The organism is Paenibacillus sp. HGF5, assembly GCF_000204455.1.
GTDB classification, from domain to species: domain Bacteria; phylum Bacillota; class Bacilli; order Paenibacillales; family Paenibacillaceae; genus Paenibacillus_AQ; species Paenibacillus_AQ lautus_A.
Window position 1 is genome coordinate 1 of record NZ_AEXS01000111.1, and the last position, 49,468, is coordinate 49,468.

Consider the following 49,468-nt stretch of genomic DNA (forward strand, 5'->3'; position numbering starts at 1 on the left):
AGTTAGATGAAGTTTTTCTTGCGATATCAGGAAGATCATGCTTCGAAGTTATACTTTCTTATATCTAAACAAAAACGTTGATCGACGTACATTCACAGATGACAGAGATCGACGGGGGTTCCCCGCTTACTAAGATTGAACCCTCGTTAAATGCTATTAGCTGTCAGGCTGACGCCGCCGATTGCCGGATGCTAGCTCAAGGAGCGAAGCCCTCTCACTGCCAGGTTAGGCTCGCCGCTTCATTATGAATTTATGGTATGCTGTTCATGGAAATGATTTGATCGGGCTTTACCTTACCCTATCCCTATTTCAAGGAGGCGCAACAAGCGTGAACATTCCGCTGATACTACCTGAAGACCAACCCGTCCTGCTGCTCGACCGGACCGATAATTTATCGCATCAGGACGTGCTGTATCATTTTGCGCTGGACGAGCTATTATGCAGGCTAACCGGAGAAGGCGGGCCCGCCATCTGCCATCTATGGCGGCATCCGCGCGCCTTTGTCATGGGCGTGCGCGACAGTCGTCTGCCCGAGGCGCCTCAAGGGGAAGCCAACCTTCGCTACCTCGGCTATGACACCGCCGTGCGCCATTCGGGCGGTGCCGCGGTACCCTTGGACGCCGGCGTGGTGAACCTGTCCCTCATCCTCCCCTTTTCCTCCGCCGGACCGGCGCCAGATTTTCATCAAGACTTTGAGATCATGGTGGAGCTCATCCGGGAAGCCCTCCGGGACACCGGGCAAATGGTGGATACCGGCGAGATTGCCGGCGCCTTCTGCCCCGGAACGTTTGATCTAAGCATCGGCGGCCTCAAATTTTGCGGTATTGCCCAGCGGCGGCAGCGGAAAGCCTTCATCATCCAGGCTTTCATCATTGCCGAGGGTTCGGGCAGCGAGCGCGCCCGACTGGTTCGTTCCTTCTATGATATCGCAGCTGAAGGAGCCGATCCCAAGCAGTACCCTCTGGTAGAGGCCGACAGCACGGCCAGCCTCGAAGAGCTGACCAACATCGGCAGCGGCTTCGAAGCAGTGCGCCAATTTACGTCAGCCGTCAAAAAAGTCATTCGAGGATGGCAAGCAGGCAAGGATTTGGCCGAAGCAGCTTCCAGGTTTACGATGCCTGGGGACGAGGATATCCGCTTTATGGCTGATCAGATGCGTCAGCGGTATAACCTTAATTAAACATAATAAAGAACCATATAAGATGATTAATCAGTCCATATGGTTCTTTATACTGAAAGGGGAACCCCTTTCTTGCTATATCTTGATCCTCACTAAGTGTGGATCCTCCATCCTCAAAACGTTGCACCAGTCCAACACAAGCCCGTACCTATAAACTCCGCTTGTATTGCAGTACTGCCGGGAGCACGCAACAGTTCTTGCAGTTCATGCAGATATCCAAGAGACGAATAAACAAACTAATGGACACTAGATCCGTTATTTCGAAAAAAAAGCAACTTTCCCCGTACTTCCGGACTCAGAATCCGCTATCTACTATAAATACCACGATTAACAGCCATACTCTATGTAATAACGGATCTGGTGTCCTCATTTAACCCCAAACCAACCAATTGAGACGTAATAGCGGAACCTCTGTCCTCAAATCATGACAACAGTCAACACGCTCATGCAGCGCCTGGTATTCCGCGGACAAACAAACCTCGCCCTATCGATACAATACGTCCATCAATCCATTCGCGTCCTTCGATTCATTCTATCCGTTCGACACAGTAGGTTAATCGTTACAAATCGGTCGGACGGTCGGTCGATCCACACAATCCATCAATGCAATCCATCAATTCACCCTAAAGCCCAAATAACTGAATCTGTTCATTTTGGCACCATCAACTGGAAGTTAGGCAAGTTATTAAAACTAGAATCGTGTACCATACCTAGATTACTTTATTTTTACATTTCCACCATTCACCGATGATATTCCCATAACATTTCCCCTATAAACTTGTCCTGATGGCAATTTATACATTAGGGGTGGATAAGCTTGAATAAAACGATGGACCGCAAAACGTTTCTGTCTTATCTGGGTACGGGCGCAACCGCATTGGCAGCCGCTTCCGCAGGCTTAGGCGTATTGGAAGGAAAGGCTTCGGCCATGTCCGGAACCGCAAATCATCTGTTCGGATTCAAAACGAATCGGGTCAGCGGCTACTTCGAGCCAATCGAACCAACCAAAGCAGACCAGCTCGTCCTGCCTAAAAATTTTAAATATGATGTCATTGCGGCATTCGACGACGTAATCAATCCGGCTGGCGAAAAATTCGGCTCCGGCTGCGATTACAACGCATTTTTCCCGCTTAAGGGCTCCAATGTCCGCGGCCTCCTGGTCAACAATCATGAGTATTCCACCATCTTCTCGATCGGACCTGTGAAGGACGGGAAAATGACGGCGGATCAAATCCATAAAAACCTGTACTACCAAGGCATGTCGGTCATTGAGGTATACCGCGACGAGAAGGGCGTATGGAAAATGGACACCACCTCCACCCATGCCCGCCGCATCAACGGCTTCAGCAAATTCGATATCACCGGCCCGGCTAAGGGCATCCCTGCCCTGAAAGGCGCAACGACGGCTACCGGCACGTTTGCCAACTGCTCCGGCGGCGTGACGCTGTGGAACACGGTTTTATCTTGCGAGGAGAACTTCGAGGACACCGCGGCAGTCTCGAACCTTCCGGATACCCATTACGGCTGGGTGGTTGAGGTAGATCCGTTCGATAAATCCTTCTTGAAAAAGCATACCGCCCTCGGCAGATTCAATCATGAAAACACCGCCATGGGCCTTGCCGCAGACGGCCGGGTCGTTGTCTATATGGGCGACGACAAGAAGGATGCCTGCGTCTATAAATTCATCAGCAAGCACAAATACGATAAGAGCAAAGGGCGCGCCAACTCTGCGCTTCTGGAAGACGGAACCCTGTACGTCGCCAACCTCAAATCGGGTAAGTGGCAGCCGGTCACCCTTGAAGCCGTAGCCAAGGCCACTGCAGAAGATAAAGAGCTCCAGGCCAAATTCAAGTCCCAAGGGGACGTTGTGACTTACTGCCAGGAAGCTGCGCGTCTTGTCGGCGGAACGCCGACGGACCGTCCGGAAGACATCGAAATCTCGCCATTCGATAACACCGTGTTTGTCTGCCATACGAACAACGACAATCACGGCAACATCCATGGTCATATTACGCGTATCTTTGAAGCCGGCAACGATCTGGCCGCCATGGAGTTCGATTTCGAAATTTTTGCTGCCGGCGGACGCCAATCCGGATTCAGCTCGCCGGACAACCTGGCGTTCGACTCGAACGGCGACCTGTGGGTCGTGACGGACATCTCCAGCAGCAGCCAGAACAAAGGCGTTCACAAATCCTTTATGAACAACGGACTGTTCGTGATCCCAACAAGCGGGCCGGAACAAGGAACTGCGCTGCAATTCGCTTCCGGGCCGGTAGAGTCCGAGCTGACAGGCCCTTTCTTCACTCCCGACGAGCAGACGCTCTTCCTGTCCGTTCAACACCCGGGCGAGAATACGGAAGACCTCAGCAAACCAACCAGTACATGGCCTCACCGCTCCGGCGAAAAGATGGCACGCTGCGCAGTCGTGGCGATTAGCGGCTTCAAACTGGAATAATACCAATCGAAAGGAGCGAGGATCATGCCGTTTGGCAACATTGGAATCGGTGGTTTAATTCTTATTTTGATTATCGCACTCATCATATTCGGTCCCTCCAAGCTTCCCGAGCTCGGTCGCGCTTTCGGGCGAACCTTAAGCGAATTTAAGGGCGCAACCCGCGGCTTGATGAACGGAGAGGACGAGAATGGGAAAAAAGACGATGCTCCGCAGACTGCTGCAGCGGTCGATAAGCAGCACAGCTAATCCGAACGACCAAAGCGCGATCGAGCATCTGGAAGAAATGCGGAAGCGCCTGATCCGCACGCTGATTGCGTTTCTGGTCGCGATGGTGGCCGCTTTCATCTACGTCGAGAAGATCTATCACTGGCTGGTACGCGGGATGGACGAGCAGCTCGTTCTGCTCGGTCCCTCCGAAGTAATGTGGGTGTATATGATCATTGCAGGCGTGGTGGCCGTTACCGTCACGCTTCCCATTGCCGCTTACCAAATATGGCGGTTCGTGCAGCCGGCGCTGCCGGACGGAACCCACCGCTCCGCCATGCTGCTCATTCCCGTCATCAGCGTGTTATTCATCGCCGGCATCTGCTTCGGATACTTCGTGCTGTTCCCGATGGTGCTGCAGTTCATGCAGCGAATGGCCGAAGGGGCCTTCCAAACGATGTATACCGCGCAAAAATACTTCACGTTCATGATTCATATGACCGTACCGTTCGGATTTCTGTTCGAAATGCCCGCCATCGTCGTTTTTCTGACGAAGCTCGGCATCGTGAATCCGCACCGGCTGGCCAAGATGCGCAAATCAGCCTACTTCCTGCTCTGCATCGTGGCCGTGACCATTACGCCGCCGGATATCATGTCCGATCTGATCGTGATCGTCCCGCTGTTCCTGCTGTATGAAATCAGCGTTTCGATCTCCAGATTTATCTATCGCAAGCAGCTGCAGCTCGCTCAAGCGGAGGGCAGCGCAACCTAATCCACGTCCGTTTCCCCCGAAGTTGGACGGAACCTTCAAGAACCCGTGACCAGACAGCCTAAGCAAGCAGGTTGTCGTGACCACGGGTTCTTTTTTATGTAAGATTGTCTTACATTATTTTTTGTTGAAATCTCATAAAATGATTGACACCTTCAAAAAAAACCATTAACTTTACTAATTAACAACGAATTCAACACCGCTTTGTCATTAAAATGTTATGAATCAGGAGGTGGAATGTTCTAAATCACTTAGGGATTGTCATACTCATGTTATTAATACTAACATTATTGTGGTTCAGTTCCTTGATAGTCTCTAAGATCGCATGGGAGATGCGAAAAAACGACGAATGGGGGAAATGATGAATGATGAAAAAACAAACCAAGATATTCAAACGCGTGATGTCCATGGCACTCCTGCTTGGATTGGCCATGAACAGCATAACCGCTGCCGCAGCTGAACGGTTTGCCTATGAGGAAATTACATTGAAGGAGCTTGAGAAGGGTTACGCGGAAGGAACGTTCAAGACCGAAGAGGTTGTGAAGGCCTACCTCGACCGGATCGGCATCTATGAATCCAATTACAATGCGTTCACCATGATGAATGCGGGCGCGCTTCAGGAAGCCCGCGAGGTTGACCGGCGCCGGTCGGCCGGCGAGAAGCTCGGCCCCCTTGCAGGTGTGCCGATTGTCATCAAGGAAGCCGTCGACGTCGCCGGCTTCCCGTCCACCTTCGGCTGGGCCCCGCTCAGCAAAGAGCTCGGCGGAATCGAGCTGATTCCGGAGAAGGACGCCCCCGTCGTTGCCCGCTTGAAGGCGGCTGGCGCCATTATACTGGGCAAGACCAATATCCCGGCATTCAGCTCCGACGGTACGCGCGCCAGCTCCAGCTGGGCTGGCGACACCTATAACGCCATCGATCGAAAGCTGGTTCCGGGCGCCAGCAGCTCCGGCACGGCGATGTCCATATCGGGCAACTTTGCCGTGCTCGGCATTGCCGAAGAAACCGGCGGATCGATCCAGAATCCGGCGGCTGCCCAAGCGCTGGTCGGCATCAAGCCAACCTTCGGATTGGTGCCGAATGCCGGGGTCGTGCCTCTCGCCGGAAGCACCAGAGACGTTGTCGGCCCGCATGCCCGTACGGTTCACGACGCCGCCGTCATGCTGGACGTCATCGCAGGCTATACGGCCGAGGATGCCAAGACCGTTGCATCGATCGGCAACATTCCCAAGAAAGGCTACACCTCCAAGCTGAATCCGTTGGCCCTCAAGAACAAACGCATCGGTCTCTATGGCCCGGGGTGGCTTGGCGAAGAGCTGACGGCGGAGACCCAGAAACTATATGACCGGGCCGTGAAGGAACTGGAGAGTCAGGGAGCCATCGTGGTTACCGATCCGTTCGCCGATACGGAATTCGCCGAATTCGCCAAGTCGTCAGGCTCCATCGGCATTGAATCGATCGTGTACGATATGGAGCAGTATCTGAAGCGCCTGGGTCCGAATGCCGCCATTCAGTCGGTGGATGAACTGATCGAGAAGACGGGCGAGACCCCATCGGCGCTCGCCAGGTACCCGGAAGCCTTGAGTAATCCTGGCGCCGTCCCTGATCTCTCAACATTCACGGATATCCGAACGAAGTATCTCCATATTTTTAACGACGTGCTGGATCAACACAAGCTGGATGCACTCGTCTTCCCTCAGATGTATAAGGAAACGCCGCTGCTTCACAGCGAAGACAAAATCGCCGACACTACCGTTCCCGAGATCAACATCGCGGGCGTTCCTCTCGTCACGGTGCCGGCTGGATATTATAAGAGCGGTTCTCCGTTCTCCATCGCCTTTGTCGGCAAAATGTGGAGCGAAGCCGACTTGCTCGGCATGGCCTACGACTACGAGCAGGCAACGAAGCATCGCGTTGCCCCAACGCTTGTCGCCAAGCCTTAATACCTGCCTGATCAGCCTAGCCCAAATCAACCGGAGCCGCAGCGGCTCCGGTTTTTCAAGCAACGTTGCAATGATAAGACATGCGCGTCCATAGAAGCCCGCCAATGGCCTATAACATCCATTACCTTCGTTATTTACATTGCGATTTTGAATTTTTGGCATGTTTCCAATTAATTTTAGTAATGATCCATTGATTTATTAGTCAAGTTCTCCTAGTATTTTCATTAGGAACATCCGGCGGGTAATCATGAAAGCTACAGCCTTGCCTTTATTTATGATAGCGCTATCAGACGGCGGAAAAGGTCAAACGTCTATCGACGTACCTTCGCAGATGATAGACTTATGCCCAGAGAAGATTTTCTTGCGATTATCGAATGGTTCAGCTTTGCTGTAAACGTATCATTCCATAATCTTAAAATACCGGGAGGTTGCAGATATGAAATGGAATCACTTCAAGTCCAAGCTTCTGCTTAAATACACACTGTCCTACATATCCATTTTCCTGATACCTCTTGTTATATTAACCATCATCATTTACCACAATGCCGTGGATACGCTCCGTTCCGAGATCGAGCAGACCAACGTCAATCAACTGACCCAGGCCAAAACCGTCATCGATGAGCGCATGAAGGAGTTGCAGGACATCGCGTTTCGGATTGCCTACGACGAGCAGCTGACCCGCTATTGGACCCACCATCCGTACTACAGCCGGGAATCCATCGGGGCCTTGGTCAAATACAAAGCCACTAGCTCCATCATCGATGAACTGTTCCTCTTCTTCCGCGGAGATAACAGCATTTACTCGTCTCAAGGCTTTGAGAACCTGAACGTCTTTACCGACCGCTACAAATTCAACAGCTGGAACGAAACGGAGATGGTCCGGGATTTAAACTCCGTTCAGATCCCGACCATGCGTCCGGCGGAACAAGTCGTGCAAGGGACCAAAACCCAGAATTCCATGCTGGCATACCTTGTGCCGATCGCACCCAACAATACGCCGGCTCACGGCACCGTCATGTACTTCATCCATGAATCCAATCTGACGGGATTGATCGACTCCATCCTCAGCGATTATCATGGGATGACTTATATTTTCGATAATTACGGACAAGTGCTGGCAGCCAATTACAAAGGCGAGACCATTACCGAGCAGGAGGTCAACGCGCTGTTCTCGCTTGAGCCGGGAACGCACAGCCTTTCGTTGAACCAGGAGCCCCATTCGGTTGTATCCGTCAAATCCGATGCGGGCTGGACTTACGTCACCGCGATGCCAAGCAACCAATTTTTCGGCCGCATCGTGCATATTCGCACTTTTATCGTTCTGGTATTCTCCTTCGTGGTGATGATGGGCACCATTCTGGCGATCATGCTGGCCCGCAGGCAATACCATCCGATTTCGGATTTGATGGAGTTCATTCGATTGAAGAATGATCCCGAACCGTCCACCCCCAGCAACGAGCTGGAATGGATCAAGAAGACGCTGCATGATTACAGCCAGCGCGTCGACCTTCAAGAGCCCTATGCGCGAAATCACATTCTGCTCATGCTGCTGAAGCACGGTCATACCGGGGAATTCCCCGCCGAGTATACGGAGAAGCTGGGCATCCGCTTCAGCCGATCCCACTATTTTGTCGTGACCATGGGCTGGGAGTCGCATGCCCTTCCCATCGGCGACAATCCGGAACGGCGGCCTGTCATGCAGCTGATGAACGATGTGGAGCTGACCGCTTTTTCCGCCTATGCTTATGGGGTGGAGCTGCCGCAGCCCGATCAGTTGGCCCTCATCGTCGGATTCGATGCGGAAACCGGCCATGAAGCGAGCCTTAACGCCCGCATGGAGCCCATCGCCCTGGCGCTGCAATCGATCGCGGCCGAGCACACGGGCGTCTCTCCCGCGATCGGGGTAGGCAACCGCTACAGCTATCCGGAACAGCTGAATCAGTCCTTCATCGAGGCAACGACCGCCCTGGAAGCATCCATGCTGCATGGACAGGGGAGCAGCACCTTCTTTAACGCTCTTTCAGGCTCCGGTGCGCAGGATTCCTCCTTCTGGGTCCCTAAGGATGTGCTGCTGAAGCTGGTACAAAGCTTGAAGCAGGGCAGCTACGACGTGGCGGTTCAGATGGTATCCACCGCATTGAATAACCTGAAGGCGGAAATGCCGTCCGTACCGCTGCTGCGCTGCATATGCTTTGATATTCTCAACACGATGCTGAAGACGGCTTCGGAGCTCGGCATCCATCATGTGGTCAATCAGCTGCCGCGCGTTACTTCCTATGACTCGCTGGAGGATTTGGAGAAGAAGCTGGCAGGCCTTGCCGCCGAAATCTGCGCCCATGTCGAGGCGAAGAGCGAGACGGAAGAAAGCTCCCTGATGGACGAAATCGTCGCTTACATCGATGCCAATTTCACGGATTATGACCTGAGTCTCGGCACGATTTCGTCCAAGTTCTCCATCTCCTCGTCGTATTTCAGCCGCTCCTTCAAAGAGAAGATCGGCATGAACTTTACGCAGTACATCTGGCAGAAACGGATGGACGAGGTCATCCGGCAGCTGCTCCACACATCCGACCCGTTAAAGGATATCATTACGCGGGTCGGTTACCTGGATACACCGAACTTCATCCGCAAATTCAAGAAAGAGACGGGTTACACGCCGGGCCAATACCGTAAAATGCACAGTCCCAACGCAGCCGATTCCACGGACGATGACGACGAGGAGTGCATCGGGTAACGGTTTCGGACGTCGGCGCCGAGGAGGCCGTCGGATTATGGTTTCATACGTCGCGCCGAGAAGCGCATCAGAGAACGGACTCAGACGATGACGTCAAGGAATGCGTCGAGTAACGGTTTGGCCGGTTAAATGAAAACCTCCCTTGGGCCCTAGGGTCCAAGGGAGGTTTTCGTATGTTTTAAGGCGCTATCAGCCATCCATCCGCCAGCATCTTCTATTTCCCGGCCGGGATGCTCTGAAGTCCTTGATGCATGGCCGTCAGCAGGCGACGGGTCGGGTCGCATCCGTATTCCCAGAACATGATCCCGGCCAAGCCTTGCTCCTTCACGTATTGGCATTTGCACTGAATCGATTCCTCATCGTCATAAGAAATCAGGCTGGTGCCATTAAACAGATACGGCGCACAAGCCTCCTCATCCCAATAACGGATGTAGCCGTTCTTGTTGATGTACTCGGCAGCCAGCTCCGCGAACGCCGGACCATAACCGCCCGTGCTGCCGGCCATTTGGTGAAGGCCGTTGTTCCGGTCCGGCACTTCATTCCATACGCGGGAATAGAATGCGGCACCGATGACGATCTTCTCCTTCGGGACGCCGGCTTGGACGAACAGGTTCACGGAAGCATCCGTGCTGATTCGGAACAGATCGCCGGTGGGCGTGTACAGATTCGTATGATGCCCGGTCAGGATCTGAAACCCGCCGCGCATGTCATAGGTCATCAATTGCACAAAATCCAGGTACTGCTGCACCTCCGCCATCTCCGTGCCGTCTACATAGTACTGGTCGGCCCCTGCAGCTATCGTAAGCAGGTAGTGACGCCCGTCTTGCGAGCCCTTGGCATCAAGAGCCTCCCGGATCGTCTTGAGCAGCAGGGTGAAATTCCGTTTATCGTCCGGACTTGACGCTATGCCGGCCTCCCCGTAGCAAGGATATTCCCAGTCCAGATCGATCCCGTCAAAAGGGTATTCCTCCAGCACCCGTATGGCGGATGCGGCCATGCGGCCCCTTCCCCCTTCAGTTGAGGCGGCTTCCGAGAAACCGCCCGCACTCCAGCCGCCAACGGACAGCAGCACCGTAAGATCCGGGTGATCCCGTTTGATGTTCCGGACAACCTCGCCATTCTTCAGATGCTCGGTCGTGATCTCATCGTTCTTGACATGGCCGAAGGCCACGTTCAGATGCGTCAGCTTCGTCAAATCCTCATGCGTCATGTCGGGAAGAGCCGAATCGACGGCGTATCCCGCCGCAATGTACTTCGTCATTACACTTCACTCCGATCCATTCTAGGGTTGTGATATCGCGGCTGCAATCTGCAGCGCTTCTTTCCCGGTGCCGATCTTGTATCCCGAAGCCGCATAACGGATCTGGTCCTGGCCGTCCAGGACGAACAAATGAGGGTAACCGGCTTCATGCGCGGCAGGATCCGGGATGAAGCCCGATAAGGAAGCATAACCGGAATCCCGCACGAATACCGTGCGTGCCGGCAGCTTGGGATAGCCGGCCGGATCAAAGGAAGCCGTCCATTCCGCTTCTCCGATTGCCAGCACAATCGGCAATCCCAGCTTGTTGAGCGGCTCAGCCAGCTCGCTCAGCTCGCGAAGCAGATGCTTGGTCGGCTCCCGCTCCGGTTCGATCCAGGCAGCGACGGCTCCTTCTGACCCCAACAGCCCCTTCAGAACGACCCCGGTTCCATCCAGCCGGGTCAAAACGCCGCCCGTCTCGAGCTTGCCCAGCACGGGAATGTCGACCGCCGTTTCCCGATAAGTCAGAGCTACCTCTACGGTATCATCCGCTCGCACGGTAAAGTACGTGAAGCGCACGCTTACCGTTCCGTCCTTCAGCCGGACGCCCGAAGTCAAGCGGTAAGAACCCGGCTCCACCTCATACGGCCCATCGTAAACATCGGTCATGCCATAAGGGTATACCAGCGTCTTGTACACACCATCTTCCAAGCGGGCGAAGGTAAAATTCTCGGCATAGGATGCGGTTGGCGCGTCCTTCGAGACCTTCGGGTCCCTAAGGAGCTGCAGTATCCCCCAGCTTGATCCCTCCTGGTTCCGATGGGAAGCCAGACGGAATACCGCATCTTCCCAACCGCCATCAGCTAGGTACTGCGGCTTCTGCTCGCTCGGATGCAGCCGGGCAGGAATTCCCAGACTGCGGCATACCGCCACGAACAGGATATCCAGCGACTGCTGGTCTCCCTTCATCAGGCTGTACGTGCCGGCCGGATTCCCCTTGCCCTTCAAGTTGGGAAGATCTTCATGATACGCATAGCCTTGCTCCAAATGACCGGCAAGCTTCGATGGATTTTCCCTGAACGCTTCTGCCTCCGCGGCCGTAAAGGCATGGTCGAATACGCGTCGATACGGAACCAGCATTTCATAAGAGACCCGCGGGCACAGGATGTACTTCACGAAGGTATCCTCATCCCACGATCCACGCCGGGAGATCGCGCCCATCAGATGATCATCCAGCGTTTGCCGGAAGGTATCAATCAAATCCTTTTCGTTCAGCGACTCCAGCAGCCGCAGCGGCCACTCGCCATATTCGCCCGATCGCTCCTCCAGGAAAGCGGCGATTTCACGGCTGTTTCCCCTGGCTTTTTGCAGAACGTCCCACACCCGTCCGGGTGGCAGCCCTAGCGCCTTGGCCACCGCGAATGCCTTTTCCTCGCTCAGGAATGTCCCCTCGTAGTCGGTTCGGATCTTTGACCCTTCCTCCAGACGGCGGTTATGAGCCCGGATGATCTCTTCCGGCAGCGCCGATGCGGCATCTCCTTCTCCTTCCGGTGGAGGAACCATATCGAAATCCACGATTCCTGCCGGCTGTTCGGACGAAGTAAGCACAAGCTCAATACGTTCGTTGTCGTTGGCCTTATATAAGATTTCGCTCCACTTGCCTTCGCTGACCGCGCGAATCAAGAGATCGCCATAACCCGTCTTGAAGGAAGCCACTCCCCGTTCATCGGTCCTGATCTCGGCAATGGGATAAAATTCGGCCATATTGTACAGCTCAAACCGGACGCTTGCACCGGATACGGGCTCTCCCTGCTCGTTCCTCACGATCACGTCAAGGGTACGCGCCGGTGCATAGTTCTCCAGCAAGTTGATTTCCGTAAATCCCTTCTCATTCAGGGTAATATCCTCCGGCCCCGGGTAATCGGCAAAAATTCGCGTGTTGATCAGCATGGCCCTGCGCGCCGGTGGACTGAACCAACCTTGGTTCAATCGGGCTTCCGGTTCGCATGCCCCGATGTAATACCACTGGCCGTCCGCCCATGCTTCCACCCAGGCATGATTGCTGTCGCAATGGGCCCAGCGCGGCGTATACACCTGACGCGCGGGAATGCCGATGCTTCGCAGCGCGGCCACCGCCAGCGTAGACTCCTCGCCGCAGCGTCCGCGCGCATTCCGGATCATCGTCAGCGGCGAAATCGTTCGCAGATCGCTGCCGATGTAGGTGGCCTTCTCATGGCACCAGTAATTGGTCTCCAGAATGGCGTCTGCCATCGATAACCGCGCCGTCCGTTCGGCCAGCTCGTTGTAAAGGATACCGCGGAAATCCTCAATATTTTCCGTATTGACCCGATATGGAAGCACAAAATGCAAGAACAGATGATCCGGCACACGCTCGCCCCAAGGCACGCGCTTACGGATGTCCAAGGCTTGGCGCACATGGCTTAAGAACAATGCACCATCGTAGTCGGCCAAGTCGTTCACCGGCATGTAAGCAAACAAATATTTCAAGGCCCAAGCCTCTTCTTCCGTCAGTTCCTGCTCAAATACGTGAAACAGCTGATCCTTGCGGGCCTCCGCAAAAGCGATTTTCTCCTGAAACTTCTGCTCGATCCGCTCCAGCGTTTGCGAATCCAGCGAGAACACCATGGTTTGGCTGGTCATCCTCCGTTCACTCCCTCCATAGCTTTCCGTCTTCCCGAATGCAGATCAGAGCCGTGCCGTCGGAAGAAGGCGCGCTCATCTGGAACAGGCTGCGGGTCGTTTCAATCACGGGTTGGATGCTCCACGAATCCTCGCCCATGAGCTCCTTCATTTCCCGCGCAAATTCACCGTGGGCTTCATAGTGGTTACGCTGCCGGTAATAGAGCCTGCGCAGCTCCCATTTGATCCTCTCGTCTTCCGGAAGCGTGAACGCTTGATGCCCCTCCTCGCCGTCGGCGAATACGACATAACCCCACAGCTCCGGATAATGCATATTGATGATGCCCATGGGCGACCATACCCAGTTGTCCTCCGGGAAAGGCTTGCCTGTCTCCGGATTCACCACCTTGCGATACTCCCCGTCCTGCACTTCGGTCTGCCATTCGACGCGCGAGAAGTTGACGCGCCAGAACTCCCCCGGCAACGGCGGGCGGCCGTCTTCGGCGCATTCCTTCAGACTGGACCAAGGAATCGCGACCTCCACGCTCCATTTCCGGTTATCGGCGCCAGGCCGATTCAGCTCCCCATCGATAAACACCGCTGTCTTGAGACCGCTGATATCCCAGCCGTTAACCGGCGGCCCGCCATCCCGGTACGGTTTCACCAGCAGCAGGTCCCATACCGTATTCAGTGCATTGATCTCGAATTCGTAATATTGATGGCTGTCCCCGTCCGGATCAATGAATATTTCAAAGTCATTATCATAGAAAATAACCGAATCGCGTTCCGTCAAGGTCGCCCAAATCTGATCCTCGATCAGCTCGGCGGCAAAATAAAAATAGGCGTCATCCCATAGCATTTTAACCCGGGTCCGTTTGGCCGGCTTCGGGCGAAGATCCCCTTCGATATCAACGAAATCGTCGGTCCATTCCGCCGCATCCCAAAATGCCTTATCCACGCGGCCGTCCAGCACGAGCGGCTGCCCCGCGCGCCTGCATATGTAATGCTTGGGAGCATACTCAATCCTCGGCTCCGGCACTCCACTTCTGTTCATGTCATTCTCTCCGCTTCGTGAGGGAGGCTAAAGCGCCTATCAAGCGTTTATCTCCCCGTGATATGGTTAGTTATGGGTGACGACGGCTCCCGAGCCGCCGTACATCTCCAGCTCTTCGTCAAACTCCAGCTTAAGGACAGTCACCTGCTCATGCGCGTCTTCCGGCGTCATCTTGATCCACGTCGTCCCCGGGATGTTGAACCAAGGCACGCCTCCATGGATTTCATGTTCAAGCTCTTTGCCCGAGTGCAGCACGGTAATTTTCTTGATCGGATTGCAAAGTCCCTTGATGCACACATTCTCCTTCGGGTCGTCATAGACAAATAAATACAATGTCTTTCGATCCTCGGAGATCGTGCTTCCTCCCAGATAATAGCGGGTCATTATGCCTTCGCCCGTTCCGAATACGGCCTCCTCATGAGTTCGGATCCAAGCTCCCAGCCCAAGCAGAATGTCCTCCTGCCTTGGATCGATGGTGCCGTCCTCGCGGGGACCGATATCCAAGAGCATATTGCCGCCCATGGAGATGCAGTCGCAGAACATCCGAATGATCTGGTTTAATGATTTGTATTTATGGTCTGTCGGCACATAGCCCCATGAAGTGTTGATCGTGGTGCAGAATTCCCACGGTCCCTCCGGCCTCGTGATCGGAATGCCCTGCTCCGGCGTTTTATAATCGCCGTGGCCCTGAAGCCGCGAGTTGATGATGATATCCGGATTGAAGGATTGCAGATAATGCTTGAACTCCGGCAGATTCCACTGCTCGGCGCTGCGTTCCCAATCGCCGTCGAACCACAGCAGATCCACCTTCCCGTAATTCGTCAGGATCTCCCGCAGCTGGTTGTTGTTGAACTCCAGGAATTTCTGCCACTTCTCCTGATCCTGAACGCCGTCCACGGGACTGGTGTGCGGGTTGACGCCGCTGAGATCCTCAGGCACCCTGCCTCCTTCGAACACGCTCGGATAATCCGGATGCGACCAGTCGATCAGGGAGAAATACATGCCCAGGTGAATCCCCTTCTCCCTGATCGCTTCCGCATACTCCCGCACGATGTCCCGATTGGCCGGAGTCCGCTTGACCACGTTGAGATCGCTGTACTGCGTATCCCACAGGGCAACGCCGTCATGGTGCTTCGTTGTCAGCACGGCATAACGGGCGCCGGATTTCTCGATCAAGTCCGCCCATTTCTCCGCATTGAATTTCGATGCCGTAAAACCGTCCAGCTGCTTCATGTACTCGTCGTACGTGATCCTCCCGTTATAGAAGGACCAGGATTCCGAGACCCCGTCCACGGCATAGATGCCGTAGTGAATGAAGATCCCCAGCTTGGCTTCTTCGAACCATTTCCGCATATCTGTCCACACCTCTTCTTGAAGTCGTTATACGTGAGAGAAATCGTCGTTTATGCAGTCCGCCTCTTACCGAAACCGCAGTACATGCGCGATCGGCGCCGTTCCCTGACGCTCCTGATCCGGAAGACGGACCGCGACACCATCGTCCGTGCGGCGATAATCCAGTGCCTCCTGACCCCCGACCAGATCAACGCGGCCGAACGCCGTCTGAATCGGAATGAACAGCTCCTCAGGGACGGCTTCTTGCTCATTACGATACAGATAGATGGCATAGGTCGTATCGTCTTTTTGGGTAAACTGGACCGCGCCGGAGGAATACGGCTCGCAGACACGCGTTCCATAGATGGCCTCTCCGTAGACCTTCAGCCACGCGCCCATGCCCTTCATTCTTGAAATGGCCGTCTCGGACAGTCTTCCGTCCGGCTGCGGGCCTATGTTCAGCGCGAGATTGCCGCCTTTGGCCACGATCTCGACCAGCAGATGGATGAGCTGACGAACCGATTTGTAACGATCTTCGTAACGGAAAGAGAAGGAGGTTCCCATCGTGATGCAGCTTTCCCAAGGCACGTGAAGAGCACGTTCAGGAAGGGTCTGCTCCGGCGTGATCAGATTCTCGTAAGGCCCGCCGACCGTCCGGTCCGCTGAGAGGAGCCAAGGCTGGATTTTGCGCGCCTTCTCCACCGCTTCGCCCAATCGAATGTTCTGGTCCCGGTAATCGTTCACCCAGCCCGCATCGAGCCACAGCACATCGATGCGGCCGTAACGGGTCATCAATTCCATGATCTGCTCATGGGTAAACTGGACGAACTGTTCCCACAGCCATGGGTATTTCTTCGGATCGTAGCTGGGTCCGCGAGACGTAAAGCTTCCCGCCTCCATTCCCGGCGCCCAGTAGTACGGCGTATGCCAGTCGGCCTTGGAGAAATAGGCGGATATACCGAGCCCTTTAGCACGGAATGCATCGAATAGCTCCTTCGTGATATCAGCGTACTTATGGGTATGGAACGGACAGTCCGGTCCCGTGACACGGTAGTCGGTCGTATGCGTATCCCACATGCAGAACCCGTCATGATGCTTGGTCGTAAAGTTCAAATATTTGAAGCCGTTATCCGCTGCCAGGTCAGCCCATAGATCAGGCTGAAAGCGGAGCGGGTTGAACGTCTTGTTCAGATCGAAATACTGCCGCTTAAGCTCCTCCGCATCGATATCCCAGTCAATGCCGTCACGCGACCAGTCCGCGTCTTTATCGCTGAGCGCCCATGATTCGACCAGGCCCAGCTGGGAATACGGTCCCCAATGCATCATCAGGCCCAGCTTCTGGTCCTTGAACCACTCCAGGCGCTCCAGGAGCAGCGGATCCTCCGGCTTGACCCACTTGTCCTCGCTGCTGAAATTATGCACGCCCTGCTCCACTACCGCTTGCTCTTCCTCTACCAGCTTGTTCTCCGACATGGTGTACCTCCATATTTCATTTGTGATAACGGCACTAGGAAGACCGTTTGAATAGCCTTGCCTGCCCCTTAAAAACAATAGCCAACCCCCGGTCAAGAATCGACCGGGATACGTTGGCCCTTTGTTGTTCAACTATGCATCTGATTATTGCTCGGCGTTCCAGCGGTCGTATGCGCCTTGATACAGCTCGACGAGACGGTCGCTGCCCATTTTCTTGACTTGTGCAACATATTTATCCCAGTTTTCAAGCGGCTCTTGGCCTGTCACGAATTTGGCTTCCATCTGTTTCACGTACGTTTCCAAATCGGACAACAGTGCGGTAGCTTCGCTTTGCTCTTCATTCGTCAAGTAGACGTTAGGGAACGGCGATTTACCGATCGGCACAAGCTTTTCTTGGTTCTGCTGGTCAATCCACTCATCGAATTCGGTGCGAAGACCTTTCGTAACTTCCGGATCATTGACGCCAGGCGTCAGAATGCCGAAGTTCGGCGTGATTTTGCCGCGATATTCCTCACGGTCGCCGCCGCCTGGTACCGGGAGCCATTCTTTCACGCGGTTTGCCTCATCCTTGAATTTCCACAGGGTGCCTTCAGGTCCTTGGTTAAACAGCGTTGCGCCTTCATAGCTGTACAGGTAATCGATCCAGCGCATGGTAGCTTCCGGATTCGGGTTGCTGCTTGAAATGGCGAATGTGCCTCTTGCCGACATGCCAGGATGCATGCCATATACCGGAGAATCGGCGATTTCACTCTTCACCGGCGTCATGAGCGGATGCTCGCTGCTAGGCTCGCCGCCCAGGGTGAAGTACGCATGATAATCGTTAAACAAGGCCAGCTGGTTATTTTCTCCCTTGGCTTTTTTCTGATCGCCCGTTTGCGAGAAGGTTTCATGATCCAGCAATTCTTCCTTCCACAGACGGTTCATGAACGTCAGGTAGCCCTTGTAGCCTTCTTCTTGGTAAGGATAGTGTACTTTCCCGTCCTTGTCGGAATAGATGCCTTCGTTGTACATGCCCCAGAAGCCGAAGAAGTACATGCGCAGGTCATCCAGCTTCACCGAAGTCAGCGGAATCTCGTCCTGCTTACCGTTTCCGTTAGGATCTTCTTCCTTGACGCGCTTCAAGAACGTATATAATTCCTCGGTAGTCTTAGGTTCGGACACGTTTAACGCTTTTAGGAACTTGCCGTTGTACCACATCGGGCCTCTGTACCATACGGCGGCCTTATCGACGAACGGCAGCGCATACATATGCCCGTCCGGGGTCGTAAAGGACTTGCGGACATCCGGATTCTCATCCAATATCTTTTTGATGTTCGGTGCATAGCCTTCGTCAATGTACTTCTCCAGCGGAATGAGGATGCCTTGGCTGCCGTAGGTTACCTGCTCAGCAGGCTTCAGATCGGCCGCGTAAAACATATCCGGCAAGTCACCGCTCGCGAACACCAGATTCTTTTTCGTTTCAAAGCTGTCGATCGGCGAAAGCTGATACTCCAGTTTGATGCCTGTTAATTTCTCCATTTCTTGGAGGACCGGCATCGTGTTCCAGTCCGCCACACCTGCGTCCTGTGACATGACCTTCAGCGTGATCGGTTCATCCACGATCGGAAATCCTTCTTTTTTGACGCCTTCCGTGCTAGGCGTCCCGGGAGACGCCGTCCCTCCTTCTCCTTTGGAGGAACCGCAAGCGGCCAACAGTGATGCCGAGAGGGTGAGGCAGAGTAAAATGGATGATGCTTTACGAAGCTTTTTCATTACAACAACTCCCCTTTTTTGGTGTGGATTGTATGGTTTAAGATCAGCCCTTAACGGAACCAATCATAACACCCTGCACAAAGTAACGCTGAAGAAACGGATAGATGGCAATAACTGGCAAGGTTGCGACGATAATGACGGCATATTTGACCAGTGCGGCAATTTCCGCCTTGGTATTCATCGCCGCCGCCGAGGAGGCATCAATCGCCCCGCCGCCCTGCGCCGCCATTTCCTGAAGCACCAGGATTTGACGCAGGAAGAGCTGCAGCGGATACTTCGCCGCATCGTTCAGATAAATCATCGCGCTGAAATAGCTGTTCCAGTGACCGACTCCGTAGAAGAGGGCCATGACCGCAATAATCGGCATCGAAAGCGGCAGAACGATTTTGATGAACAGCCGGAAGTTGGTACACCCATCGATATGGGCCGCTTCTTGCAGCTCCTTCGGAATGGTGGATTGAAAGAATGTCCGGGACACGATAATATTCCAGATCGATGCAGCTCCGGGAAGAATCAGCGCCCACATGCTGTTCACCATGCCGAGATCCTTCACAAGCAGGTAGCTCGGAACCAGCCCCCCGCCAAAGAACATCGTCACCAGGAATATCGCCATGAAGAATCCCCTGCCCACGAAGTCCGAGCGGCTGAGCGCATAGGCTGCCGGCAGCGTGACAATGAGGTTTACGATCGTGCCGATCACCGTATAAATAATCGTGTTCTTGTAACCGATCCATATATTGGCGTTCTCAAAGACGCGGGCATATCCGTCGAAGGTGATCCCTTTGGGGATCAGCCACATTTCGCCTGAGCTTACGTACTTCGGATCGCTGATGGAGGCACTGACAATGTACAGCAGCGGGTACAGTACGATGATCAGTGCAATCGTCAGATAGATGTAGTTGCATAGCAGGAATATTTTATCCCCTTTGCTTTCCTTAACTGCGGATGACATGTGTTTCCCCTCCTTCTACCACAGGCTGTTTTCACTGGTGCGGCGTGCAATTTGGTTCACCGCGATCAGCAGTATCGCATTAATTACCGAGTTGAACAATCCGACGGCCGTGGAGAAGCTGTACTGGGCATCGACCAGACCGGACCGGTAGACGAAGGTCGAGATGACATCGGAAGAACTCATGTTCAGCGGGTTTTGCAGCAGCAGGATTTTTTCGAATCCAACCCCTAAAATGCTGCCCATATTCAGAATCAACAGGATGGTGATCGTAGGTACGATCGCCGGAATATTGATGTGCAGAATGCGTTTGAACCGGCTCGCACCGTCCACGACGGCTGCCTCATGCAGCTGCGGATCGACGCCCGACAATGCGGCCAGATAGATGATGGTACCCCAGCCCGCACTCTGCCACACGCCGGACAGCACGTATACGGTCTTAAACCAGGCAGGGTCCGTCAAGAATTGCGGCGGCTGGAAACCGAGCATTTCCACAAAATTAACGATCATGCCCGACGAAGGGGACAAGAAGGTAATGATCATGCCGGACATAACGACAACGGATATAAAATGCGGCGCATACGTGACGGTCTGTACCGTACGCTTGAAGAATGAATCCTTCACTTCATTGAAGGCTAATGCCAGAATGATGGGAAGCGGAAAGCCGATCGCCAGCTCATACAAGCTGATGCTGAGGGTATTCCAGAGCAAGTCCCAGAAGTAATAAGAGTTGAAGAAGCGTTCGAAGTGGTCGAATCCGACCCACGGACTTCCCGTTATTCCCAACGTCGGGATGAAGTTTTTGAAGGCGATCTGGATCCCGTACATCGGGCCATAATGGAAAATGACAAAATACAGAAATGCCGGAGCGATAAACAAATACAGCTCCCAGTTTCGAATCATCCTCCTCCATAATGTATTTTTTTTACGATTCGGAATCGTATTCACCGATAAGTTTGGCGACAGGGCGGACTTACCACTTTGCTGCATCGGTTTCTCCCTCCTTCTCTAATGAAAAATCCGGCCATTTTTTTTGGAAAAGCATCCCTGTTCAATGTATAAGAAAGAGCCTTCCTGACCACTCCTTAGCGTGCGGCTTTCGCCAGCCTCAGAAATGTTAACGCTTACATCCCAAGTGTATGGATCAAGGCTTCATCCGTAAATATGTCATTTTCAATTGTCCGGTTGTAACGGCGTCATCCATTGGTATGACGGGCTTTTCACGTCCTTTCCAGTCTTGTTATTGTCGTTTTCGGGCAGGAAAACATGTGGTTTTTGACCCCTCCTCCTAAGGTAAATTGTCATCCTCGCTAACGGGATGATCCTTGACAGATGTCATATCTGACCGTAAGTTGGAAAAATAAACTGTAAAAGCAAAACTGACATATTCTAAAAGAAATGAGGTATTACGCATGCAGCCATCATCCTGGATTTTAGCCGGCTATGCAGGGCGCAAAGTCTTATCCGAGATCACGGCCGAAGATGCCCGGCGGCTCACTCACTTGAACATCGCTTTTGCCCATATCCAAGAAGACAAGATCACGTATACCGATTCGAACACCATTCATGAGATCCAACGCCTGAAATCCATCAATCCCGAACTAACCATATTGTTGTCCGTTGGCGGCTGGGGCTCCGACGGATTCTCGAAAGCGGCAGCCACGTCTGAAGGAAGACAAAGCGTGTGCGAATCGGCGATCAAGCTGCTGCAAGAGTTTCCCTTCGACGGCATTGACCTGGACTGGGAGTATCCATGCTACTCGATCGCCGGAACGGCGGCATCGCCAAACGACAAGGAGAACTTTACGCTGCTGCTAAAGGAGCTCCGGGAAACGCTGGATCAGTACGGGCGGGGCGAGACACACTATCTGCTCACGATCGCGGCCGGCGCCGATCAATATTATATCGACGGCACCGAAATCAATGACATCCACCCCTATCTCGACTTTATTCAGCTGATGACGTACGACATGCGCGGCGGATTCCAGACGATGACGGGCCACCACACCAATCTGTACACCTCCACCGGCGATCTGTTCCGAATCAGCGTCGATGCATCCGTCCGCCTGTTTACTCAGGCTGGTGTGCCGCGCGAAAAAATCGTGATCGGTGCCGGATTCTACTCCAGGAAATGGAACGATGTGCCGGACGTGAACAACGGCTACCTCCAGATCGCTCCCTCCTCCGGAGGTTACGGCCCGACCTATACCCAGCTCGCTGCCGAGTATTTAAGCAATCCTTCCTATAAGAGGTACTGGGACGACGAAGCCAAAGCGCCTTACTTGTTCGACGGCAGCAGCTTCATCACATACGATGACGCCGAATCCCTGACTCATAAATGCAAATACATACAGGAGCAGGGGCTGGCCGGCATCATGTTCTGGGAATACAGCTGCGATGCAACGCACAGCCTTTTGAATGCCATGTACAAAGCCTTTTATTCTTAATCGGATTCGGGCTTGCCCGAGCTGCAGCAGGTTCACTCCCTTCAACATGTCTTAGAAAAGCTGATGATAGACGATACTCACGTTATTTTATATAACATGCAGTTGACTTCATCTTCTTGCGCTGCAATGACTTGGCTTTATTCTATGAGTTCCTTCCGAATTCCGTAAATATGTCGTTTTTATCTATAGCTTTAGAGCACGAAAACCCTTATTTATACTGGGAAATTCATACTGCATATGTGGATTTTGCACCTCACATGAGCATGCCGTCACTCGGACAGTTTCGAGTTTTGGACAGCCAAAAAGCCGGTCCCCAACAGGGATCGGCTTTTTGGCTTATGCAAACATGGGCATTTCTCGTCATTCGCGTTATGTTTATGTCACTAAATATAACCTACTTTGCTGTTGAACGGTCGTCATTCGTAACATCACCGAAGAAGCGGATCGAGTACAGTGCACACAGTCCGACAATCGTATAGATGATGCGGGAGCCTACAGAGCTCTGCCCACCAAACAATGCAGCGACCAGGTCGTATTGAAACAGACCCACGAGCAGCCAGTTGATGCCTCCGATAATCAATAACAGCAATGCGATGGTATTAAATGTTCTCATCGTTTAACCCTCCTTACGCCCTTTTTTTCACGTCATTTCTTATATGGTTTATTCAAAAAGATTCTGGTAACTATTTTTAACCAACAATTGCATTTATAATCATGGTCGGACAAAAAAACATCCCTAAGCGGGATGTCCTTGATACTTGATACGAAATTGTCTTCTTCCCCTACACTTCATTAGGAAATCCGCGCTGTTGACGCAGAAGCTCCAGAAGGATCTCAACAGCCTTGGTATGATAAGGCGTCTTCTGCGTAATCCATGAGAACTGGCGCGCCACCGGCTTGCCATCCGGTACCAGCATATGCAGCGTTCCGAGTCGAATCTCCTTGCGCACCGCCCACCTCGACAACAGCGTGACGCCAAGGCCTGCCTCCACGGATTCCTTGATCAGCTGGGTGCTTCCGAACTCCACGATATGCTTAGGATGAACATGATACCGGGAGAACATCCGCTCTGTTGCCTCGCGGGTGCCCGAACCTGCTTCCCTGACAATCCAGGTCTCATCCGCTAGCTCGGACAGCGGCACCTCCTGCAGATGGTCGTACCGCCCGTCACGGGGGACCATCACCACCATTTCATCCTCCGCGAAAGCCTCGATATGCAGCTTCTCATCCTGATAGTCGCCCTCGACGATCCCGATATCCGCCTCATGTCGCAATATCATCTCCGCCACCTCCTTGGTGTTCCCGATCGTAATCGACGGGCGGATCAAAGGATACCGCTCCCTCATATAAGCGATCAAATGCGGCAGCATGTACTCCCCGAAGGTATAGCTGGAGCCGATGGACAGATGGCCGCTTGCCCGATGCATCAAATCGTCCACAAGGGCGTTCATGCGGGTGTACAGGCCCAAAATGTCCTTCGCATGATGGTATACGATCTCTCCCGCTTTCGTAAGCCGGACGTATTTATTGGTTCTCTCCAGCAGCTTGGTGCCAACGGAACGCTCCAGCGCCTGGATATACTGGCTTACCGCCGGCTGTGTCATGAGCAGTTCCTCGGCCGCGCGGGTAAAATTCCCCTTGTCTACGACGGCTACGAATACTTCCAGTGCTTGATCCACGCTTTTAGCCCCCTTCGCTCCAGATCTATATTTGGTTATGCGTTATACTACCATAATAAATTACTTATGATGATCATCATAATGATTTATTTTTCTTATTCTAAGCAATGGGATACGATGGGTTCAGACCAACCGAACGAATCGGAGGTTATGTCTTATGGCTGAACCTGCATATTCCAAATCTCAAGAGCATGTCCATCGTCTGGTTCGATGGACGCAGCATTCGCTGCCCGCCGCCGCAGGCGGTATTGCCTTTACCTTTGTCATCGCCCTTACCGGCTACGGATTAGCCAGCGTGCCGGGCCTTGGCTATCTTGGCCAGCTAGCCTGGGCAATTCTGATCGCCGCTGTATACCGGCAGCTGCGCGGTTACCCGGAGAGACTGCGCATCGGGATCCAATTCACGGCCAAGCGTCTGCTGCGCCTAGCGATCATTCTATATGGCCTAAAGCTGAATATCGGCGTCGTATTCCAGCAAGGCTTGGGTTTAATGCTGAGAGATGTCATCAGCGTCGTATTTGCGATCGGGCTTACACTGCTGATTGCCAAATGGCTGAAGGCCGATATGTCCCTGTCCCTTCTGCTCGGGATTGGAACAGGTGTATGCGGCGCGGCGGCCATCGCCGCCGTGTCCCCGATCGTGAAAGCCAAGGAAAAGGACACCGCGCTTGGAGCAGGGCTTATTGCCTTTCTCGGAACCATCGTCGCGATCGGTTATACCCTCGTCCAGCCGCTGCTTCCCTTATCGGATACCCAATACGGCGTCTGGTCGGGCGTAAGTCTTCATGAGATCGCCCATGTGGCACTCGCAGCCGCTCCGGCAGGAGAAGATGCTCTTGCCATCAGCCTGCTTGCCAAGCTTGGCCGCGTATTTCTGCTCGTGCCGCTCAGCATCGTGCTAATGGTCTGGATGAAGCGGACCGGACGTTTGCAGAGCCAAACGCGGATGGAGTTTCCCTGGTTCCTGCTTGGCTTCATCGCAGCGAGCTTGCTGGGAAGCTGGGAATTTACCGGACAACCGATCATTCCCCTGCCGATCAAGGATACGATATCCCAGGCAGCCTCCTTCATCCTTGCCATGGCGATGGTGGGACTTGGCCTGAATGTCCACTTGAAGGACATACGCGGCGCCTGGCGGCCGCTGCTGGCCATGTCCATCACCACCGTGCTGCTGATCCTGCTGACTTATGCCATGGCATAAGCAATCAGGTACCGGCCCAGTGCACGAAACGAAAAGCCATTCCCTGCTCGCGGGGGATGGCTTTTTGGCGGTGAAAGCCTCCAATCCCTTTCCATCCTCCTCGCGTTGGATTTAGACCCACTCCGGTTTTTGCAGCATGGCCAGCCCCGTCTTTTTCTTTCCATTTTAGGGTAAAACTAAAAGGGCGGGGTCTGCCCGATCCGGGGGGGACGGTTTAGCTCCCCTGCTTTCTTGGGTATTTGAGCTTAGTATGCAGTCATCATGCAGATCGATCAGGATAGAGGAGATGGAAGTATGCAGCGAAATCATACGATTATGCAATTCTTCGAATGGCATGTGGCAGCCGACGGCTCCCACTGGAACCGGCTCAAGAACGCAGCGCCGGAGCTGAGCAAGGCAGGGATCGACGCGGTTTGGATTCCTCCGGTGACAAAGGCATCGTCCGCCGAGGACAATGGTTACGGCGTTTACGACCTGTATGATCTGGGAGAATTCGATCAGAAGGGAACGGTTCGCACGAAGTACGGAACCAAGCAGGAATTGATCGATGCCATCGCGGCCTGCCAGAAGAACGGGATCGCGGTGTATGTGGATCTGGTGATGAACCATAAGGCGGGCGCCGATGAGACCGAGCGTTTCCGGGTGGTACAGGTCGACGAGATGGATCGGACCAAGGATATATCGAAGCCGTTCGAGATTGAGGGATGGACCAAATTCACGTTCCCCGGCCGGGGGAAACAATACTCTGACTTCCAATGGAACTTCACTCATTTCAATGGGACCGATTACGACGAAATCAACAAACGTTCCGGCATTTACCGCATCGTCGGCGAGAATAAATCGTGGAGCGACAAGGTGGATAATGAATTCGGCAATTACGACTACCTGATGTTTGCCAACATTGATTACAGCCATCCGGATGTGCGCAAGGAAATGATTGCATGGGGAAAATGGCTGGTGGATACGCTGCAATGCAGCGGATTCCGGCTGGATGCGATCAAGCACATCAATCATGACTTCATCAAAGAATTTGCGGCAGCCCTGAAAAAAAAGCGCGGCGATGATTTTTACATCGTGGGGGAGTTCTGGAACCCCGAGCTTCAAGACTGCCGGAATTTCCTGGATACGGTGGATTATAAAATCGATCTGTTCGACGTGTCTCTTCACTATAAACTCCAAGCGGCTTCGAAAGCCGGCCGCTCCTTCGATCTGCGGACGATTTTCGACGATACGCTCGTGCAATCACATCCGATGAATGCCGTCACGTTTGTGGACAATCACGATTCGCAGCCGCAGGAATCGCTGGAATCCTGGGTGGAGGATTGGTTCAAGCAGAGCGCTTATGCGTTGATTCTGCTGCGGAAGGACGGTTATCCTTCGGTCTTCTACGGCGATTATTACGGAATCGGCGGCGAGAACCCCATTCCCGGCAAACGGGAAGCGATTGATCCGTTGTTGTATGCCAGGGCGAATCGGGCGTACGGCGAGCAGGATGATTATTTTGACCACCCGAATACGATAGGCTGGGTCCGCCGCGGCATTCAGGAAATCGAGCACTCCGGCTGCGCGGTGGTCATCGCCAACGGCGAAGCCGGGGATAAGCGTATGTTTGTCGGCGAGCATCGCGCCGGAGAGGTATGGGTGGATCTGACCCGCACCCGGAAGGATCGCGTAACGATCGGCGAGGACGGCTTCGGGCTGTTCCCGGTGAACGGCGGCAGCGTGTCCGTCTGGGCACACCCGGATAGCCCCGTAGAGGCGTGACAAACCGCATTAGGCATGGATATAAAAAGACCGGAAGAAATCGGCTTCCGCAGAAGCTTGCCTCCTTATGGGAAGCACCTGCAGAAGCTTTCATTCTTCCGGTTTTTTGCGTTAACAGACAGAGCCCCCTAATCAGCCCTTAACCTGAAAACGGCGGCGCAGACCCTCGCCTAACAGGTTGAACGTGATGATCAGCAGCATCATGGCAAATGCCGGATAGACCACGAATTGGAACTTCCCTAGCCAGATGTCTGCCCGATGCTTGGACAGAATCGTCGCCCAGTTATACCCGGTCTCCACGAATTCCATGACGTAATAATTAACTTCCTTCCACTCATGACCAAGGAAGATGTTCACGATCGCAAGCTGGCCGAGCAGGAGCATGACCTTTCCCATATCCAAACAGAAGTTGACGATCACTTCGGGGAACATGACCGGGATATAGTAATTCTTCGTCAGCGTCCTCGTGCGAAGACCTAACGCGGTTCCGGCCTCCATATAAGGCTCGCTTGCCATCTTGTGGGCCTGCTGCTGAATCGTGATGGCCACTCGCCCGGCCTCGACGCTAGCCAGAATCAGAATGGCCCAGCCCATCCGCTGCTGGGAGAAGAGAAAGAACGGAAGCGCAAGCAGCAGCGCGGATGCAAAGACCGGCGGCAAATAGGAGCACAACTGGTTCCAAAAGGTGATGAACCGGTGGGTGAACCCCTTTTTCTTGCGGGCAATCAATCCCAGGGGAACCCCAATCGCATATCGGACAGCCGTAATCGCGAGCACCAGCAGGATCGTATCCTTGGCGGTCACAACCAGCTTGCTTAGGTTATCGACCCCCCTCTTATCCGATCCAAGCCAGTTCTTTGAGGAAGGCTTATAGGGCGGAAGGGTCAGCTTCTGCTTCCCGTCCTTCATCACCCATCTGGAGGGTTCATTCTTCAAATCCTTATCGATGAAGGGCATGTAAGGCCCCGCCAGCATGACGAAAACAAAGAAAGCAAGCAAAATACCGCCTATCCATAAAGGAAAGTTCTTCAAGACGACTCACCTCATATCTTTATCGTGGATCAAAGTACTTGCGTGCCGAATGACTGATCCATTGGACGATCATGAACAGCACCATGAAGGAAAATGCGATATAAATAATGACACCCGGTTCATAATTGCCGCCGGTGCCGCTGAACGTATTGAAATCCAGTGCCAGAAACAATCTCCACGCCGCCCCTGGATAGTTGCGGTAATATTCCACCACGAGCAGGTTGGACAAGATGAAGACAAGCAGGCCCGGAAGATGGGTCAGGATGGTCGCGATGCCGTTGCGCAGCATATGTTTGTAGACAACCTTTCGGTCGCTCAGACCTTTGGCTTTAGCCAGCAGTATGTACATCTTGCCTTCCTGTGCGAGCAGCGAGGCCGACGTGATTCGGGCAATGAAGAAAATCGGGTAAATCGAGACAAGCAGCGAAGGCAGCACGAAGGCCTCCCAGCCGTCAACCGCAAAATAACGGATAGCCGGAACATGCTTAATGAGCACCCACTGCGCGATCAGCATCAGGAAAAAATCCGGAATGGACTGGAACAGCCATGTCGTCCAGTGCCCCAGCGCGCTAAATTTGGTCTTGGACAATTTGTAGTCCAGGACTCCCTTCAGAATGCCGAACACGAATCCTATGAATAAAGCGGATACAATAACGAGCAGGCTTTTGCCGACGGCTCCGAAAGCGGCCGCTTCCGAAGACTGGCCGTTATATCGCGATTCCCCCAGCGTCCCGTTCTGAATCGCCGCTGCAAAATAATCCCGGATATGCGTTACATACTCACCCAGATCAAAGGAATAATTTGTCACCCATAAATTGCTGTCCAGCGACAGATTCAGATCCCTTGGAACCAGGACGATGAGGACGATGAACATAAAAGCCAGCAGGCTGGTCACCGTCGTTTTGAGCATTTGCGTTTTTAATCTCATACCGTCCTCCCACACATGATTTCAGTAGTACCCCTCTTGGTTCATTCGATTAAGCACTTATTCTACTACTATCATACATCTCCTGAATAAGTCCAGATGAAAATACAAAATTTTACTTTTGATATTTCCGCATCAGGTATTGAAATTCATATATGGCCATGTACCTGCACTCATAAACCCTGGATGTCGCCCTATCAAATTGCAATCCGCCGTAAAAGGATATACTCTGAACTTAATACATCTCATTGGAGGAGGTTTCTACGGCGATGTCGATCTATGAATATGAAGTAAAAACGATACGCGGCGAATCCCAAACGCTGGAATCTTATAAAGGCGATGTCATGCTGATCGTCAATACGGCGACCAAATGCGGCTTTGCCCCTCAATTCGACGGTCTGGAGAAGCTGCACCAAACCTACCGCGACCAGGGATTGGCCGTTCTCGGCTTCCCCAGCAGCCAATTCATGAATCAAGAGCTGGAGGAGGATGCCGCGATCGAAGAGGCCTGCAAGCTCAATCACGGCGTCACCTTCCCGCTGTTTTCCAAGATCGATGTGAACGGCACGAACGCTCATCCGCTTTACAAATACCTGACCAGCGAAGCCCCCGGCGCACTGGGCATCAAGGCGATCAAATGGAACTTCACCAAATTTCTGGTGGACCGAAGCGGCAAGGTGATCAAGCGCTTTGCACCGACGGACACTCCAGAGAAGATGGAAGAGGATATCAAGAAGCTGCTGTAAACGGATGCAGGACAGGATCCATTCTCCGTTTGCTTTTCACCTAAAAAGGGCTAGCCCGAGGTCCATCGACCTTGGGCTAGCCCTTTATGTTATGATGCTTGGCATCGTCATCGTTATGGTATGCAGCATTGTCCGGCTGTGTTTCCAATCGCTGTCCGGATGGGCCGCCAGTATCAGCCTTATAACGTGCGCGGCAGCTCGCGCACCCAGACGGCCATTTCATTTTCGCCGCGGTTGCCCCATAAATAATAGGGAATAGCCTTTAATGATGCGGGAAGCATCTTTTTGGGAGAAGCACGATACAACTGCTCATCGCCCCAATCGTCAGACTCTTCAAGCCACCCGGCCCCTTCAATGACAACCGCTCCGCCGAGAAGATTCGGATCAAATCGCGAACAAAGCTTCGGATCGCCCGCGAGCGATAACGAGGATACAGGCACTCCATGATCGACGCTTTCCAGGCAGTATACGAGCGGCCCGCGCTGAATCGCGGCCTTGCCGGCATTCCCCCGTATATTCGGATTGGCTCTGACCTGATGGATCTCCATGGAGAATGCCAACTCCACGGTGTCTCCCGGCGCCCATACTCTCTTCACGCAAGCATAGCCGTCTTGAGTAATATCCTCCACGTTCATTTCTTGCCCGTTCACGCGCAAGCCGGCTTTGCCGCGCGACCAATCCGGAATGCGAAGGGCCACCGTCCACTCGACAGCCTGCTCAGGCTGAAGCGTAAGCGTAACGTCCCCGTCCCATGGCAGCGCGCTGTTCTGCATTACCTTCACAGGCACGTCCCCGAACCGCACCTCCGCTTCGCCGCCGATGTACAGATGGGCATACAGCGTATCGTCATTCATCGTATACACGTATTCGCCCAGCGATGACAGCAGCCTTGCCACGTTCGGCGGGCAGCAGGCGCAGGCGAACCATCCCGGCCGAACCGGCTTCACATGGGCCTTGCCCGGATTATAGCGGCAGGCCGCAGGCCATACCTCAAGCGGGTTTACATAGAAGAAATGCCGCCCGTCCTGAGCCATGCTGCCAATGACCGTGTTAAACAGCGCGCGCTCCATCACGTCCGCATACTCCGATTTGGGCGACAGCTGCAGCATGCGCTGGGCAAAAAAGATCAGCCCAATGGATGCGCAGGTTTCCGAGTATACGGTATCGTTCGGGAGATCATAATCCGTCGTAAACGCCTCGCCGTGATGAGTGGAGCCGATCCCTCCGGTAATGTACATCTGTTTATGGACCATGTTGCGCCACAAGGTATCGCAAGCCTCAAGCAGAGCCGGGTCCTTCGTTCTGGCGGCCAGATCCGCCATCGCCGTGTACATATATACGGCCCGGACCGAGTGCCCGACGGCCTCCTTCTGCTCCCTAACGGGCAGATGGCTCTGATGATAAGCCAAATGCGGAGCGTGCAGCACCGAGCGATAGAAGGACTTCTTCCCGCGCTGTTCCCACTCCTGGAGGAAGAAGTGGGGTTCCGTCCCGCGCTCATCGATGAAATATTGGCTCAGGCTCAAATATCTCGGCTCTTGAGTCACCTCATACAATTTCACCAGGGCCAGCTCAATCTCCTGATGGCCATCAAACCCATGGATTTTCCCATCTTCGGGTCCAAAAACGGTATCGATATGATCCGCCAAGCGGCACACCACGTCCAGCAGTTTCCGCTTGCCCGTCGCCCTGTAGTGAGCAACTCCGGCTTCAATCATATGACCGGCGCAGTACAGCTCATGGCAGTCCGTCAGATTGGTCCAGCGTTTTTCCGGCTCCTTCACCGTAAAATACGTATTCAGATAGCCATCCGGCTGCTGGGCGTCGGCAACCAGATCAATCAGCCCATCCACCTGTTCTTCCAGCTTCGGATCCGGATGAGTGGCCAGCGAATAAGCCGCGGCCTCAAGCCATTTGGCGACATCGCTGTCCTGAAAGACCATGCCCCCGTATTCACCCTCGCCCCTGCCGGCAGCAATGCGAAAATTGGATACGCCATGGCTCGGCTCAATGCCCGGGATCCGATCATGCAGGGCCTCGTATTGGTAGGGAATCACCACTTCCCTTACCAGTTCTATGTAACTCGACCAGAAAGGGTCGGTCAGTTTCACTTGCTTAAGAGGTACGGCAGCTGAACGCGTAGTAAGAGTCATCATCTCGGATATACACTCCTTTTGGGGTTCGAATAGGATAAAGCCTCGACACTTCCCATTCTACGATCTATGATAGGATGAAAACGATAACAGAATCGACCTAATTTCTTATACGATTTCACACTTCCTTGGAGGTGTTACCATGTCGGAACAAAGCGTGCTTTCCTTCCCCTCGCTGCCGCTGCCCTACTTCCTTGAATCCGGTAAAACGCACTACATGCCGGGCGAATCGCATCCGAACCGGAGAAACCTTGGCGTCTTCGACCTCATCCTCGTTCAACGCGGCTGCTTGTTTCTGGGCGAGGAGGACCTGCAGTGGGCACTACGTGCCGGGGATATGGCCGTATTGATGTCGGACGCGCACCACTACGCTGTGCAAAAGTGCCGGGAGGAAACCTCCTTTTATTGGCTGCATTTTCAGTCGGCGGCACCGAGCACTGGCGATCATGCGACGATCTCACACAATATCAAGCTGCCCAGGCAAGGTCATATCCCTTATCCGGAGCAAGCCTATCAGCTGTTCGATTCCTTGCATCTTCAGGCAACGGAGCCGAGATCTACGGCATTTTGGCGCGAGCAGACCCTGTTTATCGAGCTGCTGGAGCTGCTGGATCCGTCGCGGTCCGATCAGGAGCAATCACGGGTGCGCAAAGTCGCGGAGCAGGTGGAATCCTATATCAAAATGCATTACCGCGAGCCCATCAGCAACGCACGTTTATCGACTGACCTTCATTTCCACTACAATTACCTGACGCGCTGCATGAAGGCATCGCACGGCGTGACGCCAACGGAATACCTGCTGCAGTACCGCCTGGACCAGGCGAAGCGGCTGCTGCTCACCACCAAGTGGTCCATGGCGAGGATTGCGGAGCATGTGGGGTTTCAATATCCTCCCTATTTCTCCCGCCGCTTCTCCGCGCGTTTCGGCCTGTCGCCGCTGCAATTTCGAAAGCAGTACACGGAATAAGCAGCCTCATGGGGATTTGGGGGCTGCACATTGTTATATTCTTTCGTTGGGTTAGCGGTGAGGGACAGCACGGCTCTTGATCGAGAGCATCGAGCCGCGCAATGCCTTCCTTGCAGCGCAAAAAGGGACAAGCCCCTTCCGGGCCCGTCCCTAGATTAATCAACTGCTAAAGGCTACGCTTCGCTTGGCAGATTAAGCTGCCAGGATACGCCGAACTTGTCCGCGATCCAGCCGAACTTTTGGCTGAATCCATAGTTATCCAGCGGCATCATCGCACCTCCGCCATCGATCAAAGCACCGTACACCTTCTCGATCTCGGCTTCGGATTCGCAAGTCAGATAGATGGAGAAGGAAGGCGTGAACGTAAACTCATGCTTCACGTTGCTGTCGATGCACATGAACGTTTGTCCCTTCAACGAAAAGGCCGCATGCATGACGCTTCCCTCGGCTCCCGGCTGATTGGGTCCATAACGGGTAATGCTGATGATTTCGGAATCCTCAATTATGGAAATGTAATGGTTCATGGCTTCTTCCGCGTTGCCCTGAAACATTAAAAACGGGGTCACACTCTTCATCGATAACACACGCTCCCTTATTCATCGGTTTAAGATGGGTAGTTTATCGTTCCTGTCTCTAACAGCTGCTTCAGCCCCTCAAACATATAACCCCAACCATGTTCGGTTTGGTCATGGTATTCGGTCAGCGCTTTTTCAATATCCTCTGCGGTCCAGTCTTCCTCATGAGGGACAACGATCTCCTGGGAGAACGTCATTTCGCATCCCGCCTCCACGGCTTTGAACTCCACCGTAATGCGGTCCACGGTGTCGCTGAACTGGGGCATCTTGAAGGTGAGCACCAGCTTGCGCGGCCGGTCTATGACCAGATACTCTCCAATGGCCCGGTACTCCTTGCCTTCCCTCACGTCAACAATCTCCCAGCTTCCGCCTACGCGCGGGTCGTTGCGGGCGATTTTGTTCGTTGTTTCCATCGTAAACAACCATTTCCTCATCATGTTGGGATTTAACCAAGCATCAAATACTCTTTCCGGTGCTGCCTCAAATCGACGTTTCATGATCAGCGTGGTAGTGGAGGCGTTATCCAATGTTAATCATCCTTCTCTTATCAAAAGTGGTATTGCGTCTATTTCCCTGCGTTACTCATCGTTGTCCAGGATGTTCAGCGGTATTCCTAAGGATTCTTCTAGTGCTCCTCCCTCTTCGCTTTGTTCAGCTCGCGTTCAAGCGCATCAAATTGCCGGTTCCAGAATCGTTCGTAGAATTGCAGCCATTCCATCGCTCTTGACATGACGCCCGGATTCAGGCGACAGGTATGCGTCCGTCCATGGATGGACCGTTCGAGCAGGCCGGAGCGCTCCAGCACCTTGATATGCTTGGAGGCTGCCGCAAGCGACATGTCAAACGGTTCAGCCAGCTCAGATACCGTCCATTCCTGCGATGCGATCATGCGCACCATCTCTCTTCGGGTCGGGTCAGCCAGAGCATGGAAGATCTGATCCAGTTGTTCTTCATTATTTTGTTCAACCATATGGTTAACTATAATGGGCAAATTTCATAAAGTCAACCATTCGGTTGAATATAGAACAAAAAAAAGCCAAGCCCTTCGTTTAAAGAGCCTGACCATAGCCATTCGAATAATGCGGCAGCAGCCCGCTTGGGCAGCGGATCAGGGGGACCTCCCGATTTTATCCGATAATCTCTTCCAGCAGCCGCTCGAGCTCTCCGTAACTCGCAACGGTATGCTGCGGCCGATGCTCCGATTCCGGCCCCACGCTCCGGTGATTGAACCAAATTACATGCCAGCCTGCAGCCAGGGCTCCGACCACGTCATTGCGCCATGAGTCCCCGACGTAATAAGAGTTCTCCGGCTTCGTCCCGGTCTGCCTGTTCACATGGTGGAAGATCCGCGGATCGGGCTTGTCCCAGCCGACGGCACCGGATACGAATAGCCGATCCTCCGGTATCAGGCCGCCCAGCTTCATCGCCGCGATTTTGTTCATCTGGTGTTCGGCCGGGCCATTGGTAATCAGGCCTACGACATGCCCGGCATCCGCCAGTTTCATCAGAAGCTCCCGGGCGCCCTCAAACATCGTGATGTTATACTGCAGGTCCAGATACGTCTGCTGTACCGCTTCGGCCTCCTCAAGAGTCAGTCGTACGCCGAATTCGGCCAGCGCTAACTGGAACCGGCGTCTGCGCATATCCTCGACCGCATCCCCGTAAGCTGCCGTTCCGGCTCCTCCCAGCTCGACGGACAGCTTGTCGCTGTAATAGCGCATCCGGTGGTAGGCGGCTTCATAAGGAAACGCCTCATCGGGACTGGCAATCTCCTGCACGGCCTCGCGAAAAGGCGCCAGATGGTCATACAATGTATCATCCACATCGAAGAAGATCCCCTTCGGTGCTGTTGGTGTCTTCATGTTCATCCCTCTTCCTCATTCGATTCCTCTATTGTACCCGCATCGGCATTACCCGGGTCAAGCCCGTCTGTTAATAAGTTCCTTTCCTATGATATGATGGCATTACAGCGGCAGAAACCGGCGATTGGAGCCTTCGTCCGTAATTACGCAAGCCAAGAAAGCACCTTTTGTTATGCCTGATGCCTGATTCATGTACCCGGATAAGGAGATGAGTAACGATGACCAAGGATATGACCGAAGTGTGGAGCAAGGATTTTGTTCCGGAGGGAAACCGTGCCAGCAACGTGGATCGTTTTACCGGCTTTGAGGATACCTACGACCAGCATCGCCCCGAAGCCCCCCAGGAGGTTGTCGCCCTGCTGACAGGGTATTTGGAACGCAAGCCCTCTGTCGTCGTCGACTTGGGATGCGGAACGGGGCTTTCCTCCTTTGCATGGAAAGACGCGGCGGATCAAGTCATCGGGGTTGAGCCGAATGATGATATGCGCGGCAAAGCCGTCGCCAAATTGCAAACGCTGGAACAGGAAGCACGCAGCAGCGGCGCGGATATCGCCGACATCAAGTTCGTCTCCGGCTATTCCAACCAATTGGCGCTGAAGGATCAGTCCACCGACATCATCACCTGTTCCCAATCCTTTCACTGGATGGACCCGGCCAGCACATTGAAGGAGGTCTCCCGCGTTCTGCGTGACGAAGGGATATTCGCGGTATATGATTGCGATTGGCCGCCGAGCCTGACCTGGAAAGTGGAGCATGCCTATCATGGGCTGATTGAACGGGCAGAGGCCATCATCGACGACCATGTGGAGCCTCAGGAGCAGGCCTATAAAGGAAATAAGAACGAGCATCTGAAGCATATCCGGGAAAGCGGACTGTTCCGGTTCTCCAAAGAGATCGTGTTCCACCATATGGAGCCGTTCACCGCCGACCGGTATACCGGCCTTGCCGTCAGCCAAGGCGGCATCCAGACCGTATTCAAGCTGAAACCAAACGAATTGAACGACAACATCGCGCAGTTCCATGCGCTGGTCGAGGAGCATTTCCAGGGGCGGGCGCTTCCCGTGATGCTCAGCTACCGCATGCGGCTTGGCATTAAATAAAACCAGAAGCATCGAAGAGATAATCCCGAGGTCCTCGAGCATCCTGCGGGGAGGGATTTGAAATATCACGGGCGCGGCTGAGCGGTTGGGGTTTCACCCGAACCATCTCAGAGCGCCTTTTTCATTAACGAATCGTCAGCTCATCCTATTCCCTAGATGACTCACTCCTAAACAAGGAAGTCATGAGCCGGATGATATTCTCCGACGTTCTCTCCACGTTCTGCCGTCCGTTGGGAAGCGCCTCCGATAGCGTAACAGCGCCTGGCACGATGCCAAAAATAGCGTCTATCCCCTGATCATACAGAACGTCGATTCCGTCACCGATCCGCCCGGTAAGCGCGATAACAGGCTTGCCGTGCTTTTTCGCCACCATCGCAACACCCAGCGGGGTTTTGCCGTACTGCGTCTGAAAGTCCATCCCGCCTTCGCCGGTCCACACCATATCCGCCATGCGCACTTTCTCCTCAAGTCCCGTATAGTCGATGACCAGTTCAATGCCCTTTTTCAGCGTCCCGTTCAGGAATACCATAAGGCCCCCGCCAAGACCGCCTGCCGCGCCGGCGCCGGGGTAATCGGCGATATCTTTGCCTAACTGCTGCTTGATCACTCCGGCGTAATTCCGAAGATTGCGATCCAGCTGCTCGATTATCTCCGGCGTTGCTCCCTTTTGCGGTCCAAATACATGAGAGGCTCCCGTCTTCCCGCAGAGGGAATTGGTCACATCGCAAGCGACCTCGACCTCGACGTGATGCAGCCGCGAATCCAAGCCGCTTAAGTCAAAGCTTGCAAGACGACAGAGCTCCCCACCGCCAAAAGCAAGCTCCTTCCCTTCCGCATCCAGCAGTCTGCCGCCGAGCGCCTGAACAACCCCGGCTCCGCCATCGTTTGTCGCGCTGCCGCCAATGCCGATCAGCAGTCGGTTCACGCCATGGTCCAGACAGGCCTTGATCAGTTCGCCCGTTCCATAGGTTGTTGTCACCAGCGGATTGCGCTGGGCCGGCGGGACCAAATGAATCCCGCTTGCGCTGGCCATTTCCAGCACTCCGGTGCTGCCATCGCCCGAAATGCCGTAGGATGCCTCCACCTCATTACCCAGTGGTCCCGTCACCTTTACGGTATGTACCGTACCGCCCGTGGCGTCAACGAGCGATTGCATCGTGCCCTCACCGCCGTCGGCCATGGGCACATGGATACAGGTCACATGCGGGTTTCCCTTCTTGATGCCGCTTTCCATCGCTTCGCAGACTTCTTTGGCAGTCATGCTCTCTTTAAATGAATCGGGCGCCAGTACAATCACATAATCCTGCTTCATCGTTATCCCCTGCCTTCCTTCATCATTTTATGTATACACCCGTCACCCCAATTCGCGGGAACGGTTTTCACCCGGCGCGACATGGGCAACGGCCTGCATATGCTCGAAATGGCCGCTCGAACCCCGTTTACGCGATAGCAGAGTGCCGACGATGCCGCCGGCGAACCCAATCGGAATGGAGACGATGCCCGGATGCTTAAGCGGGAAAATCGCTTCCGCCCGAATCCAGCCTGCCACAGGGTCCATTACATTGGGCCCGACAGCCATGAGCAGCAAAGAAGACGAGAGGCCGGCCGTAATGCTCGATATGGCGCCTTGCGTATTAAATCTTCGCCAAAATAGCGTGAAGAGCAGCACCGGCAGGTTAGCCGAGGCGGCAACCGCGAAAGCAAACGACACGAGGAACGCCACGTTCAGCGTCTGCGCCCCGAGCGCAAGCACGATCGAAGCCGCGCCAACGACGATGGCCGAAAGCTTGGCCACCCTCATCTGCTGCGCCTCGGTCGCCCGTCCGCTGCGGAAGATGCTGCTGTAGACGTCATGGGCAAACGCCGAGGAGGCCGTCAGCACAAGCCCGGAGATCACGGCCAGTATCGTAGCGAAGGCAACGGCGGATACAAAGGCCATTAGGAATTCGCCGCCCAGCTCGCTTGCGAGCAGCGGGGCCGCCAGCTCCACCCGCTCGGACAATATGGACCAATCAACGAAGGCAGCCGCCCCAAAGCCAAGAAAAATCGTCATGGCGTAAAAGACGCCGATCGTAAACGTCGCCGTTCTGACCGAAGCACGGACCGTACGCGGGTCCCTTACCGTGTAAAAGCGTGCAATAATATGCGGCAGTCCCGCTGTCCCTAACACCAGCGCCATATTAAACGACAGCATGTCCAGCGGATGGTCAAACATGTTGCCCGCCATCAGAAACCGCTCCTGCAATGGGGTCGCCCTCTTCATGGATTCAAATAAACCAAGCAGATCCCAATCGAACCTTGCCAGCACGATGAGGCTCACGATAAAGGTGCTGCTCACCAGCAAAATGGATTTGACGATCTGCACCCAGGAAGTCGCGAGCATGCCGCCAAACGTCACGTAGACGGTCATTAAGCCGCCGACCAGCACGATGGCGAGCGACGTCTCCAGCCCGAACAGCAAATGGACGAGCCACCCGGCGCCGACGAGCTGGGCGATCATATAGAAGACGGTGATCATCATGTTATTGACGGCGATGCATCCGCGAAGCCGTTTCTCGCCGAACCGGACCGCCACCGCATCCGCCATCGTATACCTGCCCAGGTTATGAAGGGGCTCGGCGATGATGTACTGCACGATCACATAGGAGGCAAGGAAGCCGATCGAATAGAAGAAGCCGTCGAAGCCGTACACCGCAATGGAGCCCGCGATGCCAAGGAAGGAAGCCGCGCTCATATAGTCACCGGAAATGGCCAAGCCGTTTTGCAGCCCGCTCAGGCGATTGCCCGCTGCATAGAAATCATTCGTGTTTGTTGTTCGCTTGGCGGCATAATACGTAATCATTAACGTGCCGACCACAATCGCCAGAAAAAAAACGATGCCGGATATGTTCACTTGTCTGCCTCCTTCCGCCATGGCCCCAAAATGCTATTGCTTTTATTTTACGATAAAATGACAAAAAAAGGGCGACTCCCTTCGCTGTTAACCAGCGGAGTACACCCTTTTTTCCATAAGAAGCCGTTGTTGGGTTTACGCGCCCGTATTCGCTTTAACCAACACTTCGGCATACTTCGCCTCATCCTTGGAAGAGGAGAGCAGCGTGCCGACATAGGCTGCCAGGAAGCCAAGCGGAATGGAGACGATGCCCGGGTTGCTCATCGGGAAGATCGGATCGCCTACCAAAATCGCTTTGCCTGCCGGATCCCATATATTCGGGCTAAGGGCCACGAGAATCACCGTGCTGATCAAACCCGTCAGCATCCCTGTGACTGCGCCCGTCGTATTAAATCTCTTCCAGAACACTGTGAAGAGAATGACCGGCAAATTCGCGCTGGCTGCAACGGCGAAGGCCAGCGAGACCAGAAACGCCACGTTCATCTTCTGGGCGAACAACGCAAGCAGGATCGAGACGACGGATACGCCGATCGAAGCGTAGCGCGCCATCTTCAGCTGCTCCTTCTCGGACGATTCGCCGCGGCGCACGATTTGGCCGTAGAAATCATGGGCGAAGGCCGATGCGGCGGACAGCACAAGCCCCGTAACCACCGCGAGGATCGTCGCGAAAGCAACCGCCGAGATGAGCGCGAACAGGAAATCGCCGCCGATCGCTTTGGCCAGGAGCGGCGCTGCCATGTTGCCCGCTTTATCGACCTCGGTAATATCGGCCGCGCCTACGAAGGCGGCTGCCCCGAACCCGAGAAAGATCGTCATCACATAGAAGATGCCGATAATCCAGGTGGCGTATACCACGGAGCTGCGCGCCGTCTTCGCATCCTTAACGGTAAAGAAACGGGTCAAAATATGCGGCAGACCTGCCGTGCCGAGTACCAGGGCAAGGTTGAGGGACAGCGTCTCGAGCGGGATTTTGTATTTATTCCCCGGGTTCAGGAAGGCCTCCTGCAGCGGGGTGGCCGTCTTCATATGGTGGAACATCTGGGTCAGGCTGAAATCGAATTTGGCGAATACGATCAGCGAGATGATGAACGTGCCGGCCATGAGCAGCACGGCTTTCGAGATTTGAACCCAGCTTGTCGCATGCATGCCGCCGAAGACAACGTAGATGGTCATGAGCACGCCCACAATCAATACGGACGTGACATAGTCCAGGCCTAACAACAGCTTAATCAGCGCGCCCGCTCCAACCAGCTGCGCGATCATGTAGAAGATGGAGATGGAAATCGTGTTCAATGCTGCCACGCCCCGCACCTTCTTATCGGAGAAACGGGCGGCAATCATGTCCGCCACCGTATACTTGCCGAGGTTCCGCAGCGGCTCGGCGACAAGGTACAGCACCACCAGGTAAGCCACGAGGAAACCGATGCTGTAGAAGAAGCCGTCAAAGCCGACTAACGCGATCGAGCCTGCGATCCCGAGGAAGGAGGCCGCAGACATATAGTCGCCGGCAATGGCTGTCCCGTTCTGCCAGCCCTTGAGTCCTCCGCCTGCCGTATAGAAATCGCTCGTGTTGGTCGTTTTCTTGGCAGCGTAATACGTAATGATCAGCGTAAGCAGTACAATTCCGCAAAACAACGCAATAGCCATGTCGATTACGCCCCCATATCCTTTTTGATATCGTCTACCATTCGGTCAAACTGGGCCGCCTTGCGGGAGTAGAGAATGCACAGAACCCATGTCATGACGAATTGGGCGAAGGCAAATACCCATGCCCAGGTGATCGGGCCGATCGCCGGGTGATTCAACACGTCGGTGTACGAAGTAAGGATCGGCAGCGCAAAATAAAACAGAAGAAAAAAGACGGTCATCGGAATAATGAACCGTTTCTTGCGGGAGAGCAGCGTTTTGAATTTTTCGGAATGCCATACTTCGGTATAGCTTTTTTCTTCCATTGCCTTTCCCTCCATTAACGATCAGGATCTATTGCGTCTTTCATCAATGAAAGCGCTTTAGAATGATTATATACGGGAGGATCGACATCGACCACAGCTCCTGCGCGAAACGTCCGGCAGGGTGCGCGAAAGGGCGGATATGCCGCCCGAACCGGGAGGCAACCGCCATACTTGAACGCTATTCTTTGTCCTTTTTCAAGCCTCCCTAAGCAAACGGAACAAATCCCGTGCAGCCTCCCGGGACAATGGAATCATCGACCGCTGCTCATCCTTCAGCACGATATTATAAGCCCCATTCTGCCAAGGGGAGAGCTCCGCGATCCAGTTCACGTTAACCAGATAACTGCGATGAGGGCGAAAGAATGAGTAACCCGCAAGCTTCTCCTCCAGCTCCTGCAGGGTGCTTTTGCTCGTAATCCGCTGGCCTTCCGCCGTCCATACGCGAATGACACGTTCCTCGCGCACCGCGTACAGGATCGTCTCGGGATCAACCAGCACATGTTTATCCCCGTCGTCGAACAGAAGTTTGCCGCGCATGCTGCGGGCGGCAGCCTCCGTGGATGGATAGGAAGCGGCCTGAATAGCATCTTGAGCCTCCTGTTTCGGGAAGGCTTTCCCTTCCTGAATCCTGCTTCGAATTCGCTGCAGGGTTTCCTTCAATCGCATATGGCTGTAAGGCTTCAGCAGGTAATCGATCGCGTTCAGGCCAAACGCTTCAACGGCATACTCGTCGTAGGCCGTCGTAAACACAATCAAGGGCGAGATCGGGGAGGCCTTCAGCATGCGCGCAGCCTGCAACCCTTCCAGCTCCGGCATATGAACGTCGAGAAAGACGACATCCGGCTGCCGCAAGGGGACAAGCTCCAGCAGCTCCCGTCCGTTCGCGGCATGCGGAAGCAGCTCGATATCGGGCTCCTGTTCCAGCAGGTAAGCCAGCTCCTCCCTTGCCAATCGTTCGTCTTCCGCTATCATCGTTTTAATTCGCTTCACGGTACCGGCTCCCTTCCGACAAGCTGCAGGGGATGCTGAAGGATATGCTGCAGCCGCCCTCTGCAAGATTCTCCACGATAAGTCTGGCCTCCTTGCCAAACATGCTGATTAAACGCTGATTGATATTGTAAATGCCGTTTCCCGTACCCTCGCTGCCGATGATCGGTTGATCGCCTAGGCTGTCCAGCACTTCCGGCGAAATACCGATCCCGTTGTCCCGCAGTTGAATAACCGCCATATCACCGGCCCGGCTTAGGGTCAGCCGAATGACGCCTCCGCTCGCTTTGTCGCGCAGGCCGTGCTTGATGCTGTTCTCCACCAGCATTTGCAGCGTCGCCGGCGGAATCATAAGCTCGCCAAGCGCGGGATCGAGCCGGCACTCAAACGTGAACTGATCCTCGAATCGGATCTGTATAATGTCCAGATAGGCATTCAACAGCTCCATCTCCTCGCGAATGGTCGTTCTGCGGGACGCCATGACCTTGACGTTCAGGCGCATGAACGCCCCCAGCTGCATCGTGGCATGTCGTGCCAGCAGCGGATCGGTGCGGATCAACGAATGAATCGCGTTGAGGGTATTGAATAGAAAGTGCGGATTGATCTGGGCCTGCAGCAGCTTGAGTTCCGCCTCTTTCATTAAATGGCTCATCTTCTCGTGTGCGGTGGCCCCGAGCTGATAGGAAATCAGCTGTCCCAGCCCCTGGGCCATCACCAGCTCGACGCGCCGGATATCCTCCGGCCGCTTGAAGTAGAATTGAATGACGCCCACGACCTGACCTGCCTCTATGATCGGGACAAGGATGGCGGCGCCGAGCGCCGGATGCCGGGGCTGGATCTCTTCCGCATTCTCGATGATCCGAAGCTCGCCGGTCGCGATGACGCTCTTGGTCAAGTCCGATTGGATCTCTTCTCCGGGATCAAGGGTACGGCTTGCTGTGCCGGCATGGGCCAGGAACCGCTCCGTATCGGTAATGGCGACGGCCGCTGTTTTCAGCTCTCGCAGCAGCAAGGCCGCCACGGCCTGAGCCGTACGGTACGTCAGTCCCTGCTTCAAATGCGGGAGCGCCGATTCCGCGATATGGAATGCCTTCTCCGTCTCATACGCGGCTGCACGTTCCTCCTCGGTGAGCGCGACCCGCAGCATCGTCGTAAAGATTGCAATGGAGATGCTGTTCGTCAGCACCATCGGCAGGCCGATCAGGTTGACCAGTTCCACTGCACGATCCGGCTCATCCGCACAGATCAAAATCATCCCCATGAGCAGGATCGGAGCGAACATGCCGACAAATAACGCTTTCGCCGGCGAGATGACCCGCTCCTGCGAGAAGAATCGGGCCACGCCTCCTGCAAGCGCTCCCGTTAACGGTACGGCGATTGCGCCTGCCAGCCCCGTGGCACCGCCGATATACAGGAGGTGGGCTCCTGCCAGGAGCCCGCCCCCGATGCCAACGCGGGGACCGCCGATCAGTCCGCCGATCACCACCCCGACCAGGGCAGAGTGGGCCAGCGCCTGCTCCCCGGTCAGCCGCATCAGCCAGAAGGAGGAACTGGACTCGCCGTTCTCCACGACAACGCCAGCATAGGTCCCCAGGATGCCGAAGAGCCCGAATAGGCCGGAATAGATGAACATCCGCATGCCGGACATCTCTTTGCGGTCCAGCAATTGGCGGAACAGCGGAATTCTCGTCAGTATAAAAGTCAGGATGAGCAGCATGCCCATCCGTTCGAACAAATGCAGCGTCAGCTCCTGCATGGACATCCCTCTTTTTTGATGGACTTCGAATCGAATCTTCATCTGACGTTCGGTAACGCTGTAGATACGGAAAGAACATCTTTGAATACGGTTTCATTTTTGCAAGAAAGATTATATAGCATGGTGAGGATTTGGACAATAAAAAGGCATAACATGAAACTAATGTAAAAAAATGCATGAAGGAGGGGAGGATATTCACGGCTTGGCGAGCGCGCAAAAAAACCGTATCCCGCATAATGCGTATATACGGCTGGTTCATCAATTCAATTACACACGCATAGGAGCCCCTCCCCCGGATGACAACGAGTCGGAGCAAGGCATTTCCCGTCGGGATCGCATGCCTCGCATAAAAACGGGTTCGCTTCGGGTTGTCGGGGTCCGGGCTTCAATGTTCAAGGTTACTGGTTTATCGGTTTATCGGGCTATCGGGTTATCGACCATTTCCTTATGACCTGATTGGTCACCTCCGACAGCAGCAACCCCAGCGCGATGGCGCCTGAAATCATGAACGCCTGGGCCCCCAGCTGGACGGCCTGATCGAATTGATTCTGGGCCACATGGCGAAGGGCATTATAGGCGACACCGCCCGGTACGAGCGGAATAATCCCCGACACGCTGAACACAATGATAGGAGTTTTGTATTTTTTGGCGAAAAAATGACTGATCATCGTCACGCAAAATGCTGCGACTACCGTGGCCGTCACCGGCTCAACCCTCATATCCTGAAGCATGATGTAGAGCAGCCAGCCCACCATGCCGGCAAACCCGCACTGCAGCAGTGCTTTTTTGGGTACGTTAAAGATGATCCCGAATGCCGCCGAAGCAACGAAACTCGTAATGAGCTGCTGTATATAAAAGGTTGCCACCATTATCCCTCCATACTTCTCATCTCTTAGAATGACAAAGTAAACGCAATCCCCGCGCCGATGGCAAAGGACGTAACAAAAGCCTCTGCCCCTTTGGACAAGCCGGATATCAGATGCCCTGCCATCAGATCGCGAATGGCATTCGTGATCAGCAAGCCCGGTACAAGCGGCATCACGGAGCTGATAATGATCGTATCCAGCTGATGGCCGAATCCGAATCTGACCATCCAAACGGAGGTTATGCCGATGACGAGCGCCCCCGAGAATTCGGCGAAGAACCGGACAGGAATGACCCGATGCATGAACACGAAGCAGGAGAAGCCCAGGCCGCCCGCAACGGCCGCCGGTACGAAATCCGGCCAGATGCCGCGAAACATGATGAGAAAGCACCCGCTTGCGATCGCTGACAGTAGAATCAGCACCCATGTCGGATAAATGGCCTGCTCATGCTCGATTCGCTCCAGGGCCCGGTAAGCCTCTTCCATCGTCAGCTCGCCGAGACTGACGCTCCGGGACACGCTGTTGACCTGATCGATCTTATGGAGATTGGTTGTCCGATCCGAAATACGAATAAGCCGCGTAATATGCTGCGGCTCCTCCACCGAGAAGATAATGCCCGTCGGAGTCATATAGCTGTGGCTGTTCTCCACGCCAAAAGCCGCGGCGATCCGCATCATCGTATCCTCGACCCGATAGGTCTCCGCGCCGCTCTGCAGCATGATTTTGCCTGCTAACAAGCAGACCTTGATAATGTCATGCTCCCGCTTCAACAAATCATTCAAATCGACAATCCTCCTGCTGAACACATTCCGATTCAGAATCTTTGCCTATATTATAGTATCATTTCCATGATAAAGCATAGGATATGCTTTAAAGCAGCGCTGCAGCAGCCTCCATTCGTTTGATTCCAACTCATCGCCCGCAACAAAAAGCCTCCCGGTGATCGGGAGGCTTCTCTGCTATTTATTCTCGAAATCGGCTTAATAGGCGCCGCGGATGTGCATGGCTACCTGCTCCTGATAGAAAAGCGCAAGGCGTTCTTTCTCCTCCATGCTGAACGAAGGCACGTCCAGCGTGCCCAGGTTGTCTTCGATCTGGCGGACGTTGCGGAAGCCGGGAATCACGGCAGTGACCTCCGGGCAATCCAGAATCCAGCGCATGGATGCACGGGCCATGTCGCCTCGGCCCTCGGCAATCCAGGCGAGCTCTCTGGCGAGCTCGACACCCTTTTCGAATCGGAGGCCGGCAAAAGTCTCGCCTACGTTAAACTGCTCGCCGTTGGCGTTGAAATTCCGGTGATCCCCCTCGCTGAAGGTAGTGCTCTCCGTAAATTTTCCGGTTAGCAAACCGCTCGCGAGCGGCAAGCGCACCAAGATGCCGACGCCCGATGCTTTGGCCTTCGGGAGCAGCTGGGCCAGCGGTTTTTGGCGGAACAGATTGAAGATCACCTGCAGGGACCTCACCCCTGGTACCCCAAGACAGAACAGTCCTTCCTCCACCGTCTCCACGCTGACGCCGTAATGCCGGATTTTCCCCTCGGCCTGCAGCTTGTCCAGCACTTCAAACACCCGTCCGTCCTTTAATACTTCGAAGGGAGGACAGTGAACCTGATAGAGATCAATCCGCTCCCGCTGCAGCCGCTTCAGACTGCCCTCGCAATAACGGCGGATCGACGCTTCGGAATAGGTCTGAAGATCATGAATATCACCGGCGCGGCAAAACTTGGTGGCCACATGCACGGTATCTTCCTTCCCTTTGGTTGCGCGCGCGAGCAGATCCTCGGCATGCCCGTCTCCATAGACGTCGGCCGTATCGAAGAAGTTTACGCCCTCGCCGATGGCGCGATCCAATCCCTTCAATGCTTCATGATCATCGGTCTGCCCCCATGAGCCTCCGATCGCCCATGTTCCGAAGCTGACCTCGCTAATGTGAAGCTCCGTATTTCCCAATTGTCTGTAATTCATCGACGTTATAGCCTCCTCATCCAACTGCCATACTAGTTCACACTACTAGACTAAACGTTAAATCGCTTTCATTCAATCCATATATCATATATCTATTTCATCGGGGATCGTTGACAAATGATTCCATCGTCTTTATAATAACAATCAATAATAACCAACGTTGGATATCCAGTAATGGAACTCACGATTCTTCACACACATCCTAAGGAAGTGACCCTACATGACCAACCTCATCCTGCTTTCATTCCTGCGCCAGCGTCCGATGCACGGATATGAAATCCAGCAGCTCATTCAGGCCAGCCGTATGGACCTGTGGACGAATATCCTGTCCGGTTCGATCTATTACGCGCTGAACAAGATGGAAAGCGACGGGTTGATTGCAGCCACTGCCGAAGAGCGAACCGGCGCGAGACTCCGCAAAATTTACAGCATCACGGATGAAGGCGAGAAGCTATTCCAGAAGATGATCCGCGAGACGTTGACGCTTCCCCCCCACACCGTTAAATCCGACTTTTCGCTCGGTTTGGTCTGGATCGAGGACATTCCTAAGGAGGAAGCGGTGGAATTGCTGGAGCAGAATCTCAAGCAAGTGGAAGAGTCGTTGTCCCAATGGCGTTCGGGCAAGGAAATCAAGGGCCAGCACGGCTTATCCAAGATCGCCCTTGCCACCTTCGATAATGCGATTTCGATTTTGGAACAAGACATCGCCTTTCTCCACAAGATCATTGCAATCGTTCAAGAATAAGCCTCAGCTTCAGCTGCGGCTTTCATTTTCGGTCTATAGCCAACATTGGATATATATATTGGACAAATATCGCCGGCATATGGATGCCGCTCCTCATCCTGGCCGGCTTTACGATCCTCATTCTCGGTGCGGCGGCATGGACCTTCCGCGGGGACGCAGAGCAGCCTGTCGGGTGGAGGCAGGGATCCGCCAAGAAAGCGGCATCGACGTAAAGGCGTACAAAATCCGGTTAACCCCTTGTATAAAAGACATCTCATGCGGTATACTGAACAACAATATCAGTATCAGGCCGATGAAGAGCTTCCAACTCTGAGGCGTTCTCGTCAAGGGGATTCGATCTACACCCGATCAGCCGTCCCCCTAAGTTAACCGGACCCGCCCGTTACCGCGGAATCAAAGTGGATTGAACGCGGGCCGACATGTTCCTTGGTCAGGTTACGGTTCAATCAATTTGGGTGGCACCGCGAGCGCATAAGCGTCCCTCGTCCCATATGGACTAGGACGCTTTTTTATTTTTATAGGGCAAAGGAGCGCGGTGATTATGTTAGATATGAAATGGATCCGGGAGAGCGCGGATCATCAGGAAGAATTGCAGCAGGTGGCTGACCGGAAAGGCATCGCCCTTTCGGTTGCCGAGCTTGTCAAGCTGGATGACCAGCGGCGTACGCTGCTGTTGGCCGTGGAAGCATTGCGCCAGAAGCGCAATGCTATCTCGCAAGAGATCAGTGACCTGGTGCGGCAAGGCAAACCAGATGAAGCGGAACGGCAAAAACAGCAGGTCAAAACCATCAATGAGGAGCTAGGTCAGCAGGAAGCGTTATATCGGGAGGTTGACGAAGCTTATAACGAGCTGCTTATACTCGTGCCGAATATCGTGTCGCCGGACACGCCTGTGGGGGCCTCGGATGAGGACAATGTGGAGATCAGACGAGTCGGCGAGCTCCCCGTGTTTGATTATCAATTCAGGGACCATGTCACGCTCGGCGAGCTGCATCGCATGATCGACATTCCCCGTGGCGTCAAAACCGCAGGCACGCGCAGCTACTACCTGACCGGCATCGGCGCAATGCTCCACCGTGCCGTTCAGCAGCTTGCGGTGGATATGCTCGTCGCCAAGGGTTTCACCCTTATGGACGTGCCGTTGACGGTAAGGACGGAGGCCATGCAGCATACGGCCTTCTTCCCGCTCGGTCAGGATCAGGCCTTTCAAATTACGGAGCAAGATAAGTGGCTCGTCGGTACCTCGGAGGTGCCGTTGGTATCGTTCTATAGCGGTGAAGTCGTCGATGTAGCTGAGCCGATTCGCCTGGCAGCAGCGTCGCTCTGCTTCCGGAGCGAGGTTGGCTCGGGCGGGCGGGACGTCCATGGCCTCTATCGGGTGCACCAGTTCGCGAAGGTGGAGCAGGTCGTTCTTTGCGAAGCCAGCACGGAGGCCTCGGAGCTGCTTCTGCAAGAGATTACGGCCAATGCCGAGGAGCTGCTGCAGAAGCTCGAATTGCCTTACCGGGTCGTTGCCGTCTGTACCGGGGACATGTCGCAGAAAACGTACAAACAATACGACATCGAGACATGGATGCCAAGCCGCGGAGCTTATGGGGAGACCCACTCGTCGTCGAATCTGCTCGACTTCCAGGCGCGCCGCTCGAACATCCGCTACCGGGACGCGAAAGGCAAGCTGCGCTACTGCCACACCTTGAACAATACGGCCGTGGCTTCGCCGCGGATTCTTATCCCGCTGCTGGAGAACCACCAGCAGCCCGACGGCTCGATCCTCATTCCGAAGGCGCTCAGGCCTTACATGAACGGGATGGAGCGAATTGAGCTTCCGAACGGAACGGAGAACAGAACGGAATAAGGATACCATCAATTTATTATCTAACGTTCAACAACGCAGCCATTGAATGGCTGCGTTGTTGTGGTTTTGGAACTCATATTTTAAGAGAAGCTTTGCACCCCCGCTCCTTCATTAAAAAATGCAAGAAGAGAGTTTAGCGATACTTAGACCAGCTTAAAAAGCATATACTATATGGATGAGCTGTATGCCGACTCTGCAAGCTACCCCAAAGCTGGACCATTCAATCATCGCAAGAAAAATTTCCGCTAATTGCAGTCTGGATTCTGGGAAAGTG

The 49,468-nt window shown here is 54.1% G+C and carries 41 protein-coding genes; 15 read left to right on the plus strand and 26 right to left on the minus strand.

Translation table 11 applies throughout. The annotated features are described in order from the left end of the window. Window positions 1-328 precede the first annotated feature (328 nt). From HMPREF9412_RS17515 to HMPREF9412_RS17540, 6 genes are all read left to right on the plus strand, one after another. Window positions 329-1,180: a lipoate--protein ligase family protein gene (locus HMPREF9412_RS17515; RefSeq protein ID WP_009593015.1), complete on the plus strand. Its 852-nt coding sequence runs from the start codon at window positions 329-331 to the stop codon at window positions 1,178-1,180. Between the two features lie 829 nt (window positions 1,181-2,009). Then, window positions 2,010-3,635 carry a PhoX family protein gene (locus tag HMPREF9412_RS17520; protein WP_036672629.1) on the plus strand — a complete coding sequence of 542 codons (1,626 nt, stop codon included), beginning with the start codon at window positions 2,010-2,012 and terminating at the stop codon, window positions 3,633-3,635. A gap of 24 nt (window positions 3,636-3,659) precedes the next feature. Then, window positions 3,660-3,881 carry a twin-arginine translocase TatA/TatE family subunit gene (tatA, locus tag HMPREF9412_RS17525; protein ID WP_009592994.1) on the plus strand — a complete coding sequence of 74 codons (222 nt, stop codon included), beginning with the start codon at window positions 3,660-3,662 and terminating at the stop codon, window positions 3,879-3,881. Next, window positions 3,838-4,611 carry a twin-arginine translocase subunit TatC gene (gene tatC / locus HMPREF9412_RS17530; RefSeq protein WP_009592986.1) on the plus strand — a complete coding sequence of 258 codons (774 nt, stop codon included), beginning with the start codon at window positions 3,838-3,840 and terminating at the stop codon, window positions 4,609-4,611. The genes tatA and tatC overlap by 44 nt, the downstream gene beginning before the upstream one ends. 362 nt (window positions 4,612-4,973) lie before the next feature. Further along, complete coding sequence (locus tag HMPREF9412_RS17535) at window positions 4,974-6,551, plus strand: amidase (protein ID WP_009593024.1); 1,578 nt, start codon at window positions 4,974-4,976, stop codon at window positions 6,549-6,551. Between the two features lie 436 nt (window positions 6,552-6,987). Further along, window positions 6,988-9,285: a helix-turn-helix domain-containing protein gene (locus HMPREF9412_RS17540; RefSeq protein WP_009592991.1), complete on the plus strand. Its 2,298-nt coding sequence runs from the start codon at window positions 6,988-6,990 to the stop codon at window positions 9,283-9,285. 214 nt (window positions 9,286-9,499) lie between these two features. On the opposite strand, the gene HMPREF9412_RS17545 is transcribed toward HMPREF9412_RS17540, so the two are convergent. From HMPREF9412_RS17545 to HMPREF9412_RS17580, 8 genes are all read right to left on the minus strand, one after another. Continuing rightward, window positions 9,500-10,546, minus strand: a complete 1,047-nt coding sequence (locus HMPREF9412_RS17545) for a glycoside hydrolase family 18 protein (protein ID WP_009593022.1) — start codon at window positions 10,544-10,546, stop codon at window positions 9,500-9,502. 21 nt (window positions 10,547-10,567) lie between these two features. Then, a complete protein-coding gene (locus tag HMPREF9412_RS17550) occupies window positions 10,568-13,186 on the minus strand; it encodes a transglutaminase domain-containing protein (protein WP_009593025.1) in 2,619 nt (872 codons plus the stop codon). Window positions 13,187-13,193: 7 nt separating this feature from the next. Beyond that, window positions 13,194-14,219 carry a carbohydrate-binding family 9-like protein gene (locus HMPREF9412_RS17555; RefSeq protein WP_036672625.1) on the minus strand — a complete coding sequence of 342 codons (1,026 nt, stop codon included), beginning with the start codon at window positions 14,217-14,219 and terminating at the stop codon, window positions 13,194-13,196. 66 nt (window positions 14,220-14,285) lie between these two features. Beyond that, on the minus strand, window positions 14,286-15,572 hold the full coding sequence (locus HMPREF9412_RS17560) for an alpha-L-fucosidase (protein ID WP_009593008.1): 1,287 nt from the start codon (window positions 15,570-15,572) through the stop codon (window positions 14,286-14,288). 66 nt (window positions 15,573-15,638) lie between these two features. Continuing rightward, on the minus strand, window positions 15,639-17,024 hold the full coding sequence (locus tag HMPREF9412_RS17565; RefSeq protein WP_009593004.1) for an alpha-L-fucosidase: 1,386 nt from the start codon (window positions 17,022-17,024) through the stop codon (window positions 15,639-15,641). Between the two features lie 144 nt (window positions 17,025-17,168). After that, window positions 17,169-18,776, minus strand: a complete 1,608-nt coding sequence (locus HMPREF9412_RS17570) for an extracellular solute-binding protein (RefSeq protein WP_009592998.1) — start codon at window positions 18,774-18,776, stop codon at window positions 17,169-17,171. Window positions 18,777-18,819: 43 nt separating this feature from the next. After that, on the minus strand, window positions 18,820-19,728 hold the full coding sequence (locus tag HMPREF9412_RS17575; protein WP_009593009.1) for a carbohydrate ABC transporter permease: 909 nt from the start codon (window positions 19,726-19,728) through the stop codon (window positions 18,820-18,822). Between the two features lie 15 nt (window positions 19,729-19,743). Beyond that, window positions 19,744-20,715 (minus strand): ABC transporter permease, encoded by a 972-nt coding sequence (locus HMPREF9412_RS17580; RefSeq protein WP_009593016.1) that lies wholly within the window; start codon window positions 20,713-20,715, stop codon window positions 19,744-19,746. 422 nt (window positions 20,716-21,137) lie between these two features. On the opposite strand from HMPREF9412_RS17580, the gene HMPREF9412_RS17585 reads away from it, so the two are divergent. Further along, a complete protein-coding gene (locus tag HMPREF9412_RS17585) occupies window positions 21,138-22,172 on the plus strand; it encodes a glycoside hydrolase family 18 protein (protein WP_009593007.1) in 1,035 nt (344 codons plus the stop codon). A 394-nt stretch (window positions 22,173-22,566) separates the two neighbouring features. Here HMPREF9412_RS17585 and HMPREF9412_RS17590 read toward each other — a convergent pair whose 3' ends face one another. Both HMPREF9412_RS17590 and HMPREF9412_RS17595 read right to left on the minus strand, forming a co-directional pair. Beyond that, complete coding sequence (locus HMPREF9412_RS17590; protein ID WP_009593023.1) at window positions 22,567-22,785, minus strand: DUF378 domain-containing protein; 219 nt, start codon at window positions 22,783-22,785, stop codon at window positions 22,567-22,569. A 169-nt stretch (window positions 22,786-22,954) separates the two neighbouring features. Next, window positions 22,955-23,851, minus strand: coding sequence for a LysR family transcriptional regulator (locus tag HMPREF9412_RS17595; RefSeq protein WP_009593001.1), 897 nt, complete (start codon window positions 23,849-23,851; stop codon window positions 22,955-22,957). Window positions 23,852-24,008: 157 nt separating this feature from the next. Between HMPREF9412_RS17595 and HMPREF9412_RS17600 the strand changes: the two genes are divergently transcribed. Together HMPREF9412_RS17600 and HMPREF9412_RS17605 are read left to right on the plus strand one after the other, a co-directional pair. Beyond that, window positions 24,009-25,052 carry a YeiH family protein gene (locus HMPREF9412_RS17600; protein ID WP_009592999.1) on the plus strand — a complete coding sequence of 348 codons (1,044 nt, stop codon included), beginning with the start codon at window positions 24,009-24,011 and terminating at the stop codon, window positions 25,050-25,052. Between the two features lie 294 nt (window positions 25,053-25,346). Beyond that, entirely contained in the window at window positions 25,347-26,816 is a 1,470-nt protein-coding gene (locus HMPREF9412_RS17605) for an alpha-amylase (protein ID WP_009593021.1), read from the plus strand. A gap of 132 nt (window positions 26,817-26,948) precedes the next feature. Here the strand turns inward: HMPREF9412_RS17605 and HMPREF9412_RS17610 are convergent, their stop codons facing one another. Both HMPREF9412_RS17610 and HMPREF9412_RS17615 read right to left on the minus strand, forming a co-directional pair. Then, window positions 26,949-27,848 (minus strand): ABC transporter permease subunit, encoded by a 900-nt coding sequence (locus HMPREF9412_RS17610; protein WP_009592990.1) that lies wholly within the window; start codon window positions 27,846-27,848, stop codon window positions 26,949-26,951. Between the two features lie 19 nt (window positions 27,849-27,867). Next, window positions 27,868-28,776, minus strand: coding sequence for an ABC transporter permease subunit (locus HMPREF9412_RS17615; protein WP_009593013.1), 909 nt, complete (start codon window positions 28,774-28,776; stop codon window positions 27,868-27,870). Between the two features lie 266 nt (window positions 28,777-29,042). Between HMPREF9412_RS17615 and HMPREF9412_RS17620 the strand changes: the two genes are divergently transcribed. Then, the gene (locus HMPREF9412_RS17620) at window positions 29,043-29,519 is read left to right on the plus strand and encodes a glutathione peroxidase (protein WP_009592987.1); all 477 of its coding nucleotides are present in this window, start codon (window positions 29,043-29,045) and stop codon (window positions 29,517-29,519) included. Between the two features lie 179 nt (window positions 29,520-29,698). On the opposite strand, the gene HMPREF9412_RS17625 is transcribed toward HMPREF9412_RS17620, so the two are convergent. Beyond that, entirely contained in the window at window positions 29,699-31,675 is a 1,977-nt protein-coding gene (locus HMPREF9412_RS17625) for a glycoside hydrolase family 127 protein (RefSeq protein ID WP_009592995.1), read from the minus strand. Window positions 31,676-31,814: 139 nt separating this feature from the next. Here HMPREF9412_RS17625 and HMPREF9412_RS17630 point away from each other — a divergent pair, with 139 nt between their 5' ends. Beyond that, window positions 31,815-32,639, plus strand: coding sequence for a helix-turn-helix domain-containing protein (locus tag HMPREF9412_RS17630; protein WP_009593027.1), 825 nt, complete (start codon window positions 31,815-31,817; stop codon window positions 32,637-32,639). A gap of 173 nt (window positions 32,640-32,812) precedes the next feature. On the opposite strand, the gene HMPREF9412_RS17635 is transcribed toward HMPREF9412_RS17630, so the two are convergent. From HMPREF9412_RS17635 to HMPREF9412_RS17650, 4 genes are all read right to left on the minus strand, one after another. Then, on the minus strand, window positions 32,813-33,214 hold the full coding sequence (locus tag HMPREF9412_RS17635; RefSeq protein WP_009593028.1) for a VOC family protein: 402 nt from the start codon (window positions 33,212-33,214) through the stop codon (window positions 32,813-32,815). 29 nt (window positions 33,215-33,243) lie between these two features. Next, window positions 33,244-33,741 carry an SRPBCC family protein gene (locus HMPREF9412_RS17640; protein ID WP_009592996.1) on the minus strand — a complete coding sequence of 166 codons (498 nt, stop codon included), beginning with the start codon at window positions 33,739-33,741 and terminating at the stop codon, window positions 33,244-33,246. Between the two features lie 98 nt (window positions 33,742-33,839). Then, window positions 33,840-34,184 carry an ArsR/SmtB family transcription factor gene (locus HMPREF9412_RS17645; RefSeq protein ID WP_009593012.1) on the minus strand — a complete coding sequence of 115 codons (345 nt, stop codon included), beginning with the start codon at window positions 34,182-34,184 and terminating at the stop codon, window positions 33,840-33,842. Between the two features lie 157 nt (window positions 34,185-34,341). Continuing rightward, on the minus strand, window positions 34,342-35,082 hold the full coding sequence (locus HMPREF9412_RS17650) for an HAD family hydrolase (RefSeq protein ID WP_009593002.1): 741 nt from the start codon (window positions 35,080-35,082) through the stop codon (window positions 34,342-34,344). Between the two features lie 212 nt (window positions 35,083-35,294). On the opposite strand from HMPREF9412_RS17650, the gene HMPREF9412_RS17655 reads away from it, so the two are divergent. Then, window positions 35,295-36,176, plus strand: a complete 882-nt coding sequence (locus tag HMPREF9412_RS17655) for a class I SAM-dependent methyltransferase (RefSeq protein WP_009593017.1) — start codon at window positions 35,295-35,297, stop codon at window positions 36,174-36,176. Window positions 36,177-36,321: 145 nt separating this feature from the next. Here the strand turns inward: HMPREF9412_RS17655 and HMPREF9412_RS17660 are convergent, their stop codons facing one another. The 9 genes from HMPREF9412_RS17660 to HMPREF9412_RS17700 form a co-directional block, all read right to left on the minus strand. Beyond that, the gene (locus tag HMPREF9412_RS17660; RefSeq protein ID WP_009593005.1) at window positions 36,322-37,488 is read right to left on the minus strand and encodes a glycerate kinase family protein; all 1,167 of its coding nucleotides are present in this window, start codon (window positions 37,486-37,488) and stop codon (window positions 36,322-36,324) included. A gap of 42 nt (window positions 37,489-37,530) precedes the next feature. Next, window positions 37,531-39,069: a solute symporter family protein gene (locus HMPREF9412_RS17665; protein ID WP_009593026.1), complete on the minus strand. Its 1,539-nt coding sequence runs from the start codon at window positions 39,067-39,069 to the stop codon at window positions 37,531-37,533. Window positions 39,070-39,204: 135 nt separating this feature from the next. Then, the gene (locus HMPREF9412_RS17670; RefSeq protein ID WP_009593011.1) at window positions 39,205-40,716 is read right to left on the minus strand and encodes a solute symporter family protein; all 1,512 of its coding nucleotides are present in this window, start codon (window positions 40,714-40,716) and stop codon (window positions 39,205-39,207) included. Window positions 40,717-40,721: 5 nt separating this feature from the next. Continuing rightward, the gene (locus tag HMPREF9412_RS17675) at window positions 40,722-41,021 is read right to left on the minus strand and encodes a DUF485 domain-containing protein (RefSeq protein WP_009593006.1); all 300 of its coding nucleotides are present in this window, start codon (window positions 41,019-41,021) and stop codon (window positions 40,722-40,724) included. Between the two features lie 195 nt (window positions 41,022-41,216). Next, the gene (locus HMPREF9412_RS17680; RefSeq protein ID WP_009593014.1) at window positions 41,217-42,011 is read right to left on the minus strand and encodes a LytR/AlgR family response regulator transcription factor; all 795 of its coding nucleotides are present in this window, start codon (window positions 42,009-42,011) and stop codon (window positions 41,217-41,219) included. Then, the gene (locus tag HMPREF9412_RS17685) at window positions 41,998-43,764 is read right to left on the minus strand and encodes a LytS/YhcK type 5TM receptor domain-containing protein (RefSeq protein ID WP_009593019.1); all 1,767 of its coding nucleotides are present in this window, start codon (window positions 43,762-43,764) and stop codon (window positions 41,998-42,000) included. The genes HMPREF9412_RS17680 and HMPREF9412_RS17685 overlap by 14 nt, the downstream gene beginning before the upstream one ends. A gap of 422 nt (window positions 43,765-44,186) precedes the next feature. Continuing rightward, entirely contained in the window at window positions 44,187-44,633 is a 447-nt protein-coding gene (locus tag HMPREF9412_RS17690) for a threonine/serine exporter family protein (RefSeq protein WP_009592993.1), read from the minus strand. 23 nt (window positions 44,634-44,656) lie between these two features. After that, window positions 44,657-45,412 carry a threonine/serine exporter family protein gene (locus HMPREF9412_RS17695; RefSeq protein ID WP_015737894.1) on the minus strand — a complete coding sequence of 252 codons (756 nt, stop codon included), beginning with the start codon at window positions 45,410-45,412 and terminating at the stop codon, window positions 44,657-44,659. A gap of 198 nt (window positions 45,413-45,610) precedes the next feature. Beyond that, window positions 45,611-46,594, minus strand: coding sequence for an aldo/keto reductase (locus HMPREF9412_RS17700; RefSeq protein WP_009592989.1), 984 nt, complete (start codon window positions 46,592-46,594; stop codon window positions 45,611-45,613). 220 nt (window positions 46,595-46,814) lie between these two features. Between HMPREF9412_RS17700 and HMPREF9412_RS17705 the strand changes: the two genes are divergently transcribed. The 3 genes from HMPREF9412_RS17705 (at window position 46,815) to serS (ending at window position 49,194) form a co-directional block, all read left to right on the plus strand. Beyond that, window positions 46,815-47,339 (plus strand): PadR family transcriptional regulator, encoded by a 525-nt coding sequence (locus tag HMPREF9412_RS17705; RefSeq protein WP_009593000.1) that lies wholly within the window; start codon window positions 46,815-46,817, stop codon window positions 47,337-47,339. An 83-nt stretch (window positions 47,340-47,422) separates the two neighbouring features. Then, window positions 47,423-47,551 (plus strand): hypothetical protein, encoded by a 129-nt coding sequence (locus HMPREF9412_RS33605; protein WP_009592997.1) that lies wholly within the window; start codon window positions 47,423-47,425, stop codon window positions 47,549-47,551. A 329-nt stretch (window positions 47,552-47,880) separates the two neighbouring features. Then, complete coding sequence (gene serS / locus HMPREF9412_RS17710; RefSeq protein WP_009593010.1) at window positions 47,881-49,194, plus strand: serine--tRNA ligase; 1,314 nt, start codon at window positions 47,881-47,883, stop codon at window positions 49,192-49,194. Window positions 49,195-49,468 lie beyond the last annotated feature (274 nt).

Bases quoted from the DNA above. Each gene is read 5' to 3' on its own strand.
- HMPREF9412_RS17520 (WP_036672629.1), top strand. From the start codon at position 2,010: ATGGACCGCAAAACGTTTCTGTCTTATCTGGGTACGGGCGCAACCGCA.
- tatA (WP_009592994.1), top strand. From the start codon at position 3,660: ATGCCGTTTGGCAACATTGGAATCGGTGGTTTAATTCTTATTTTGATT.
- tatC (WP_009592986.1), top strand. From the start codon at position 3,838: ATGCTCCGCAGACTGCTGCAGCGGTCGATAAGCAGCACAGCTAATCCG.
- HMPREF9412_RS17535 (WP_009593024.1), top strand. From the start codon at position 4,974: ATGATGAAAAAACAAACCAAGATATTCAAACGCGTGATGTCCATGGCA.
- HMPREF9412_RS17540 (WP_009592991.1), top strand. From the start codon at position 6,988: ATGAAATGGAATCACTTCAAGTCCAAGCTTCTGCTTAAATACACACTG.
- HMPREF9412_RS17545 (WP_009593022.1), bottom strand. From the start codon at position 10,546: ATGACGAAGTACATTGCGGCGGGATACGCCGTCGATTCGGCTCTTCCC.
- HMPREF9412_RS17550 (WP_009593025.1), bottom strand. From the start codon at position 13,186: ATGACCAGCCAAACCATGGTGTTCTCGCTGGATTCGCAAACGCTGGAG.
- HMPREF9412_RS17555 (WP_036672625.1), bottom strand. From the start codon at position 14,219: ATGAACAGAAGTGGAGTGCCGGAGCCGAGGATTGAGTATGCTCCCAAG.
- HMPREF9412_RS17560 (WP_009593008.1), bottom strand. From the start codon at position 15,572: ATGCGGAAATGGTTCGAAGAAGCCAAGCTGGGGATCTTCATTCACTAC.
- HMPREF9412_RS17565 (WP_009593004.1), bottom strand. From the start codon at position 17,024: ATGTCGGAGAACAAGCTGGTAGAGGAAGAGCAAGCGGTAGTGGAGCAG.
- HMPREF9412_RS17570 (WP_009592998.1), bottom strand. From the start codon at position 18,776: ATGAAAAAGCTTCGTAAAGCATCATCCATTTTACTCTGCCTCACCCTC.
- HMPREF9412_RS17575 (WP_009593009.1), bottom strand. From the start codon at position 19,728: ATGTCATCCGCAGTTAAGGAAAGCAAAGGGGATAAAATATTCCTGCTA.
- HMPREF9412_RS17580 (WP_009593016.1), bottom strand. From the start codon at position 20,715: ATGCAGCAAAGTGGTAAGTCCGCCCTGTCGCCAAACTTATCGGTGAAT.
- HMPREF9412_RS17585 (WP_009593007.1), top strand. From the start codon at position 21,138: ATGCAGCCATCATCCTGGATTTTAGCCGGCTATGCAGGGCGCAAAGTC.
- HMPREF9412_RS17590 (WP_009593023.1), bottom strand. From the start codon at position 22,785: ATGAGAACATTTAATACCATCGCATTGCTGTTATTGATTATCGGAGGC.
- HMPREF9412_RS17600 (WP_009592999.1), top strand. From the start codon at position 24,009: ATGGCTGAACCTGCATATTCCAAATCTCAAGAGCATGTCCATCGTCTG.
- HMPREF9412_RS17605 (WP_009593021.1), top strand. From the start codon at position 25,347: ATGCAGCGAAATCATACGATTATGCAATTCTTCGAATGGCATGTGGCA.
- HMPREF9412_RS17615 (WP_009593013.1), bottom strand. From the start codon at position 28,776: ATGAGATTAAAAACGCAAATGCTCAAAACGACGGTGACCAGCCTGCTG.
- HMPREF9412_RS17620 (WP_009592987.1), top strand. From the start codon at position 29,043: ATGTCGATCTATGAATATGAAGTAAAAACGATACGCGGCGAATCCCAA.
- HMPREF9412_RS17625 (WP_009592995.1), bottom strand. From the start codon at position 31,675: ATGATGACTCTTACTACGCGTTCAGCTGCCGTACCTCTTAAGCAAGTG.
- HMPREF9412_RS17630 (WP_009593027.1), top strand. From the start codon at position 31,815: ATGTCGGAACAAAGCGTGCTTTCCTTCCCCTCGCTGCCGCTGCCCTAC.
- HMPREF9412_RS17635 (WP_009593028.1), bottom strand. From the start codon at position 33,214: ATGAAGAGTGTGACCCCGTTTTTAATGTTTCAGGGCAACGCGGAAGAA.
- HMPREF9412_RS17645 (WP_009593012.1), bottom strand. From the start codon at position 34,184: ATGGTTGAACAAAATAATGAAGAACAACTGGATCAGATCTTCCATGCT.
- HMPREF9412_RS17650 (WP_009593002.1), bottom strand. From the start codon at position 35,082: ATGAACATGAAGACACCAACAGCACCGAAGGGGATCTTCTTCGATGTG.
- HMPREF9412_RS17655 (WP_009593017.1), top strand. From the start codon at position 35,295: ATGACCAAGGATATGACCGAAGTGTGGAGCAAGGATTTTGTTCCGGAG.
- HMPREF9412_RS17660 (WP_009593005.1), bottom strand. From the start codon at position 37,488: ATGAAGCAGGATTATGTGATTGTACTGGCGCCCGATTCATTTAAAGAG.
- HMPREF9412_RS17670 (WP_009593011.1), bottom strand. From the start codon at position 40,716: ATGGCTATTGCGTTGTTTTGCGGAATTGTACTGCTTACGCTGATCATT.
- HMPREF9412_RS17675 (WP_009593006.1), bottom strand. From the start codon at position 41,021: ATGGAAGAAAAAAGCTATACCGAAGTATGGCATTCCGAAAAATTCAAA.
- HMPREF9412_RS17685 (WP_009593019.1), bottom strand. From the start codon at position 43,764: ATGCAGGAGCTGACGCTGCATTTGTTCGAACGGATGGGCATGCTGCTC.
- HMPREF9412_RS17690 (WP_009592993.1), bottom strand. From the start codon at position 44,633: ATGGTGGCAACCTTTTATATACAGCAGCTCATTACGAGTTTCGTTGCT.
- HMPREF9412_RS17700 (WP_009592989.1), bottom strand. From the start codon at position 46,594: ATGAATTACAGACAATTGGGAAATACGGAGCTTCACATTAGCGAGGTC.
- HMPREF9412_RS17705 (WP_009593000.1), top strand. From the start codon at position 46,815: ATGACCAACCTCATCCTGCTTTCATTCCTGCGCCAGCGTCCGATGCAC.
- HMPREF9412_RS33605 (WP_009592997.1), top strand. From the start codon at position 47,423: ATGCCGCTCCTCATCCTGGCCGGCTTTACGATCCTCATTCTCGGTGCG.
- serS (WP_009593010.1), top strand. From the start codon at position 47,881: ATGTTAGATATGAAATGGATCCGGGAGAGCGCGGATCATCAGGAAGAA.